The 57,671-nt window shown below is 72.4% G+C and carries 41 protein-coding genes and 1 tRNA gene (1 of these 42 running past the window's edge); 27 read left to right on the top strand and 15 right to left on the bottom strand.

All coding sequences use genetic code 11. The features are described from left to right. The 3 genes from ACWD4U_RS14585 to ACWD4U_RS14575 form a co-directional block, all read right to left on the bottom strand. Positions 1 to 525: the 5' portion of a class I SAM-dependent methyltransferase gene (locus tag ACWD4U_RS14585; protein WP_363449022.1), read on the bottom strand. It extends 204 nt beyond the left edge of the window; only the first 525 of its 729 coding nucleotides appear in the window; the start codon lies at positions 523 to 525; its stop codon lies beyond the left edge, outside the window. 72 nt (positions 526 to 597) lie between these two features. Next, the gene (locus ACWD4U_RS14580; protein ID WP_363449024.1) at positions 598 to 1,578 is read right to left on the bottom strand and encodes a glycosyltransferase family 2 protein; all 981 of its coding nucleotides are present in this window, start codon (positions 1,576 to 1,578) and stop codon (positions 598 to 600) included. A 47-nt stretch (positions 1,579 to 1,625) separates the two neighbouring features. Further along, positions 1,626 to 3,794 (bottom strand): ArnT family glycosyltransferase, encoded by a 2,169-nt coding sequence (locus ACWD4U_RS14575; protein WP_363449026.1) that lies wholly within the window; start codon positions 3,792 to 3,794, stop codon positions 1,626 to 1,628. A gap of 283 nt (positions 3,795 to 4,077) precedes the next feature. On the opposite strand from ACWD4U_RS14575, the gene ACWD4U_RS14570 reads away from it, so the two are divergent. The 3 genes from ACWD4U_RS14570 (at position 4,078) to ACWD4U_RS14560 (ending at position 7,657) form a co-directional block, all read left to right on the top strand. Further along, positions 4,078 to 5,316: a cytochrome P450 family protein gene (locus ACWD4U_RS14570; protein ID WP_363449028.1), complete on the top strand. Its 1,239-nt coding sequence runs from the start codon at positions 4,078 to 4,080 to the stop codon at positions 5,314 to 5,316. Between the two features lie 91 nt (positions 5,317 to 5,407). Continuing rightward, positions 5,408 to 6,286: an alpha/beta fold hydrolase gene (locus ACWD4U_RS14565; protein ID WP_363449030.1), complete on the top strand. Its 879-nt coding sequence runs from the start codon at positions 5,408 to 5,410 to the stop codon at positions 6,284 to 6,286. A 105-nt stretch (positions 6,287 to 6,391) separates the two neighbouring features. Next, the gene (locus tag ACWD4U_RS14560; RefSeq protein ID WP_363449032.1) at positions 6,392 to 7,657 is read left to right on the top strand and encodes a cytochrome P450; all 1,266 of its coding nucleotides are present in this window, start codon (positions 6,392 to 6,394) and stop codon (positions 7,655 to 7,657) included. Positions 7,658 to 7,742: 85 nt separating this feature from the next. Here the strand turns inward: ACWD4U_RS14560 and ACWD4U_RS14555 are convergent, their stop codons facing one another. Further along, the gene (locus ACWD4U_RS14555) at positions 7,743 to 8,126 is read right to left on the bottom strand and encodes a VOC family protein (RefSeq protein ID WP_363449034.1); all 384 of its coding nucleotides are present in this window, start codon (positions 8,124 to 8,126) and stop codon (positions 7,743 to 7,745) included. 71 nt (positions 8,127 to 8,197) lie between these two features. After that, entirely contained in the window at positions 8,198 to 9,352 is a 1,155-nt protein-coding gene (locus tag ACWD4U_RS14550) for an acyltransferase family protein (protein ID WP_363449036.1), read from the bottom strand. Between the two features lie 294 nt (positions 9,353 to 9,646). Between ACWD4U_RS14550 and ACWD4U_RS14545 the strand changes: the two genes are divergently transcribed. The 5 genes from ACWD4U_RS14545 (at position 9,647) to ACWD4U_RS14525 (ending at position 13,703) form a co-directional block, all read left to right on the top strand. Next, positions 9,647 to 9,985 carry a VOC family protein gene (locus ACWD4U_RS14545; protein ID WP_363449038.1) on the top strand — a complete coding sequence of 113 codons (339 nt, stop codon included), beginning with the start codon at positions 9,647 to 9,649 and terminating at the stop codon, positions 9,983 to 9,985. An 82-nt stretch (positions 9,986 to 10,067) separates the two neighbouring features. Next, positions 10,068 to 11,579: an MFS transporter gene (locus tag ACWD4U_RS14540; protein WP_363449040.1), complete on the top strand. Its 1,512-nt coding sequence runs from the start codon at positions 10,068 to 10,070 to the stop codon at positions 11,577 to 11,579. A gap of 72 nt (positions 11,580 to 11,651) precedes the next feature. Beyond that, a complete protein-coding gene (locus tag ACWD4U_RS14535; protein WP_363449042.1) occupies positions 11,652 to 11,942 on the top strand; it encodes a DUF1905 domain-containing protein in 291 nt (96 codons plus the stop codon). A gap of 160 nt (positions 11,943 to 12,102) precedes the next feature. After that, positions 12,103 to 12,405, top strand: coding sequence for a hypothetical protein (locus ACWD4U_RS14530; RefSeq protein ID WP_363449044.1), 303 nt, complete (start codon positions 12,103 to 12,105; stop codon positions 12,403 to 12,405). Further along, positions 12,402 to 13,703, top strand: coding sequence for an FAD-binding protein (locus ACWD4U_RS14525; protein ID WP_363449046.1), 1,302 nt, complete (start codon positions 12,402 to 12,404; stop codon positions 13,701 to 13,703). Before ACWD4U_RS14530 ends, ACWD4U_RS14525 begins: the two co-directional genes overlap by 4 nt. A 270-nt stretch (positions 13,704 to 13,973) precedes the next feature. Here the strand turns inward: ACWD4U_RS14525 and ACWD4U_RS14520 are convergent, their stop codons facing one another. Next, positions 13,974 to 15,140 carry an epoxide hydrolase family protein gene (locus tag ACWD4U_RS14520; RefSeq protein ID WP_363449338.1) on the bottom strand — a complete coding sequence of 389 codons (1,167 nt, stop codon included), beginning with the start codon at positions 15,138 to 15,140 and terminating at the stop codon, positions 13,974 to 13,976. 231 nt (positions 15,141 to 15,371) lie between these two features. Between ACWD4U_RS14520 and ACWD4U_RS14515 the strand changes: the two genes are divergently transcribed. Next, positions 15,372 to 16,697 carry an FAD-dependent oxidoreductase gene (locus ACWD4U_RS14515; protein ID WP_363449048.1) on the top strand — a complete coding sequence of 442 codons (1,326 nt, stop codon included), beginning with the start codon at positions 15,372 to 15,374 and terminating at the stop codon, positions 16,695 to 16,697. Positions 16,698 to 16,853: 156 nt separating this feature from the next. Here the strand turns inward: ACWD4U_RS14515 and ACWD4U_RS14510 are convergent, their stop codons facing one another. Continuing rightward, complete coding sequence (locus ACWD4U_RS14510; protein WP_363449050.1) at positions 16,854 to 17,489, bottom strand: TetR/AcrR family transcriptional regulator; 636 nt, start codon at positions 17,487 to 17,489, stop codon at positions 16,854 to 16,856. 332 nt (positions 17,490 to 17,821) lie between these two features. Between ACWD4U_RS14510 and ACWD4U_RS14505 the strand changes: the two genes are divergently transcribed. Next, complete coding sequence (locus ACWD4U_RS14505) at positions 17,822 to 23,065, top strand: type I polyketide synthase (RefSeq protein ID WP_363449052.1); 5,244 nt, start codon at positions 17,822 to 17,824, stop codon at positions 23,063 to 23,065. Between the two features lie 223 nt (positions 23,066 to 23,288). Here ACWD4U_RS14505 and ACWD4U_RS14500 read toward each other — a convergent pair whose 3' ends face one another. Together ACWD4U_RS14500 and ACWD4U_RS14495 are read right to left on the bottom strand one after the other, a co-directional pair. Then, positions 23,289 to 23,696, bottom strand: a complete 408-nt coding sequence (locus ACWD4U_RS14500; protein WP_363449054.1) for an SgcJ/EcaC family oxidoreductase — start codon at positions 23,694 to 23,696, stop codon at positions 23,289 to 23,291. Positions 23,697 to 23,790: 94 nt separating this feature from the next. After that, positions 23,791 to 24,795 carry a methyltransferase gene (locus tag ACWD4U_RS14495; RefSeq protein WP_363449056.1) on the bottom strand — a complete coding sequence of 335 codons (1,005 nt, stop codon included), beginning with the start codon at positions 24,793 to 24,795 and terminating at the stop codon, positions 23,791 to 23,793. A 356-nt stretch (positions 24,796 to 25,151) separates the two neighbouring features. On the opposite strand from ACWD4U_RS14495, the gene ACWD4U_RS14490 reads away from it, so the two are divergent. After that, on the top strand, positions 25,152 to 27,086 hold the full coding sequence (locus tag ACWD4U_RS14490; protein ID WP_449787200.1) for a CRTAC1 family protein: 1,935 nt from the start codon (positions 25,152 to 25,154) through the stop codon (positions 27,084 to 27,086). Beyond that, a complete protein-coding gene (locus tag ACWD4U_RS14485; RefSeq protein WP_363449060.1) occupies positions 27,083 to 28,084 on the top strand; it encodes an enediyne biosynthesis protein in 1,002 nt (333 codons plus the stop codon). Before ACWD4U_RS14490 ends, ACWD4U_RS14485 begins: the two co-directional genes overlap by 4 nt. Positions 28,085 to 28,160: 76 nt before the next feature. Here ACWD4U_RS14485 and ACWD4U_RS14480 read toward each other — a convergent pair whose 3' ends face one another. Then, the gene (locus ACWD4U_RS14480) at positions 28,161 to 28,886 is read right to left on the bottom strand and encodes a maleylpyruvate isomerase family mycothiol-dependent enzyme (protein ID WP_363449062.1); all 726 of its coding nucleotides are present in this window, start codon (positions 28,884 to 28,886) and stop codon (positions 28,161 to 28,163) included. 237 nt (positions 28,887 to 29,123) lie between these two features. Here ACWD4U_RS14480 and ACWD4U_RS14475 point away from each other — a divergent pair, with 237 nt between their 5' ends. Genes ACWD4U_RS14475 through ACWD4U_RS14465 form a run of 3 tightly spaced genes read left to right on the top strand, consistent with a single transcriptional unit; the run spans position 29,124 to position 32,460 of the window. Then, on the top strand, positions 29,124 to 30,092 hold the full coding sequence (locus ACWD4U_RS14475) for a DUF1702 family protein (RefSeq protein WP_363449064.1): 969 nt from the start codon (positions 29,124 to 29,126) through the stop codon (positions 30,090 to 30,092). A gap of 35 nt (positions 30,093 to 30,127) precedes the next feature. Continuing rightward, entirely contained in the window at positions 30,128 to 31,099 is a 972-nt protein-coding gene (locus tag ACWD4U_RS14470; RefSeq protein WP_363449066.1) for a DUF1702 family protein, read from the top strand. Positions 31,100 to 31,101: 2 nt separating this feature from the next. Continuing rightward, entirely contained in the window at positions 31,102 to 32,460 is a 1,359-nt protein-coding gene (locus ACWD4U_RS14465) for a cytochrome P450 (RefSeq protein ID WP_449787196.1), read from the top strand. Positions 32,461 to 32,769: 309 nt separating this feature from the next. On the opposite strand, the gene ACWD4U_RS14460 is transcribed toward ACWD4U_RS14465, so the two are convergent. After that, complete coding sequence (locus ACWD4U_RS14460) at positions 32,770 to 33,561, bottom strand: AraC family transcriptional regulator (RefSeq protein ID WP_363449068.1); 792 nt, start codon at positions 33,559 to 33,561, stop codon at positions 32,770 to 32,772. Positions 33,562 to 33,987: 426 nt separating this feature from the next. Here ACWD4U_RS14460 and ACWD4U_RS14455 point away from each other — a divergent pair, with 426 nt between their 5' ends. The 8 genes from ACWD4U_RS14455 (at position 33,988) to ACWD4U_RS14420 (ending at position 47,221) form a co-directional block, all read left to right on the top strand. Further along, positions 33,988 to 34,518, top strand: a complete 531-nt coding sequence (locus ACWD4U_RS14455) for a DUF5987 family protein (protein ID WP_363449070.1) — start codon at positions 33,988 to 33,990, stop codon at positions 34,516 to 34,518. Then, positions 34,515 to 36,170 (top strand): GMC family oxidoreductase, encoded by a 1,656-nt coding sequence (locus ACWD4U_RS14450; protein ID WP_363449072.1) that lies wholly within the window; start codon positions 34,515 to 34,517, stop codon positions 36,168 to 36,170. The genes ACWD4U_RS14455 and ACWD4U_RS14450 overlap by 4 nt, the downstream gene beginning before the upstream one ends. 157 nt (positions 36,171 to 36,327) lie before the next feature. Next, positions 36,328 to 37,335, top strand: a complete 1,008-nt coding sequence (locus ACWD4U_RS14445) for a carboxymuconolactone decarboxylase family protein (protein ID WP_363449074.1) — start codon at positions 36,328 to 36,330, stop codon at positions 37,333 to 37,335. A gap of 333 nt (positions 37,336 to 37,668) precedes the next feature. Next, positions 37,669 to 43,452, top strand: coding sequence for a type I polyketide synthase (locus ACWD4U_RS14440; protein WP_363449076.1), 5,784 nt, complete (start codon positions 37,669 to 37,671; stop codon positions 43,450 to 43,452). Beyond that, the gene (locus ACWD4U_RS14435) at positions 43,449 to 43,925 is read left to right on the top strand and encodes an acyl-CoA thioesterase (RefSeq protein WP_363449078.1); all 477 of its coding nucleotides are present in this window, start codon (positions 43,449 to 43,451) and stop codon (positions 43,923 to 43,925) included. Before ACWD4U_RS14440 ends, ACWD4U_RS14435 begins: the two co-directional genes overlap by 4 nt. Then, positions 43,925 to 44,491 carry a flavin reductase family protein gene (locus ACWD4U_RS14430; RefSeq protein ID WP_363449080.1) on the top strand — a complete coding sequence of 189 codons (567 nt, stop codon included), beginning with the start codon at positions 43,925 to 43,927 and terminating at the stop codon, positions 44,489 to 44,491. The genes ACWD4U_RS14435 and ACWD4U_RS14430 overlap by 1 nt, the downstream gene beginning before the upstream one ends. Positions 44,492 to 44,510: 19 nt before the next feature. Continuing rightward, positions 44,511 to 45,542: an NAD-dependent epimerase/dehydratase family protein gene (locus ACWD4U_RS14425; RefSeq protein ID WP_363449082.1), complete on the top strand. Its 1,032-nt coding sequence runs from the start codon at positions 44,511 to 44,513 to the stop codon at positions 45,540 to 45,542. 137 nt (positions 45,543 to 45,679) lie between these two features. Continuing rightward, a complete protein-coding gene (locus ACWD4U_RS14420; protein WP_363449342.1) occupies positions 45,680 to 47,221 on the top strand; it encodes an acyl-CoA carboxylase subunit beta in 1,542 nt (513 codons plus the stop codon). Positions 47,222 to 47,240: 19 nt separating this feature from the next. Here ACWD4U_RS14420 and ACWD4U_RS14415 read toward each other — a convergent pair whose 3' ends face one another. Further along, entirely contained in the window at positions 47,241 to 47,903 is a 663-nt protein-coding gene (locus ACWD4U_RS14415) for a TetR/AcrR family transcriptional regulator (RefSeq protein WP_363449084.1), read from the bottom strand. Positions 47,904 to 48,108: 205 nt separating this feature from the next. On the opposite strand from ACWD4U_RS14415, the gene ACWD4U_RS14410 reads away from it, so the two are divergent. Further along, on the top strand, positions 48,109 to 49,809 hold the full coding sequence (locus ACWD4U_RS14410; RefSeq protein WP_363449086.1) for a putative Ig domain-containing protein: 1,701 nt from the start codon (positions 48,109 to 48,111) through the stop codon (positions 49,807 to 49,809). An 85-nt stretch (positions 49,810 to 49,894) separates the two neighbouring features. On the opposite strand, the gene ACWD4U_RS14405 is transcribed toward ACWD4U_RS14410, so the two are convergent. The 3 genes from ACWD4U_RS14405 to ACWD4U_RS14395 form a co-directional block, all read right to left on the bottom strand. Next, positions 49,895 to 50,386, bottom strand: a complete 492-nt coding sequence (locus tag ACWD4U_RS14405; RefSeq protein ID WP_363449088.1) for a hypothetical protein — start codon at positions 50,384 to 50,386, stop codon at positions 49,895 to 49,897. Between the two features lie 5 nt (positions 50,387 to 50,391). After that, entirely contained in the window at positions 50,392 to 54,342 is a 3,951-nt protein-coding gene (locus ACWD4U_RS14400; protein WP_363449090.1) for a DUF6531 domain-containing protein, read from the bottom strand. A 116-nt stretch (positions 54,343 to 54,458) separates the two neighbouring features. Then, positions 54,459 to 54,546, bottom strand: a tRNA-Leu gene (locus ACWD4U_RS14395). A gap of 247 nt (positions 54,547 to 54,793) precedes the next feature. Between ACWD4U_RS14395 and ACWD4U_RS14390 the strand changes: the two genes are divergently transcribed. The 3 genes from ACWD4U_RS14390 (at position 54,794) to ACWD4U_RS14380 (ending at position 57,591) form a co-directional block, all read left to right on the top strand. Beyond that, complete coding sequence (locus ACWD4U_RS14390) at positions 54,794 to 56,116, top strand: M20/M25/M40 family metallo-hydrolase (RefSeq protein WP_363449092.1); 1,323 nt, start codon at positions 54,794 to 54,796, stop codon at positions 56,114 to 56,116. Between the two features lie 176 nt (positions 56,117 to 56,292). Next, positions 56,293 to 56,535 (top strand): chaplin, encoded by a 243-nt coding sequence (locus tag ACWD4U_RS14385; protein WP_363449094.1) that lies wholly within the window; start codon positions 56,293 to 56,295, stop codon positions 56,533 to 56,535. A 267-nt stretch (positions 56,536 to 56,802) separates the two neighbouring features. After that, positions 56,803 to 57,591 carry a chaplin gene (locus ACWD4U_RS14380; RefSeq protein ID WP_363449096.1) on the top strand — a complete coding sequence of 263 codons (789 nt, stop codon included), beginning with the start codon at positions 56,803 to 56,805 and terminating at the stop codon, positions 57,589 to 57,591. Positions 57,592 to 57,671: the final 80 nt, after the last annotated feature.

The raw sequence follows: 57,671 nt of genomic DNA, 5'->3' as shown, positions 1-57,671 counted from the left end.
CACGTTCCAGCTGTACAGCTCGTCGATCACCAGGCCCGCGCCGGTCAGCACCGCGGAGAGCCCCGCGCGGTCGTAGCGGCGGACGTGGTCGACCGCCTCGTCGTGCGCCGACCACAGCCGCATGTCCGCCGGGACGGTCAGCAGCGCGGTGCCGCCGGGGCGCAGGACCCGCAGGATCTCGGCGGCGGCGAGGTGGTCCTCCTCGATGTGCTCCAGGATCTCGAACGCCGTCACCAGGTCGAACGAGCCGTCCTCCCAAGGGAGTTCGCGGGCGTCCGCGCGGTGCGCGTCCAGGCCCCGCTCGCGGGCGATCTGCACCGCCGTCTCGGACAGGTCGGCGACCACGGTCCGCCAGCCGTGCTCCAGCAGCACCCGGCTGTTGCCACCGCCCGCGGCGCCGATGTCCAGCGCCCGTCCGGCCGGACCGAGCCCGCGCAGCTCGCGGGCCAGCAGCCGTCTCTTCTCCCGGAACCACCAGTGCCGCTCCTCGACCTCGGTCATCCGGCGGATCTCAGCGGCTCGCATCAGTGCGTCCTCTCAGGTGGGGGGACATGACGTTCCATCGGATCGGTTGGCGTGCACACCCGGGTCACCCGTTCACGACGAGGCCCGCCGGGCCGGCAGCCCGGCGGGGCGCGGCGACTTCTCGGCGGAGTCGAAACCGACGTGGTACACGGGGCGATTCTGTACGGCGGCGAAGATCCGGGCGACGTACGCGCCGAGCAGGCCGAGGCAGATCAGCTGCAAGGCTGACAGCAGCAGCACCGCGAGGAACAGCGAGGTCCAGCCGGGGATGGCCGCGCCCGCGGCGAACCCGGCCAGGGCGAAGGCGGCCAGCAGCAGGCAGGCGGTGAAGCTGAACCCGCCCAGCCAGGTGGCGATCCGCAGCGGCGCCGAGGAGAAGCCCGCCGTGCTGTCCCAGGCGAGGGCGATCATCCGGCGCAGCGGGTACTTGGTGCGCCCGGCGACCCGCTCCTCCCGGGCGTACCGCAGTTCTGCGCTGGGGAACCCGAGGGAGGGCACCAGCAGCCGGTACACCGGCGTGCGTTCGGGCAGTTCGCGCAGCACCTCGACCACGGCGCGGCTGAGCAGTCGGAAGTCGCCGGCGTGCGCGGGCACCTCGATGTCCAGCAGACGGCCCATCAGGCGGTAGTAGACGCCTGCGGTGTGCCGCTTGAACGCGGTGTCGGTGCTGCGGTCGGAGCGCACCCCGTAGACGACGTCGACGCCCCGGCCGCGGGCCAGCGCCAGCATCTCGGGGATCGCCTCGGGCGGGTCCTGCAGATCGGCGTCGATGCTGACCACCCAGGCGCCGCGGGCCAGGTGCAGGCCCGCGGTCAGTGCCGCCTGGTGGCCGCTGTTGCGGCGCAGCCGGACCAGACGCAGCTGCGGCCAGCGGTGGCGCTCCTTCAGCAGGGCAGAGGCAGTGCGGTCCTTGCTGCCGTCGTCCACCGCCACCACCTCGTAGTCGACGCCGCAGCCGTCGAGGACCGGGCGCAGGCGGGCGACGAGGGCCGGGATGGCGTCCTCCTCGTCGTACATCGGGACGACGACGGACAGCGTGGGCGGGAAATCCATGGCTGGCGCCTCCTCAGCGGGGGTCCGGGGTGGGCGATCGGGGCCGTTCAGCCGCAGCGGTACAGCACGGAGTCGGCGAAGCTGGGGAAGGGCAGCTTGCCGTCGGTGTCGGGAGCCGTGCCGCCGTACGCGGCCGGGTCGACGGCCTGGCAGTGCTGCTGGACGAAGGCGACCCGCCGGCGCTGGGCCTCGCCGCCCATGCCGGCGATCCCTCCCCGCCGGGGCGCGCCGGGGGCCGCGGACAGGACGAACCGCAGCCTGCCGTCAGCGATCCAGCCGGTCAGCTGGTCGACCGAGGGGACGTTGTCGGCGCCGAGGTAGCCCCCCATGCCGACCACCGTGGCGTCGGAGTCGACGATGAACTGCGCGGCGGCGATCCCGCCGCCCTCCACGGCGAGCGCGATCTGCGCGCCGTCGGCGTGCGCGACCGCGTAGTCCAGGGCCCTGCGGTTCTCGCCGGAGAGTTCCGCGCCGCCGAGGCCCGCACCGCGGGCGGGCTGGCGGCGGTACTGCTCGGGGGCGAGGCGGAAGTCCAGCTTCGGGGGAGCGCCGGCGGGCAGGTTGCCGCCGCCGGTGGGCTGGATGCCGGCCGCGGCCGCCGCGCCCGTCCCGCCGGACTCGAACATCACGGAGGGCAGCTCGACCACGAACGCGAGCCGTCCGTGCAGCATCGCGTCCAGCTTCCGGTTCGGCGGACCGGCGGACGGGAAGCCGCCGTTGGTGCCGTGTTCGAGGGCGGTACCCGCCGACCAGACCGCGGTGGTGAACAGCACCGACACCACGGCGAGCACCATGGCGGGACGCCCGAGGGAGCGGGCTCGGCCCGGCGCGAGGCGACCGAGGAGCAGGCCGGCGAGGGCGAGCGCCGCGAGCGCCGCGACCGCCCAGCGGGTCCAACCGTACCAGGAGGTGTCCCGGGAGACCAGCACGAACGCCCAGGCCGTGGTCAGCGCGACGCCCAGCGGGAGCAGCGTCCAGCCGCGGCCCGAGGCCTCCCGGTAGTCCCGCCACAGCCGGGCCAGGCCGGCGGCCGAGACGGCGGCCACCGCCGGGGCCAGCATCGCGGTGTAGTACGGGTGCCAGATGCCCTGGACGAAGCTGAACACCGCGGCGGTGACGACCAGCCAGCTGCCCCACAACAGCCAGCCCGCCCGCTCCGCCGCGTCACCCGGCTGCCGGAACCACAGCCGCCGGTACCCGGACGCGCCGACCGCCCCCAGCGCCAGCAGGCTCAGCGGCAGCAGCCAGGAGATCTGCCCGCCGACCTCCGGGGAGAACATCCGGGTGACCACCGGCTCGCCGCCGCCCATGCCGACCATGCCGAGCGCGACGTTGATGCCGCCGCCGTTGTAGACCTGGCCGAAGTCGAAGATCTTGCCGAAGCCGTTGTACCCGAAGATCACCTGGAGCGCGCTGCCGTCGGTCGAGGCGTCCACGAACGGCGTGTGGCCCGGCCACAGGTCGTGCAGCACCGGCCACCAGAACGAGGACACCAGCAGGACCCCGCCCGCCGCCAGCAGGTCGAGCACCCTGCGTCGTACCGGGCCGGCCGTGCACACCAGGAAGGCGAGCGTCAGCCCGGGCAGCAGGATCCACGCCTCCAACCACTTGGTGGAGAACCCGCAGCCGATCCAGAACCCGCACGCCAGTAGCCAGTTGCGCCGTGAGCGGATCGCTGCGGCCAGCACCGACCGGGTGAACGCGTAGGCCGCGGCCAGCAGCAGCAGCACCAGCAGGGCGTCGGTGTTGTTGTCCCGGTCGATCGCCACCGTCACCGGTGTCAGGGTCAGGATCAGCGCGGCCAGCAGCGCCACCCGCTCACCCGCCCACAGGCGCACCGTGCGGTGCAGCAGGAACACGGCGGCCACCCCCTCGACCGCCTGCGGCAGCAGCACCGTCCAGGAGTGGAAGCCGAACACCAGCACCGTCAGCGCCTGCGGCCACAGCGACATCGGCGGCTTGTCGGTGGAGACCACCCCGACCGGATCGAAGGCCCCGAAGAGGAAATTGCCCGGAGAACGGGTCATCGACTTCACTGCCGCCGAGTAGTATGCGTTGCCGAACCCGCCGGCATCGATCGCCCACACGTACAACAGCAGCGCCAGCAGAAGAATCCCGCCCAGTGCCCAGCGGTGAGCGGCGCCCGTGCCGAGGTCGGCCGGTTCGCCGGGCGCGGGGGACGTGGTGGGCACCGGGGCCGGTTTGACGGTAGACATCCGTTCTCCTTCGTGATCGAAGCTGCCCATACGGTGGCACGCGGTGATCAGGTGCGGCTTCTCCCTTCTTGCCGATCCGACCTGCCCGCTCCGGCCGCCCCGGCGCCCGTCCGGTGCGCAATCGCGAAGATGTTCCGCCCCCGGGGGACGGCTAGCGTGAGCAGCGGATCGAACAACTCGAGTGCTGGACCAGGCTGTTCGGCACCGCGCGGTGCAACTCCCGTGCCCAGCCGGTCCACTGACAGCCCATCATTCCGAAGACTGCTGGTGGAGGTCGCGTTCCATGTCCAACGATGTGTGCCCCTATCGCCTCGACCCCGATGGCGCCGACACCCACGGGGAGACCAAGGCGCTGCGAGAGCAGGGCCCGATCGCGCTGGTCGAGCTCGCCGACGGCGTGAAGGCGTGGTCCGTCCACGACTACGCGCTCGGCAAGCAGATCATGGGCGACGAGCGGTTCTCCAAGAACCCGCGCAAGAACTGGCCGAAGTACATCAACGGCGAGATCTCCAACGGCTGGCCGCTGATCACCTGGATCGCCATGGACACCATGGCCACCCAGGACGGCGAGGACCACGGCCGGCTGCGCCGGCTGCTCCTCAAGGCGTTCACCGAGCGCCGCGTGGAGGCCATGAAGCCGCACATCGAGAAGACCGTCAAGGACCTTCTCGACGCGATGGAGGCCAACCAGGACGAGATCCTCGACCTCAAGGGCTGGTTCCACGCGGAGCTGCCCACCCGCCTGATGTGCGACCTCTTCGGCGTGCCCGAGGAGACCCGCGCCGAGGTGCTGGTCGGCGGCCACAAGAACATCGACACCCGGATCAGCCCCGAGGAGGCCGAGGCCAACCTGTACCAGTGGCAGGAGGCCATCTCCAACCTGGTCGACTTCAAGCGGGCCAACCCCGCCGACGACCTGACGTCGGGCCTGATCGCCGCCCGCGACAACGACTCCCGCCTCAGCCACTCCGAGCTGCTGGGCACCCTGCACCTGCTGCTCGGCGCCGGCTCCGAGACCCTGGTCAACGCGCTCGCCCACGCCTCCGTGGCCCTGCTGGCCGACGCCGACCTGCGCGAGAAGGTCGTCTCCGGCGAGATCCCGTGGGAGAACGTCTGGGAGGAGACCCTGCGGGTCGAGTCCCCGGTCGCCCACCTGCCCTTCCGCTACGCCACCGAGGACTTCGAGCTCGGCGGCATGAAGATCGCCAAGGGCGACCCGATCCTGGTCGACTTCGCGGGCATCGGCCGCGACCCGTCGATCCACGGCGACACCGCGGACGAGTTCGACCCGATGCGCGAGGACAAGACCAACCTGTCCTTCGGCCACGGCGTCCACTACTGCCTCGGCGCCCGGCTCGCCAAGCACGCGTGGATGATCGGCATCCCGGAGCTGTTCCGCCGCTTCCCGGAGATGCAGCTCGCGGTCTCCCGCGACGAGCTGGTCGGCCAGGGCAGCTTCGTCGTCAACGGCCACGCGAACATCCCGGTCCGCCTGCGGGCCAAGGTTCCGAGCGCCGCGTAACACCCCCGGCGGGCCCGGGCGCCCCGCACCCGCGGGGCGCCCGGGCCCGCATAGGTCCACGAAGGTCAGGCACCCACGAAGGAGACCGGCAATGGCAGTTGACGAGACGGCGGAAGACCACGGCGTGGCACCCGAGGGCCTGCCCCTCGACGACGACTACATGGGCCCGCGCGACCTCGAGGTCAGGACCGTGCGGTCGGCCGACGGCACCACCATCGCCTACGAGAAGTCCGGCAGCGGCCCCGCCGTCGTGGTGATCGGCGGCGGCCTCAACGACCGCGCCATGTTCACCCCGTTCGCGACGCTGCTGTCGGACCACTTCACGGTCTACAACTACGACCGCCGCGGCCGGGGCGACAGCGAGTACGGCGACCCCGAGCAGTTCAGCATGCAGAAGGAGATCGAGGACCTCGCCGCGGTCATCGCCGAGACCGGCGAGCCGACCTCGGTCTTCGCCAACTGCACCGGCGGCATGATCGCCATCGAGGCCGCCGCCCAGGGCGTGCCGATGGCCAAGCTCGGCCTGTACGAGCCGCCGTACAACTCGCCGAAGGCCACCCCCGAGCAGATCGCCCAGCTCAAGGTGTACATCGAGGAGGACCGCCGCGAGGAGGCGGTCACCATCTTCGCCAAGGACATGGTCCGGTTCATCACCGAGGACCGCCTCGACTACTTCAAGCAGCACCCGGCGTGGGCCGCCTTCGAGTCGATGGCGCCGTCCGCGCTCTACGACGCCATCATCAGCGTCGAGTACAACGACGTCCCGCACGCGATCCTGCCCAAGGTCCAGGTCCCGACCCTGATCCTGACCGGCACCGACTCCTCCGCCGCGATCCGCAACGCCTGCGCCGAGGTCTCCAAGGAGATCCCGGGCGCCAAGCTGATCGTCATGGAGGGCGAGGGCCACCTGTTCAACCAGAAGAGCGGAGCACCGGTCTACACGGAGTTCTTCTCGGGCGAGGCCGCCTGAGGGACGGAGCGACCGCGTCGGGCCGCACGTGCGGCCCGACGCCGACGCATCCGCGCACGACCGGGCACCACGGCGCGATCGAGGGGTACGCACACCATGAACGGCATGACACAGCTCCAGGACACTGCCGACGGCGACAGCGGGGCACCCGCTCCGACGGGCGGATGCCCGATGCTGCTGTCCGGCACCCGCCGCGGACTCGACCTCGCCGACGAGGTCGCACGGCTCCGCGACGGCGGTGAACTCGGCCAGGTGGTCGACGCGTTCGGCCAGGAGGCCACCCTGATCACCCGCTACGACGACGTGCGGGCCCAACTCTCCGACACCGACGGCTTCCACGTCGGGACCGTGCCGCTCCCGCCCGTGCTCCTGGAGCGAGGCTTCGACCTCGACGAGGTCAACCGCCGCCGCAAGGTCGGCAACCTGATCATGCTGGACCCGCCCGAGCACACCCGGCTGCGCAAGATGGTCACCGCCTGGTTCACCTCCCGGCGGGTCGAGCGGCTCCGCCCCCGCGTGGTGGAGATCATCAACACCGCGCTGGACGCCATCGAGCAGGCCGGCCCGCCGGTCGACCTGGTCGCGATGTTCTCCAAGGTCGTCCCGGTGATGGTGATCTGCGAACTCCTGGGCGTCCCCGAGGCCGAGCGCGAACGCTTCTGGACCACCTACTCCCCGCCCGACGGCCCGTCCAGCCCGCTCAACGAGCTGCGCCGCCTCGGCGAGGCGGGCTGGGTGAACCGGGAACTGATCGCCCATCACCGCGAGAACCCCAGCGACGACGTGATCGGGATGCTGCTGCGCGAGTACGGCCCCGGCACCGGCGGCAACGAGCTCACCGACGACGAACTGGTCGGCCTCGCCAACGCACTGCTGATCGCCGGCCACGAGACCACCACCCAGATGCTCTCGCTCGGCACCCTCGCCCTGCTGCGCCACCCGGAGCAGCTCGCCCTGGTCCGGGACCACCCCGCGGCCGTCCCCGGGGCGGTCGAGGAACTGCTGCGCTACGTGGGCGTGCTGCACGGCGGCTTCGTCCGGATCGCCACCCGCGACACCGTCATCGGCGACCACAAGATCCAGGCCGGCGAACTCGTCATCCCCGCGCTCGCGACCGCGAACCGGGACCCGCGGCTGCTCGCGGACGGCGACCGGCTGGACGTCACCCGACCGCCCACCAGCCACCTCGCCTTCGGGCACGGCGTGCACTTCTGCATCGGCGCCCCGCTGGCCCGGCTGGAGCTGCGGGAGGCCTTTCCGGCGCTGCTCCGGCGCTTCCCGAAGCTGCGACTGGCCGTTCCGGAGAGCGAATTGGAGTTCGCGGACGACACCGTGGTCTACGCGCTGCGGAGCCTGCCCGTGACGTGGTGAGGCCCGCGACCGTGCTCGGCGCGGGCGGCGACGCAACACCGGGGCGGCGCACTCGACGAGGAGTGCGCCGCCCCGGTGTCGTGGTTCAGGCGCTCTTGAGGCCGACGACGTTCCCGTCGAGGTCGGTGAAGGCGGCGATCTTGCCCATCGGCGTGGGGGTGGGCTCCATGGTGCGGGTGGCGCCCAGCTTCTCGGCCTGTGCCAGTGCCGCCTCGACGTCGGCGACCGGGAAGTACGCGACCAGCCCGGTGTACGGGGCCCCGGGGCCGGCCTGGCCGATTCCGCCGGTCGGCGGGGCGTTGGTGCCGCTGACGAGGGCGTAGTTCTCGTCGAGGGCGTTCACCTGCCAGCCGAACAGTTCCTGGTAGAAGTTCCGGGCGCGCTCCGAGTCGGGGGTCGACAGGTCGAACCACACGGGAACGGGGACATTTCCGGTCGACGTGGCGTCGACGCTGTTTCCATCAGCCATGCCGCCATCCTACGTGCCCGGCTCGCGCCGGGCGCCCGATTCCCTTGCCCGGCGCGTCCGATGACGGTCCGTCAGGCGGTGACGGACCGTCCGGCGCGTGGCCGCGGGCGGGCGAAGCGCCGCATCAGCGGGCGCTCGATGCCGTAGTACATGCCCGTGGACACGGCCAGGGTGAGGGCCAGGTCGAAGGCCAGGATGCCGAAGCTCACAGGAGTGGAGAAGGTGTCCGGGCCGAGCGAGAACCGCACCGTCATGTAGACCAGCAACTGCGAGAGGTAGAAGGCGTAGGAGATGTTGCCGAGCCACACCATCACCCGGCTGCGCAGCACGGTGCGGTGCCCCCGGAGGTCGGCGTTGGCGGCGGCGGCGATCAGCAGGGCGATCGGCAGGACGCTGACGGCGCGCAGGCCGTAGAGGTACGGGACGAACATCGCGAGGACGTAGCTCGCCGCCATCAGCAGACCGGCCGGCAGCGTGCCCATGTCGCGCCAGCGCCCGGTCTGGACGGCGCGGGCGACCAGGATGCCCAGGGCGAACTCCAGCAGCCGCGAGGGCGGGAAGATGTAGGCCAGGTACAGCTGGAGCTCGGAGGCCGGGCCGGTGATGACGTGCGGGCTGCTCGGCAGCGAGAGCGACAGCAGGACGGGGACGGCGACGTTGGCGGCCACCAGGCCGGTGATCCAGTGCCGCAGCCGCTCGGCCGGGACGCGGCGCAGGAAGGCGTACAGGAGCGGGAAGGAGGCGTAGAACAGCGCCTCGACACCGACCGACCAGCTGGGCATGTTGACGCTGAAGAAGGCGTTGATGTCCGGCACCCAGGGCTGGAGCATCGCCAGGTTCAGCAGCAGCACCCAGAGCGGGGTGATCGCCGCGGCGTACATCAGCGCGGCGAGCGCGAAGGTGAACAGGTAGTTGGGATAGACCTTGGCGAGCCGCCGGCGCCAGAAGGCCCGCGCGGTGTCGCCGGGCCGGGCGGACCAGGTGAGCACGAAGCCGCTGAGCACGAAGAAGGTCTGGACGCCGATGCCGCCGCCGGGCAGCGCGAGGGCGTGCAGTCGGTCGTTGAAGTGGCCGTCGCGGAAGAGGGTGAGCTTCTCCACGTTCTGGGTGGAGTGGTAGATCCAGACGGCGAACGCGGCGACCCACCGGAGGCCGGTCAGTGACGGCAGCCGGGTGGCGACCTGCTCCGGTCTGAGCTGCTTCGGCGGCGAGAAGGTACCCGTCATGTCGTGCCCCATCCGTGTGTGCGGAAATCAGCGAGATCCGATCACTCCGCGTCGATCCCGGGCACCTTCCGGGTTGCTGACCTTCGGTGCGAGAGTGGTCCCCGGGGCGCGAAGCGGGCGTGGGACACGGAGACTGACTGATCGTCAGTCACTCGGGGCGGTCCCGGCCCGGGGGCGACACGCCGCGGGAACCGGTGGCCGGCCTCGGTCGTTGCGCACTGCCGCACCCGCGTATACGGTGTGAACATGGCTAATGTAGACAGCGTAGACACTGCGCCGGGAAGTCACTCGCACGTGCCTTCGTGGTTCGACATCTCGACTCCGAACTCCGAGCGAATCCGGGGTTTCTACCAAGAGCTGCTCGGTTGGACGGTGCACGTCCTGGACGACACCTACGCCCTGGTCGGCGGCGAGGGCGGGACGCTGAGCGGCGGCATCGGCCAGGCCGGCCCCGGTAGCCCGTACACCGGGGTGGTCGTGTACTTCCCGGTCGACGACGTCGAGGCCGCGCTGGAGCAGGCGGTGAAGCTCGGCGGGACCCGCCGGCTGGACCCGGTTGCCGTGCCCGGCCGCGGCCGGATCGCCGTCTTCGACGACCCCGACGGCAACACCGTCGGTCTCACCGGCCCCTGATCCGATCCATCCAGGTCCGGCCCGCCGGGCGCGGGCCCTGCCGGCAGACGGCACGCCCATTCCACACCCAAGGGAGACAAGAGTGTCCACCGTAGACTCCAGCTCGGCCGCGGAAGGGGCCGAGGTGACGGCGCCAGGCGCCGCGGAGACCACCGGAGACCCCCGGCGGTGGAAGGCCCTCGGCCTGCTCGCCGGGCTGCAGTTCATGATCCTGCTGGACATGACCATCGTGAACGTGGCGCTGCCGAAGATCCAGGCGTCGCTCGGCTTCTCGCAGTCCGGCCTGGCCTGGGTGGTCAACGGCTACCTGCTGATGGCGGGCGGCCTGCTGCTGCTCGGCGGCCGGCTCGCCGACTTCTACGGTCGGCGCAGGCTGCTGCTCACCGGTGTCGTGATCTTCACCGTCTCCTCCGCGGTCTGCGGCGCCGCCACCAACCAGGGCATGATGATCGCCGGACGGTTCGGGCAGGGCCTCGCCGAGGCGATCGCCGCCCCGGCCTCGCTCGGCCTGCTCGCCCTGCTGTTCACCGACCCCAAGGAGCGCACCAAGGCGCTCGGCCTGTGGGGCGGCCTGGCGGCCCTGGCCGGCACCCTGGGCTACGTGCTCTCCGGCGTGCTGACCGACCTCGGCGGCTGGCGCTGGATCTTCTACATCAACCTGCCGGTCGCCGTCGTCGTCCTGTTGCTGCTCCCGCGGATGGTCGCCGAGAGCCGGATGGCGCGCGACGCCTCCACCGGACTCGACGCGGGCGGCGCGATCACCTCCACCCTCGGCCTGTTCGGCATCGTCTTCGGCCTGCTCCAGGCCGCCGACCACCCGTGGGGCTCGGCGCGGGTGGTCGTCCCGCTGGTGGCGGGCGTCGCCCTGCTGCTGGCCATGCTGATCATCGAGCGCCGGGTGGAGAACCCGCTGATCCCGCTGGAGTTCTTCGCCAACCGGACCCGCTCGGTCATCAACCTGACCTCGCTGTTCTTCATGGCCTCCTTCATCTCCTACACCTTCATGCTCACCCTGTTCGAGCAGGAGGTGCTGAAGTACTCGCCGCTCCAGGGCGGCCTGGCCTGGCTGCCGCTGAGCGTCGGCATCGGCATCGGCATCGGCGCGGGCACCGCGCTGGTGCAGAAGGTCGGCGTCAAGGCGGTGGTCGGCGTCGGCTTCATCGGCGCGGGCGTGGGCCTGTTCCTCACCAGCAACCTGGCCGTGAGCTCCTCGTACGCCGGCGGGATCCTGCCCGGCATGCTGGTGTTCGGCGTCTTCGCCGGCGCGACCATGCCCGCCGCCACCAACGCCGCCCTGCACGGCGTCACCGCCCAGGACTCCGGCCTGGCGTCCGGCGTCCAGACCACCATGCAGCAGGTCGGCTCCGCGCTCGGTCTGGCGACCCTGGTCACGCTGGCCTTCCGGCACGCCAAGAGCGCGATCATGGACGGCACCGCGCCGGACGTCGCGTTCACCTCCGGCTACACGCTGGCCTTCACGGTCGGCGGAGCGCTGATGGTGATCGGCGGCATCCTGGTGTTCCTGCTGTTCGAGAAGGTCGACCCGACGCTGCGCAACCCGATGGCGGAGATGGTCGAGAAGCAGGCCGCCTGACCGGTCCCGGCCCCCGGCCGGGACGAACCCCCGTACCACCCGAACCGCTGCCACACCCTGGAGGACACACCCATGGCCGCCACCGAGAAGCCCGCCCAGGTGCTCGACACCACCTTCACCGCGCCGATCGAGGTCGACGGAGCCTACCCGACCTACGTGACCGTTCCCGGCTCCGCCGAACTGCTCGGCACCCGCCGCCCGGTCAAGGTCTCCGGCACCATCGACGGCCACCCGTTCAGTGCCACGCTGATGCCCTCCGGCCAGGGACCGCACTGGCTGCCCGTCAAGGCCGCCCTGAAGAAGCAGGTCGGCAAGGACGCGGGCGCCGAGGTGACCGTCCACCTGCAGGAGCGCCACTCCTGACACCCCGTCACGAAAGCGGCCCGGCTCGCCCCGGGCCGTTTTCGCGGCCCAGCAATTCCGGATATTCCCGCCCCCGGCCGGAACGGCGAGCATGGGGCGGGAATACCCCTGCGGCACCGCGTATCCGATGGACCCATTACTCGCGACTTCAGGAGCCACCGTGGGCAAGGCATTCGTCATCCGCTATGAAATGCGCCCGGAGACCGCCGACCAGAACCAGGGCATCATCGAGAACGTCTTCGCCGAACTCGCCGAGAACAACCCCGAGGGCGTCCGCTACGCCTCCTTCCGGCTCGACGACGGCGTGACCTTCGTGCACGTCGGGATGATCGACGAGGGCAGCAACGGACTCGCCGAGACCGCCGCGTTCCAGGAGTTCCAGAAGGGCTTCGGCGACCGGGCCGCCGGTGCGCCGGACGCCAGCGGCGCCACGCTGCTGGGCTCGTTCGGGTTCGACAGGTGATCATCGGGTTCGAGCCCGCCGCCCGGGCCTGGGCCGACTGGCCCGGCCCGGGCGTCGTCGAGCTGCCCCCGCTGCGCGGTGAACTGTCCGTCGGCGAGGCCGAACTCGACGCCGCCGCACGCGACTTCGGCAACCGGGTGCACCGCAGGCCGCTGGCCGTGCTGCGGCCCGGCGGCGCCACCGACGTGGCGGCGATGGTCCGGTTCGGCCGGCGCTGCGGGATCCCCGTGGTGCCGCGCGGAGCCGGGCACGCCGTCGACGGGCAGGCGCAGACCGACGGCATCGTCATCGACCTGACCGCGCTGCGCGCGGTCCACCGGATCGGCGCGGACCGCATCGAGGTGGACGCAGGCGCCCGATGGAGCACCGTGGTGGACGCCGCGCTGCTGGTCGGCCTGGTCCCGCCGGTGCTGCCCGACTACCTGGAACTCACCGTCGGCGGCATCCTCTCGGCCGGAGGGTTCGGCGGCGCCAGCCACCGGCACGGCGCCATCGCCGACCGCGTCCTCGAACTCGAAGTGGTCACCCCCGACGGTGAGTTGACCAGCTGCTCGGCCGAGCACAACGACAAGCTGTTCGACGCGGTGCGCGGCACCCAGGGCGAGCACGGCATCATCACCCGCGCCACCGTCGCCCTCGCCCCGGCCCGCGTGCTGGCCCGCCGGTACGTGCTGACCTACCGCGAGCTCGGGCCGTTCCTCGCCGACCAGTTGCGGGTGATGGCCGACCGCCGCTTCGACCAGACGATCGGCCAGGCCCGGCACACCGAGGCCGACGGCTGGAGCTACACCCTGGAGGCGCTCGCCGCCTACGACCCGCCGGACGAGCCCGACGACGCGACGCTGCTCGACGGGCTCGCCCACCAGGCCCTCGAACGACAGGACATGACGCTCCGTCAGTTCCTGTACCGGCTCGTCCCGTTCGAGGCGCAGTTGCGCGAGCTCGGCTCCTGGCAGGACCATCCGCACCCGCGGTGCAACGTGCTGCTGCCCGGGCGGCACGCCGAGGCGGTGATCGCCGACAGCCTCGCCGGGCTGCGCGAACGCGACCTCGGGCTCGGCGGCAACGTGCTGCTCTACCCCGTGCCGACGGGTCTGCTCGGCGCACCCGGCATGCCGAAGGCCGCCGACCCGGTGACCTGGCTGTTCGGCCTGCAGCGCACCGCCCCGCCAGGCGATGCGGAGCTCATCGAGCGGATGCGGCTGGGCAACGAGGAACTGCGCGCCACGGTCCGCCGGCTCGGCGGCGTCGACTACACGTACCCGACCGCGTACCACCGCACCCTGCACGGGAGCTGACGGAGGTACGACGAAAGGCCCGCGCAGGGGTGGGACGCTGCGCGGGCTTTGGGGGTTTGGGGAGATGGGGGCGCTGCCCGGGAGCTGACGGAGATACGGCGAGGAGCCCGCGCAGGGGTGTGCCGCTGCGCGGGCTTTTCGCTGCGCGGGTGTGCCGCTGCGCGGGCCTGGGGGTTTCGGGGAGATGGGGCGTTGCGCGGGAGCTGACGGAGGTACGGCGAAGGGCCCGCGCAGGGGTGGGATGCTGCGCGGGCTCTTCGGTGGGCGGGGTCAGTGGGTGTCGCGGAGGGCGCGGTTGAAGGCCTGGAGGTCGGTGACGAAGAGGTCGGGCTCCTCCAGGGCGGGGAAGTGGCCGCCGCGGTCGTACTCGGCCCAGTGGATGATGTTCGGGAACCCGCGGTCGGCGAACTTGCGGATCGGCTGCGCCGGGTCCGCCGGGTAGACGGCGACGCCGAACGGGACGTCCAGCGGCGGCGGCGCGGCCGGCGGGACCGGCGCGGTGGGCAGGATGTCGGCGATCTCGACGTAGAAGTTGTTGCTCGACGCGGCGGTGTTGGTCAGCCAGTAGACCATCACGTTGGTGAGCAGCGCGTCCCGGTCGACCGCGTCCTCGGGGACCTTCTCGGTCTCCGCCCACTCCATGAACTTCTCGACGATCCACGCGAGTTGGCCGACGGGGGAGTCGGTCAGCGCGTACGAGAGGGTCTGCGGGCGGGTGGACTGGATCTTCATGTAGCCGGACAGCTCGGTGGCGAACCGGCCGAGCAGGCCCAGCCGGCCGAAGTCCGCCTCGGTGAGGTCCGCGAGGTCCGCCGGGTCGTCGGACGGCGGGGTGATCAGGAAGTTGACGTGCGTGCCGAGCACGTGCGGCCGGTCGATGGCGGACAGCACCAGGCTGGTCCAGGCGCCGAGGTCGCCACCCTGGACCACGTACTGGTCGTAGCCGAGGCGGGCCATCAGCTGGGCCCAGGCGCCGGCCACCCGGGGCAGGTTCCAGCCCGGTTCGGGGAACGGGCCGGAGAAGCCGAAGCCCGGGAGGGTGGGGATGACCAGGTGGTACGCGTCGGACGGGTCGCCGCCGTGCGCGCGCGGGTCGGTCAGGGGGCCGATCACGTCCAGGTACTCCACGAAGGAGCCCGGCCAGCCGTGGGTGACGATCATCGGGGTGGCGTCCGGCTCGGGGGAGCGGACGTGCAGGAAGTGCACCCGGGTCCCGTCGATCTCGGTGGTGAACTGGGAGAAGGAGTTCAGCCGCGCCTCCTGCTTGCGCCAGTCGTAGCCGGTGCGCCAGTACCCGACCAGGTCCTTGAGGTAGGAGAGCGGCACGCCGCGGCTCCAGCCCTGGTTCGGCAGCTCGCCCGGCCAGCGGACCGAGTCCAGACGCCTGTGCAGGTCGTCCAGGTCGGCCTGCGGGATCTCGATGCGGAACGGTTCCACCAACAGCCCCTTCCATCGTCAATGCACCCACGGAAAAATGACGGTTCAACGGCCGTTCACGGGGAATTCCCGGATGCCGCCGCGCCGTCCCCGGGCCACGGTATGGAGTGGCCTGACGGGGTGACAAGAGCGGTCGGTCCAGTGAGCATTCTGGAAGAATTGCCTCCGCCCGGCGGCCGGTACCTTGAGAAACCACATCGAGGGTTTCCAGCCGATTCGGAGGGCCGTGCAGTGGGCAATTACGTCGGCGATCACGCGGTGGTTCTGGGCGGGAGCATAGGCGGGTCGCTGGCCGCCCGGATGCTCGCCGACGCCTACCGCAAGGTCACGGTGGTGGACCGCGACGAGCTGTTCGGCCCGACCGGTCCGCGCCGGGCGATCCCGCAGGGCCACCACATCCACGCGCTGCTGGCCCGTGGGAAGCAGATCCTGGACGAGGTCTTCCCCGGCTTCACCGAGGAGCTGGTCTCGCTCGGCGTCCCGGTCGGCGACTTCGGCACCAGCCTCAGCTGGTACTTCAACGGCTCCATGATGAAGAAGACGGAGACCGGACTGGTCTGCGTGGCGGCCGGCCGGCCGCTGCTGGAGGAGCGGATCCGGCTGCGGGTCAACGCCTTCGACAACGTGACGTACCTTCAGCACACCGACGTGCTCGGGCTGACCGCGACCCCCGACGGGGGCCGGATCACCGGCGTCCGGATCCAGGCCCGCGCCGAGGGCTCCGAGGAGCAGCGGCTGGAGGCCGACCTGGTGGTCGACTGCACCGGCCGCGGCACCCGTACCCCGCGCTGGCTGACCGAGCTCGGGTACCCGCAGGTGCAGGAGGAGCGGGTCAAGATGGACCTGACCTACACCACCATGTGGTTCAAGGGCCCGCTGAGCTTCGACCCGATCGGCGACGACATCGCGCTGATCCCGGTCGCCACCCCGGCGATGCGGCGCGGCGCGATCTTCGCGCGGATGCCCGACTCGTACGCGATCTCGCTGACCGGCATCCTCGGCGACAAGCCGCCCACCGACTACGCCGGGTTCATGGCGTACGTGGAGTCGCTGCCGGTCCCGGAGATCGCCAAGGCGGTGAAGGACGTCGAGCCGATCGGCGAGGCGATGACCTTCCACTTCCCGGCCAGCATCCGCCGCCGCTACGAGCGGCAGGCCCGGCACCCCGAGCGGCTGCTGGTGATGGGTGACGCGGCGAGCGTCTTCAACCCGGTGTACGGGCAGGGCATGACGGTCGCCTCGATCGAGTCGCTGGTGCTGCGCCGGCACCTGGAGCAGGGCGTGCCGCAGCCGGCCGCGTTCTTCCGCGACCTGGCGAAGGTGGTCGACGGGCCGTGGGACATGGCGGCCGGCGCCGACCTCGGCTTCGACGGCGTGGAGGGCAAGCGCGACCTGAAGTGGTGGCTGGGCAACCAGTACATCCCGCGGCTGCAGGCCGCCGCGGTCAAGGACGAGCAGCTGTCGGAGGCCTTCCTGCGGGCGGCCGGGCTGGTCGACCCGCCGACCGCGCTGATGCGGCCGCGCGTGATGGCGCGGGTGCTGCGGCCCGCCCGCTGACCCTGTGACGGCCCGTCAGGCATCCGCCCGGCGGGCCGTCGGCCTGCCCCCGGGCCGGCGGCGCGGCCGGCCGTCGCGGGGGCGCGGCCGGGCCTCACCACGGTGCGGGGGCACGGCCGGGCCCACCGCGGCGCGGCCGGGCCTCCTGATGGGCCGTCAGCCCACCTTGCGGATGCCGTCGATGATGGTCTCCACCACGTGCTCGGCCAGCTTGTCGATCACCGCGCGGTCCTGGTAGCGCAGCGGTCCGCGGGTGGCCAGGTCGGCGAAGCCGTGCACGGCGGACCAGCACGCCCACTCGGCGTGGACGCGGCGCTCGGGCGTCAGCGCGCCCGCGTCCACGATCCCGTCCAGGGCGTCCAGCAGCAGCTGGAACGGCGGCGGGACGTGCTCGCCGACCGCCGACGGGTCGCCCTCGCCGCGCTCCTCCTGGGTGAGGATGGCCAGCGAGAACCAGCCGGGTTCGGAGAGCGCGAACTGGATGTAGCCCAGGCCCACGCCGCGCAGGTGCCGCAGCGCGGTCTCGGCCGGGTCGTCGTCCGGCGGCGCGGCGTGCATCTGCTCCAACATGGCCCGGGCGAGCCGCTCGTGGGCCTCCGCGGCGACCGCCATCACCAGGCTGCGCCGGTCCGCGAAGTGCCGGTAGGCGGCGTTCGGCGTGACGCCGACGGACCGGGTCACCTCGCGCAGCCCCAGGGCCGCCTCGCCGCCCTGCCGGGCCAGGCGCAGGCCTGCCTCCACCAGAGCAGCGCGCAGATTGCCGTGATGATACGAGCGCGTACCGGCGGCCATGGTCGCGATGCCTCCTGCTCGGGTTTACGGTGTAAACATCGTCGATGTGGACAGTGCATACTTTACGTCGGTCGAGCACCAGTATGCGCCCACCCCGCCTGTTCACCACCACCCGCCCCGTACCCGGCCCGGGCACCCGCACGCCGGAAGTTGTCAGCGTGGCCCCGTCAGGCAGAACCTGTCACTCAGCGGGGGGCCGATCGCCGTCGGGTGGGCTCTTCCCAAGCACACGCGAAGGGCGGGAATTCCGCCACGGGCTACATGCCGGATGTGGCGATCGCCGATTCAGATTCGCGTCGTTTCCGTTCGGTGAGCTGAAGAGGAGCGAGGACTTGGCGGAGAAAGCAGAATTCGAAGAAGCGATCGCCATCATCGGCATGAGTTGCAGGTACGCCCCGGACCTCGACTCTCCCGAGAAGTTCTGGGAATTTCTCGTCAACGGCAGCAGCACCGTCGGCGAGATGCCCGAGAAGCGCTGGAAGTCCTACGCCGCCGGCAGCCCGCAGGCGACCGCGATCATCCGGGAGACCGTCAAGCGCGGCTCGTTCCTCGACGACATCGAAGGCTTCGACGCCGACTTCTTCGGGATCTCCCCCCGGGAGGCCGACTTCCTGGACCCGCAGCAGCGGTTCATGCTGGAGCTGGCGTGGGAGGCGCTCGCCGACGGCGGCGTCGCCCCGCACACCCTGCGCGGCAGCGAGGCGGGCGTCTACGTCGCGGCGAACACCAACGACTACGGCCGCCGGCTGCTGGAGGACATCCCGCTCACCGGCGCCTACGCGGTGAACGGCACCACCTTCTACGGCATAGCCAACCGGGTCTCCTACTTCCTGGACCTGCGCGGACCCAGCATGGCGGTCGACACCGCCTGCGCCGGTTCGCTCACCGCGCTGCACATCGCCGCGCAGAGCCTGATGTCCGGTGAAACCCCGATCTCCATCGTCGGCGGCCTCAACATCATGGCCACCCCGGCGCTGAACGTGGCGCTCTACGCGGCCGGCGCGATGTCCCCCGACGGCCGCAGCAAGGCCTTCGACGAGCACGCCGACGGCTACGGCCGCGGCGAGGGCGCCGGCGTGGTGGTGCTCAAGCGCCTCTCCGACGCGCTGCGCGACGGCAACCCGGTCAAGGCGATCATCCGCGGCAGCGGCGTGTTCCAGGACGGCCGCTCCGACGGCATGATGGCCCCGAACGGCAGCGCCCAGGAGCACATGCTCCGGCAGATCTACTCCCGGGCGGGCGTCGACCCGACGACCGTCGACTACATCGAGGCGCACGGCACCGGCACGCCCACCGGCGACCGCGAGGAACTCGTCGCGCTGGCCGCCGTGTTCGGCGAGGGCCGGGACACCGCCGACCCCTGCCTGATCGGCTCGGTCAAGCCGAACGTCGGCCACGTCGAGGGCGCCTCCGGCATCACCGGCGTGATCAAGACCGTGCTCGCCATGCAGCACGAGCAGCTGCCGCCCAGCCTGCACACCGCGCCGCGCTCCGACGTCGACTGGCAGGGCGTGGGCCTGCGGCTGATCGACGGCGTCAAGCCGTGGCAGGCCGGCGGCCGCACCCGCCGGGCCGGCGTCTCGTCCTACGGCGTCGGCGGCTCGATCGCCCACCTGGTGCTCGAGGAGAGCCCGGTCGCCGCGCCGGAGCCGCCCGCCCGCGCCGGTCGGGTGCCCGCGGTCTTCCCGCTCTCCGCCGCCTCCGAGGCCGGTCTGCGCGACCTGGCCGGCTCGGTCGCCGACTGGCTGACGGAGCACCAGGAGGCCGACCTGGCCTCGATCGGGCACACCCTCGCGGTGCGCCGCTCCCACCTCGCCCAGCGGGCCGCGATCACCGCCGCCTCCACCGGGCAGCTCGCCGAGCGCCTGCGCACCCTCGCCGAGGGCGGCAGCGCCGCGGGCATCGCCACCGCCCGCACCGCCACCGCCAACACCGGCCGGACCGTCTGGGTGTTCTCCGGCCACGGCGCCCAGTGGTCCGGTATGGGCCGTCAACTGCTCGCCGAGGAACCGGTGTTCGCCACCGCGATCGACGCCCTCGGCGCGGTCTTCGAGGCCGAGCTCGGCTGGACCCCGCGCACCGCCCTGGAGAGCGGCGGCCCGTGGACCGCCGCGCACATCCAGGCCCTCACCTTCGCCGTCCAGATCGGCCTCGCCGAGGTGTGGCGCTCGCGCGGCGCCGAACCCGCCGCGGTGATCGGCCACTCGGTCGGCGAGATCGCCGCCGCCGTCGCGGCCGGCGCCCTCGACCTCGAGGACGCCGCCCGCTTCGCCTGCCGCCGGGCCGCCGCCCTGCAGCGCCTCGACGGGCGCGGCGCGATGGCGATGGTCGGCCTGTCCTTCGCCGACGCCGCGCAGCGCCTGACCGGCATCGAGGGTGTCGAGGCCGCGATCTCCGCCGCCCCCGACTCCACCGTCGTCTCCGGCGACCGCGCCGCCGTCGAACGGCTGGTCGCCGAATGGGGCGAGGCCGGCCTGTGGGTGCGCAGCGTCGACTCCGACATCGCCTTCCACAGCAGCCAGGTCGACGAGGTGCTGGCCGAAGTGGAGGCCGCCGCACGGCAGCTGACTCCGCGTCAGCCCGCGGTGGTGCTCTACTCCACCGCCCTGGACGACCCGCGCGGCGCCGACCTCCGGGACGGCGACTACTGGGCCGCCAACCTGCGCCGCCCGGTCCGCTTCACCGAGGCCGTGGAGGCCGCCGCGGCCGACGGCTACCGGCTGTTCCTGGAGATCTCCTCGCACCCGGTGGTCTCCCACTCCGTCACCGAGACGCTGCTGCACCACGGCATCGAGGACGCCGCCGTGGCCGGCACGCTGCGCCGCGGCCTCGACGAGGTGGAGACCCTGCTCGGCAACCTGGCCGTCCTGCACTGCCACGGCGCCGAGTTCGACTGGACCGCGGACCACGGCACCGGCCTTCCGCTGGAGATGCCCGCCGCGGTCTGGCAGCACCGCCCGTACTGGATCTTCCCCGAGCAGACCGGCTCCGCCGGCCTCGGCGCCGGCCACGACCCGCTCAGCCACAGCCTGCTCGGCGGCCGGATGACGGTCAGCGGCTCCCCGGCCCGGCAGGTCTGGCAGACCCGCCTCGACATGGACGTCCGCCCCTACCCGCAGAGCCACGGCCTGGTCGGCGTCGAGGTCACCCCCGCCGCCTCCATCATCAACACCTTCGCCCTGGCCGCCGGCCAGGACGAGCCGCCCGCGCTCACCGACATCGTGCTGCGCACCCCGCTCGCCGTGCAGCCGCCGCGCATCGTCCAGATCGTCCGCGAGGGCCGCGCGCTGTCGCTGTCCACCCGGCTCGCCGACGCGGCCGACGCCGACGGCGACGAGTGGATCACCCACACCACCGCCGCCTTCGACTTCTCCGCCGCGCAGCCCACCGGCCGGATCGACATGGCCGGCATCCGCAGCCGGCTGCCGCACGGCACCCTGACCAAGGCCGACGAGATGTTCGCCCGGATGGGCGTCGAGGGCTACGCCTTCCCCTGGGACTTCCAGGAGTTGCGCTACGACGAGCGCGAGCAGTTCTCGCTGCTCACCATCGAACCCGCCCCCGCCACCCGCGCCACCAGCTGGGCGCACGTCATCGACGGCGCGCTGACCATCAGCGCCATGGTGGTCTCGCCCGGCGACGCCACCACGCTGTGGATGAGCCGTGCGATCGACAAGGTCGCCTGGCGCGGCGAGCCGCCGGCCACCGTCACCGTCTACTCGGTCCGCTCCCCGCGCTCCCCGCTGGACACCGTGGACGTCTACGTCGGCGACGAGCACGGCGAGATCATCTGCGAGGTGCTCGGCCTCAAGTTCGCGGCCGTCGACCACCTCGGCACCGCGGTGCTGCCGCGCGACCTGGTGCACGAGATCGTCTGGCGCGCGCTGCCCGAGGAGGCCGCCGAGCTGGCCGCCGTCGAGCAGGCCGTGCTGATCGGCGACCCGGACGTCACCGCGGTACTCGCCAAGCAGCTGGAGATCGCCGGCGTGCCCAGCGTCGAACTCGGCCCCGACGCCGAGGGCGAACTGCGGCCCGACCTGTTCTCCCGGCCCGGCGCGGTCCTGGTCGCCCCGTCGCTCGTCGACGGCGACGAGAGCCTGGAACGGGCCACCGAGCGCTCCACCTGGACGCTGATCCGCACCGTCCAGCGGCTCGCCGGACTGCACGCCGACGCCGAGCTCGCCCCGCAGCGGATCTGGGCCATCACCAACGGCGTCCGCGACGCCCGCGAGGAGGCCACCGTCGCCCACGGCCCGCTCTGGGGCGTCGGCCGCATCGTGGCCGGCGACCACCCCGAACTCTGGGGCGGCACCGTCGACCTGACCGACCTCGGCGAGGACACCGGCAGCCAGCTGCTCACCGTCCTGCGCACCGCCGCCGGCCAGGAGGACGTCATCTCGCTGACCGCCGAGGGCACCCAGGCGGCCCGGCTCAGCCGGATCGAGCGCAGTGCCGACGGCACCCCGCTGCAGTGCGACCCGGGCGGCACCGTCATGATCACCGGCGGTCTCGGCGCCCTCGGCCTGGAGGTCGCCCGCTGGCTGGTCGAACGCGGCGCCCGCCGCCTGCTCCTGGTCGGCCGCCGCGGCCTGCCGCCGCGCGCCGAGTGGGCGAGCGTCGAGAACCCCGAGGTGCGCCGGCAGATCGACGCCGTGCTCGCCCTGGAGTCCCTCGGCGTCACCGTCCAGGCGCTGGGCCTGGACATCACCGACGCGGACGCGGTCGCCGCCGCGCTCGCCCCCGGCGCGCTCGGCCTGCCGCCGGTGCGCGGCATCGTGCACGCCGCCGGCGTGGTCAACAACGCGCTCGTCGACAAGGTCGAACTCGACGGCCTGCGCGACGTGTTGGCTCCCAAGGTGGACGGCACCCTGGTGCTGCACCGGATGTTCCCGCCCGGGTCGCTGGACTTCTTCGTCCTGTTCTCCTCCTGCGGCCAGTTCGCCCGGCTCTCCGGCCAGACCTCGTACGCGGCCGCCAACTCCTTCATGGACGCGCTCGCCGCGCACCGCAACGCCGGCGGCCACAACGACACCGTCAGCCTCGGCTGGACGGCCTGGCGCGGCGTCGGCCTCTCGGCCGACATCGCCACCACCATGTTCGAGGCCAACTCCCGTGGCCTGGAAGCCGTCTCCACCTCCGAAGCGCTCCGCGCCTGGGCCTTCGGCGACCGGTTCCAGGCCTCCTACCAGGCGATCCTGCGGGTCATCCCGACCCCGCCGCACAGCCCGAAGCTGCCGATGTTCCGGGAGCTGACGGTCTCCGACGACGCGGCCGGGCCCGCGACCGGACAGCTCTTCACCGTCGAGGGGCTGGACGAGGAGGAGGCGCTGGCCAAGGTCACCGACGAGGTGCGGGGGCAGGTCGCGGCCGAGCTCAACCTCGACCCGGCCGACGTCGACCTCAAGCGTCCGCTGGTCGAACTCGGCGTCGACTCCGTCATGACGGTCGCCCTCCGAGTGCGCCTCCAGCGCCGCTTCGGCCTGGACCTCCCGCCCACGATCCTGTGGGCCAAGCCGACCGTCTCCGCGCTGTCCGGCCACGTCCTGGAGACCCTGACGGTCCCCGTCGCAGCCTGACCCACGACAGCCCACGACCGGCCGGTTCTCCCCTCCGGGGGAGGGCCGGCCGGCTCTTTTGTGCGCCCCGGGAGGTGCCCCGTCAGGGGTGCGGGGAACTGCGCGGAGCGGAAGGACACCGACAGCAAGATCCGCCCGAGGCGGGGGGTTCCCTCCTCGGGCGGATCTCTGACGTTCAGTGGTTGCTCGCGCAGTTCCCCGCGCCCCTGCCGGGGCGTGTAGGTCAGGAGGGAATGCGGACGGGCGAGTTGTGGTAGGCGGCGATCTTCCACTCGCCGGTGGGCTGCTTGGCGAGGACCCAGGTGGCGCGGATCTCGCGGTCGGGGGCGACGGCGGTCTCGCCCGGGGCGATGACGCCGCCCTGGGTGACGAGGACGGCGGTGTCGGCGTTCAGGAAGCGGACCGAGCGCGGGGCGCCGAAGACGGTGGTGCCCTTGTACGGGCCCGCGTAGGCGGCGGTCATGAACTGCTCGATCTCGGTGCTGCTCTGCTGGAAGATGTCGCCGGGCAGGATCATCGTCCCGTCCTCGGCGAACAGGGCGGCGAAGGCGACGGCGTCGTTGTCGGCCCAGGCGGCGATCATCCGCTGCGGGACGGCGCCGACGGCCTGCTGGTCTGCGGTGGTCGTCATGGGGATCCCCAATTCTCGTTCGTAGCGGGTCGGTTGGTTGCATCGTGGTCCGACCGGCGGTGGCCGGTCATCTCTCGCGTTGCGGTTCGGCGGATCAGGCGGCGCGGAACTCGACGACCGACATGTAGCCGTAGGGGTGCACGGCGCGGACCGCGAGGCCCGCCCGGGCGCCGAGGGCGCGCAGCTGGTCCAGGCCGCGTTCGCGGCCGCCGCAGTAGGCGAGCATCCGCAGGTCCATCGTGGTGCTGGGGGACTCGCCGTCCGCGCCGATCGCCTCGATGACCAGGACGGCGCCCTTCTCGCCGGCCGCCTCCGCGCACCGCCGCAGGATCGCGACCGCGGGCTCGTCCGCCCAGTCGTGGATGATCGCGGACAGCACGTAGCCGCCCGCGCCGGCCGGCAGCTGCTCGAAGAAGCTGCCCTCGACCGCCTCGGCCCGTCCGGCGAGCCGGAGTTCGGCGAAGCGCCGACGGGCGGCGGCGACCGGGCCGGCCAGGTCGACCAGGGTGCCGCGCAGTTCGGGGTGCGCGCCGAGCAGGGCGGCGAGCAGCGCGCCGCTGCCGCCTCCCACGTCGACCACGTGGCCGAGCGCGGCCCAGTCGAACAGGTCCATCAACTCGGGGTTGTCCAGCTCCTGGTGATGACCCATCAGGTCGTCGAAGGAGGCGGACAGCGCCGGGTCGGCGGCCAGGTCGTCCCAGAACCCGAGGCCGAAGCGGACCGGGTAGGCCGGGTCGCCGGTGCGGACGGTGTGCAGCAGGTCGATGAAGCTCAGGTCGCCCTTGCCGACGGCGCCGTCCATGTCGAGCCACTTGCGGCGGCCGGCCGGATGGTCGTCGCGCAGTTGCTGGCCGAAGTCGGTCAGGCCGTAGCGGCCTTCGCGGTCGCGGACCAGCAGGTCGAGGGTGACCAGGTGCCGCAGCAACCGGTCGAGTGCGTCGGTGTCCGCGCCGATCGCGGCGGCCAGGTCCGCGGCGGTGCGCGGCTCCCCGGTGAGGTGGTCGGCGACCCTCAGCGTGGCGGCGGTGCGGACCGCCATCGGGGTCGCCAGGTCCGCCATTGCCCGCAGCCCGAGGCGGGCCGGTGCGTGCTGCGCCATGATGCGCGCCCTCCCTTCGTCACTGGTGAGCGTAGGCGCGCAAAGGGCTCGCGGATTTATTCCCGAGTGCTGAAGAAGGGGGCGCTGCCTGCACGGAGCGTCCGGTGAGCAACGCGGAAGAAGCCGCCGTCCCGGGCCCCGGGCATCCTCAACCGTGAGCCTGGCGAGTGGAGTCGCGGTTCTCCTTCGTCATGGTCGTGCAGCTGCGGATTCCCGGGGTGCGTCGATTTCCAGACAGCCGGAGGGATTCACCGCGCCCGTGCGCACGGCGCGAGCTATGGACCACGTTGACCAGTGGAGAGGGGAACTCGGTGGCTTCTCGTGAGCGATTCCGAAAACTGATTCCGGGCCTGGCGGTGATTCTCGTCGCCGTCTCGTTGTTTTTCACGGTCCGAACCTCGGTGGCGGCGGCCGACGGGGACGCGGTCGCCAAGAAGTACAGTTTCAAGGAAATGCCGATCGCGATGCCGCCGGGTTATGAGAACCGGCCGATGGCGACGGTCCGCGAGGTCAATCCGGCGTACCAGAAGATCCGGTCCTGGATCTCCTCGGTCGGCGCCAGCATCGCCATCAACGACCTGACCGGGCACGGTCTGGCCGACGGCATGTGCATCGTCGACACCCGTACCAACGCGGTGGTGGTCACCTACACGCCGACCGCGCGGCAGGCCGACCAGTTCACGCCGTTCACGCTGGACGCGGCGCCGCTGCCGATCGACAACACCATGGCGCCGACCGGCTGCACGCCGGGCGACTTCAACGGTGACGGTCGCACCGACCTGCTGGTGACGTACTGGGGCCGCACCCCGATCCTGTTCCTGGCCAAGTCGGACGCGACCGCGCTCAGCCCGACCGCCTACCAGCCGCGCGAACTGGTCGCCAGCGAGTCGCTGGACGGCAAGTACCACGGCCCGCGGTGGAACACCGACGCCGCGTACGTCGGCGACCTGGACGGCTCCGGCCACCCGGCGATCGTGATCGGCAACTACTTCCCGGACTCCGACGTCCTCGACCCGCACGGCCTGAACAACGTGGTGATGAACACCTCGCTGTCCAACGCCAAGAACGCCGGCGGCGACCACGTGCTGCGCTGGTACGACGCGACGTCGGGCACCGCGCCGACCGCCTCGTACATCGAGGAGAAGGACGCCATCCCGTACGCGCTGTCCACCGGTTGGACGCTGGCCGTCTCCGGCGCCGACCTGACCGGTGACGCGCTGCCGGAGCTGTACATCGCCAACGACTTCGGCCACGGCCACCTGCTGTACAACCGCTCCACGCCGGGGAAGATCCGCTTCTCCGAGGCGAAGGGCGAGCGCAACCCGGGCACCCCGAAGTCCTTCCAGCTCGGCAACGGCTCGTTCAAGGGCATGGGCGTCGACTTCGGCGACCTCGGTCACAACGGCAACTTCGACATGGTGGTCAGCAACATCACCGTGGCCTGGGGCCTGGAGGAGTCCAACTTCGTCTGGATCAACAAGGCGAAGGACGAGGCGGACATGAAGGCCAAGCTGGAGGACGGCGTCGCCCCGTTCAAGCAGGAGGCCCAGGAGCACGGCATGGCCTGGACCGGCTGGGGCTGGGACGTGAAGATGGCCGACTTCAACAACAGCGGCGACCTGTCCGTCGTGCAGACCGACGGCTTCGTCAAGGGCGACATCGACCGCTGGCCGTGGCTGCAGGAGATGGCCATGATGAACGACGACCTGCTCTCCAACCCGGCGATGTGGCCCAACGTCCAGCCCGGCGACGACATCGCCGGCGACGAGTCGCTGGCCTTCTACGCCAAGACCGACGGCGGCGAGTACACCAACATCGGCGAGCAGCTCGGCCTGGACGTGAAGATCCCGACCCGGGCGCTGGCCACCGGCGACACCACCGGCAAGGGCGTGCTGGACTTCGCGGTCGCCCGCCAGTGGGGCCCGCCCGCCTTCTACGCCAACACCTCGCCGGGCGTGGGCGACTACCTGAACCTGCGGCTGTTCCACCCCACCGACAAGAGCACCGCGGGCCAGGGCCTGGCCGGCACCGGCATCCCCGCCTACGGCGCCACGGTGAAGGTCACCACCCCGAACGGCACCCAGGTCTCCCAGCTCGACGGCGGCGGCGGCCACGGCGGCTTCCGCTCCTTCGACGTCCACTTCGGCCTCGGCAGCTACATGGGCCCGGTCGACGCGATGGTGTGCTGGCGGGACGCCTCCGGGATGCACGAGAAGACCCTCAAGCTCGACCCCGGCACCCACACCCTGATGCTGAACGGCGACGCCGCCCAGGAGGTTACGACCCGATGACCGCGACAGCCCAACCCGCCACCACGGCCCCGGCGCCCGCGCCGGCCGCCAAGCCCAAACCCGATCCGCGCTACCTGGCGCTGCGCAACTTCGCCATCTCCATCAGCGTCTTCAACACCTTCGGCTACACGCTGCTCGGCTTCGAGCAGCCCTGGCTGTGGCCGTTCATCGCGGTCGCCACCGGCTACACCGCCGAGCTGGTGTTCGAGATGATCAGCTCCTGGGCCTACCGCCGCCCGCCGCGCTTCACCGGCCGCGGCTTCCGGGGCCTGTACGAGTTCCTGCTGCCGGCCCACATCACCGCACTGGCCGTCAACATGCTGACGTACGGCAACAACCAGCTGCTGCCGATCATCTTCGGCGTGATCATCGGCGTCGGCGGCAAGCACGCCCTGCAGGCCCCGGTGGCCGGCCGGATGCGGCACTTCATGAACCCGTCCAACTTCGGGATCACCGTGCTGCTGCTGTGCTTCGGCTCGTGGTTCTCGATCGCCCCGCCGTACCAGTTCACCGAGAACGCCAACACCTACTTCCGGGTGATGATCCCGCTGATCATCGCCACCGCCGGCACCGTGATCAACGCGCTGCTCACCAAGCGTACCCCGCTGATCGTCGGCTGGCTCGGCGCGTTCGCCATCCAGGCGTTCCTCCGCCACTGGATCTGGGACGTCTCGCTGTTCTCCGCGCTCGGCGTGATGACCGGTGTGGCCTTCGTGCTGTTCACCAACTACATGATCAGCGACCCGGGCACCACGCCCACCAAGGGCATGGCGCAGTTCATGTTCGGCTCCTCGGTCGCCTTCGTGTACGCCATCCTGATGGTCTTCAACGTGGTCTACACGCTGTTCTTCGCCACCAGCCTGGTCTGCCTGCTGCGCGGCCTCGGCTGGTGGGTCGCCCACCTGATCCAGAAGCGCCGGGCCGCCGCGTCCTGGGCCCCGACCCAGCAGACCGCGCGGGTCGAGAGCACCAACCAGACCGGCGCCGTCGCCGCCTGACCGACCGCCACCCGGAGGGGAGACGGGGCCGCCACCGCATTCCAGCGGTGGCGGCCCCGCCGCGTGTCACCCCCCGTCAGCTCCCGGTCGCCAGCGGCTCGCTGGCGGTGCTCGGCACCGTGAACGGCCCCCAGGTGAAGGCCGGCAGCCAGGCCTCCGGCGCGTCGCTCCACTCCAGCGCGGCGATCTGTTCGGCGGTGCGCCGCCCGGTCAGCGAGCGCAGCAGGTCGTGCCGGTGCCCGGTCACGGTGACGGCCGGCTCGCCGTCCCCGGCCACCCACCCGGCGCCCGGGGTGGCCAGCCGCACCGCCGGAAGCCCGTGCGTGCGCACCGAGTTGGCCAGCCCCCGGACCACCAGGTCGATCGAGGTCGGGTAGCTCGGATGGTCGACCGGCACCGGCTCGCCGAGCGCGAACCGGACGTCGATCTCGTGGGTGAACGCGTCCATGGTGAGCATCGCGTGCCGCAGCTCCCACGCGTTGCCGAGCACCCGGATGATCGGCTCCTCCAGCCGCTCCCACTCCTCCAACAGGCCGGCCAGGCCCGGTACCTGCTGGTGCGGCACCAGCCACAGGTCGACCGGGTCCTGGGCGGCGAACGAGCGGCCGACCTCCACCAGGTGCCCCACCACGTCGGACACGGTCCAGCCCGGGCAGGCGGGTACCGGAAGTCCGGCCGCCTCCGGACGGGCCTGCAGCAGGGCGGTCACGTTCTGCCGGGCCCGGCGGTAGGCGAGCGCGCCCGGCACCCGCTCCCAGTGCTCCGGCGCCGGTGCCTCGGCCTGGCTCTGACGGGACGTCATCTGTCGTACTCCTTAGGGTCGACGGTTGGGGAACGCGGAACTGATCCCACCTCAGAAACGCTCCACGGGCCAGTAATTGCACCCTGCACATGCCGCCCGCGACAACGCGGCCCGGCCCGCCCGGCAAGCCCGAAGACGCCCCCGGCCGCCCGGCGCAACCGCGGAGATGCGTCGCCGTCCGGCGCTCCGCGAGCATGGAGGGGCCGTCACTCGGGGCGGCCGGGCAGGGAGGGCATTGTGCCGACCACTTTCGGATCGCTGCGCCGGCTGCTGCTGGCGCCGTCGCTCGCATCGGTGACCTTCGAGGGACGCGGCTTCCCGGTGACGCCGACCCCCGCCACCCGGCGGCTGGAGGCCGTCCCGCAGGCCGTCGTCTGCGGATTCGAGTGGGGCATCGACGCGCGCAGCCAGTGGGAGGTGGAACGCCGCCTCGAGCTGGTCGACGCCGACCAGCGCGGCTTCGCCTACGAGGGCGCGACCATGGCGTTCACCATCCTCGACACCATGGGCCGCGGCCACCGCACCCGGGACCTGCTCGACGGCCCCGGCAAGCCGCACATATTCCTGGCGTACATCGGCATCGGCTTCGCGATGGCCCGGCTGCCCAGGCCGGTGTGGAAGAAGGTGCTGCCCGAGCTGAGCAGCCCCTACCACCCGGTGATGAGCTGGCTCGCGGTCGACGGCTACGGCTTCGACCTCGCGTACTTCCACACCCGCCGCTGGATCGACGAGCAGCGCCGCCCCGCCCCGTACCCGTGGCAGGGCGCACCCGGCTACTTCCACCGGGCCGTCGACCAGGGCATCGGGCGGGCGCTGTGGTTCATCAACGGCGGCAACCCCGAACAAGTCGGCTCCGCGGTACGGAAGTTCGACGGCAGCCGGCAGGCTGACCTGTGGAGCGGCGTCGGCCTGGCCGCCACCTTCGCTGGCGGCAGCGACGCCGCCGGACTGGACGTGCTGCACGCCGAGGCCGGCCTGCACCGGGCCGAACTCGCCCAGGGCTCGGTCTTCGCGACCAAGGCCCGCCACTACGCCGGGCACGTCCCCGAGCACAGCGCGGCGGCCTGCGCCGCGCTCACCGGGCTGACCGTCCCCGCCGCCGCCGCGCTCGCCGACGAGTGCGCCGTCGAAGCCGGTGCGGGCAGCGCCGACCGGCCCGCCTACGAGCTGTGGCGGAGCAGGCTGCACGCCCGGCTGGCGAACTGACACCCGATCAGACCACTACCCGAGGGGAGATGGCGATGGCCAGTGCACTCCTGTCGCTGCGGCGACGCCTGCTGACGCCGAGCACCACCGAGACCCTGCTCGCCAAGCGCGGCTTCCACGAGAAGACCCCGGAGGCGAAGCAGCTGCTGGAGTCCGTCGGCAGCCGCTTCCTGGAGGGCTACGGATACGCGATGGCCTCCAGCACCTCCGCCGAGGCCGAGGCGAGCCTGGAGAAGATCCCGGCCCGCTTCCGCGGCTTCGCCTACGAGGGCGCGGGAATGGGCTTCGCCATGCTCGACGGCCTGCCCACCCAGGGCCGCGGCCACGTCGAGCGCTTCCTGGCCGGCCGAGGCGGCGACCACGTCTACATGGTCTACGTCGGCATCGGCTGGGCGATGGCGCGACTGCCCAAGTTCTGCTGGCCCGACATCGACGCCCTCGACCCGCTGCTGCGCTGGCTGGTGCTCGACGGCTACGGCTTCCACCAGGCGTACTTCCGCACCGCCAAGTACGTCCACGAGCAGTACCGCGACACCGACTTCCCGTGGCCCGCCCACGACACCCCGGCCTACACCGGCAACGCCATCGACCAGGGCGTCGGCCGGGCGCTGTGGTTCGTCGGCGGCACCGACCCCGACCTGGTCGCCACCATGATCGAGAAGTACCCGAGCACCCGGCACGCCGACATGTGGGCCGGCGCAGGCCTCGCCGCCACCTACGCCGGCGGCGTCGACGAGCGCGAACTGCGCGCCTTCAAGGAGCGGGCCGGCGAGTACCGCCCGCTGCTCGCCCAGGGCAGCGCCTTCGCCGCCGAGGCCCGGCTGAAGGCCGGCAACATGATGCCGCACACCGAGCTCGCCACCCGGGTGCTGTGCGGCCTGGAGGCCGCCGACGCCGCCCGGATCACCCAGGAGACCATCACCCTGGACACCCGCGACGGCCTGCCCGCCTACGAGGTCTGGCGGCGCGCCATCGCCGACGCGCTGGTCGCCCGCGGGGGGTGCTGACCGTGGCCGCCGCCACCCGCAAGGTGCCGCCCGGACCGCCGCGCACCGCCGCCCTCGGCCTGCTGCGCAAGCTCGCCGGCGACCGCCTCGCGCTGATGCGCCTCGCCGGGGCCGAGTACGGCGACGCGGTGAAGATCGACATCGGCCCGAAGACGCTGTACTTCTTCAACCACCCCGACCACGCCAAGCACGTGCTCGCCGACAACGCCGCCAACTACCACAAGGGCATCGGGCTGATCCAGGCCCGCCGCGCCCTCGGCAACGGGCTGCTCACCAGCGAGGGCGAACTCTGGCGCAAGCAGCGGCGGTTGATCCAGCCCGCGTTCCAGCACAAGCGGATCGTCCAGCAGGCCGACGTGGTCGCCGAGGAGGCCGCCAAGCTGGTCAGCCGGCTGCGCGCGCACGAGGGCGGCGGACCGGTCGACCTGACCACCGAGCTGACCGGCCTGACCCTCGGCGTGCTCGGCCGCACCCTGCTCGACGTCGACCTCGCCGCCTTCGAGTCGGTCGGCCACGACTTCGAGGCCGTCCAGGACCAGGCGATGTTCGACATGGTCACCATGGGCATGGTCCCGGAGTGGGTGCCGCTGGCCAAGCAGCGGCGCTCCCGCCAGGCCCGCGAGAGCCTGCAGGTCGTGGTGGACCAGCTGGTCGCCGACCGGATGGCACGCCCCGGCGCCGACCAGGGCGACGACGCGCTCAGCCGGCTGATCGTCTCCACCCGCGAGGAGGCCGACCCCGCCGTCGGCCGCCAGCGCATGCGCGACGAACTGGTCACCCTGCTGCTGGCGGGCCACGAGACCACCGCCTCCACCCTCGGCTGGACCTTCTACCTGGCGGACCGTCACCCCGAGGTGATGGACCGGCTGCACGCCGAGGCCGTCGAGGTGCTCGGCGACCGGCTGCCCGAGTTCGAGGACCTGCCGAAGCTGAAGTACACCGGCATGGTGCTGGAGGAGGTCATGCGGCTCTACCCGCCGGTGTGGATCCTGCCGCGGCTGTCGCAGGCCGACGACGAGGTCGGCGGCTACCACGTGCCGGCCGGATCCGACGTGCTGATCTGCCCCTACACCCTGCACCGGCACCCCGGATTCTGGGACGCCCCGGACCAGTTCGACCCGGAGCGGTTCGACCCGGTGCGCTCGCACGACCGCCCGCGCTACGCCTACATCCCCTTCGGTGCCGGCCCGCGCTTCTGCGTCGGCAACCACCTCGGGCTGATGGAGGCCACCTTCACGGTCGCCCTGATCGCCCGGGACCTGCGGCTCGCCAAGGTCCCCGGCCACCGCGTGGTGGCCGAGCCGATGCTGTCGCTGCGGATGGGCGGCGGCATGCCGGTCACCGTCCACGCCGCGCGCTGACGCCCCGTTCTCCGCCGGCGGCCGCTGGGTGCGCGGCCGTCGCCGGGCCCACCTGGAAGCCCCCCGCAGCCTGCTGCGGGGGGCTTCCACGTGGGCCGGGCCCCAGCGGGGCCCGGGCGGCGCTCTGCAGGGCTATGCGGGCCCGTGCAGGGCCATGCGGCAGTGCGTAGGCGGGGGCCGTCCGGCCAACCGGCCGGACGGGCCCCGCCTCTGACGCTCCCTCACTCGGATCTGACGCTCAGTCGGGTGGCCGACGGCCGGTCAGCAGATGTCGGCGGCTGCCCGTCCCGCCGCAGCTGTGACGGAGGGTCAGCCGACGTCCGCCACCGGGTGGTCCTGCTCCATGGCGGCGATCGCCTCGAACGCCGCCGAGCGGACGTCCAGCAGGGCCAGCAGCACCGGCGGGTCCAGCGCGCGGATCGGGCGCAGCCGCAGCTCGATCGGCAGCAGGGGGACGTTCGGCCGGGCCTCGATCGGGCCGATCGAGCCGACGAAGACCTCGCGGTCCCCGGTCAGCACCTCGTCGCAGGAGGCCGGCACCGAGTGGGCGAGCAGGTACCAGGTGCCCGGGGGCACCCGGTCGAGGGTGAAGTGTCCGGGGCGGGGCAGGACGGTACAGGCGGCCGGCCTCCCCTGCGGTATTCGGGTCGGGAACAGCCCGACGAACACCCGGCCCAGCTCGTCCGCGATCTGGGCGCGGATCTCGCCCCGCACCGTGGAGTACCCGGCGGCCGAGCGGCGGCGCGAGTCCACGACGATCTGCTCGGTGTAGCCGCCGAGTTGGCGGTACATCGTGGGGGAGACCCCGACGCTGCTGGCGAACCGGGAGCTGAACGTCCCGACGCTGTTGTAGCCCACCCGGTGGCTGATCTCGGTCACGGTGGAATCGGTTTCCAGCAGCAACCGCTTGGCCGCCTCGATGCGAATGGCCGACAGGAAACGCCTGGGCGAAACCCCGGTGACCCGCTGGAATTCTCTGGAGAAGTGAAATTTGCTGTACATCGCGGCCTGCGCCATATCGTCAATGGTCAGCAGTTCACCGAGGTTCTCGTGCATGGTATCGATGGCCCTGATCACGGCCTGCTCGATGGCTGTCTTCATTTCGCCTCCAGGGTCTCCACGGGTATGGCGACGTGCCACTCCGACACCGGATGGGGGACACGGTTCGCAGCCATGTGACGGCTGTTGTCGGAGATGCCAGAGCGAACGACTTGAGAGTCCTCTCTGGGTGGAAAAGGCGCCGAAGATATCGCGGCGATAACGATTGACGACCGTAGCAGGGCGCACATGCCAAGTGCAACGCTCGATGGGGCGTTCACCGCCGATGCTCGAAAACCGGTCATACCGGGGGGGAAGGTTTGAAGAGCCTCAGCAACGCCGAAGGTGCCCCAGGGCGGGCGGGCTCAGCATGATGCTGGAGTCGCGTCAGCGGTTTGGGCGCCCCCGCGATGCGACCCGCTTACCCGATCGAGAGCTGAGGAGGCGCCCGTGCGTGCGGGTACCCCAGATGACCGGCCTGACCGGATCATGACACTTGAGGCCTTCGCCGACACGATCGTGCCCGGCGAAAAACGATCCCCCGAAGACCGTGCGGTGGCCGGTGTCGCCCCGGGCGGCGGCGCGGTCGAGGCCGGCGCCGTCGCGTTGCTGGAAACCCCGGCCACCGGAGTCTCCGACGCGCTCGACAATTACACCGAGGCGCTCAACGGGCACGCCCTGGCGTACGCCGACGAGCACGGGCTGACGCTCGATCAGGACGTGCCGCCGTTCGTCGCGCTGGAATTCGACGACCGCACCGCGCTGGTCCGCTCGCTGGTCGCGCCGGAGCACCCGGAGAAGGAACTCTGGGTGCTGCTGACCCTGTTCAGCAACATGGCCTTCGACACCGGCGCCCACATCCACACCTCCGAGGCGATGGCGAACGGCCACCCGGGCCTGGCCGCGATGGGCTTCTCGCAGCCGGACACCGACGGGCTGTGGCGCTTCCCCGCCTTCTCCTACGGACGGCAGTTGGCCGACCTCCACCCGGACACCACACCCACAGGGAGCCCCGCATGACCCGTGGCGACAGCACCGACGTCCTGATCGTGGGCAGCGGCTTCGGCGGCGCCATCGCCGCCTACCACCTGGCGGCCGGCGGGGCGAAGGTCACCGTGCTGGAGCGCGGGCCGTGGCTGGAGGCCGACGACTTCGAGCACGACTTCCTGCTCGGCTCCTCCTACACCCGGATCTTCGACTTCGTGGTCGGCGACGGGATGAGCCTGCTCGGCGGCAACTGCGTCGGCGGCGGCAGCGTGGTGTACTTCGCGGCCATGCCGCGCGCCCCGCGCTTCGTCTTCGAGCGCCAGGGCAGCATCGGCCGCCGGATGTGGCCGGGCGTCATCAACCGGGACACCCTCGACCCCTGGTACGACCGGGTCGTCGAGGCCCTGCCGATCACCCAGCAGGACTGGAACGACGTCACCTACGCCGGCGGCCTGTTCGCCGCGGCCTGCAACCACGCCGGCCGCACCGCCAACCCGGTGCCGGCCGCCGTCGACCGCAGCCTGTGCACCAACTGCAACTGGATGATGGCCGGTTGCAAGTTCGACGCCAAGCGCTCGCTGCTGCTCAACTACCTGCCGGCCGCGCTCGCCCACGGCGCCGAGATCCGCCCGCTGCACGAGGTCCAGCACCTGGAGCGGCTGGACGACGGCAGCTACCGGGTGCACTACAACGTCATCGACGACACCGACTACCGGGTGCACACCGACTCCGGGGCGATCGACGCCAAGATCGTCATCCTGGCGGCCGGCGCCGGTGCCACCCCGGTCATCCTGCAGCGCTCGGAGGCGACCCTCGGCACCATGCCGCACGCGGTGGGCCGCTACTTCTCCGGCAACGGCGAGCGCCTCAACACGGCCATCATCGACGAGGAGAAGGCCGCCAACCTGCTCGGCCTCAAGCGCGAGAACGGCCAGGCCTACGCGGCCAACCAGATCGGCAAGGGCCCGGTCGTCGCGAGCTGGGACAACCTGGACGGCTCGCTGCCCGAGCACTCCCGCTTCTCCCTGGAGCAGCTGTACTTCCCGCCCGGCTTCGGCACCATCCTGGCGCAGGTGCCGGACGCCACCGGGCCGAGCTGGTTCGGCAAGGAGAAGAAGGAACTGGTCAAGCAGTGGCAGTCCTGGCTGACCATCTTCACCATGGTCGAGGACGACAACGAGGGAGTCTTCGGCCCGCCGCCGGCCCGCGGCAACGCCGACCGGATCTCCCAGCAGATGCTCGGCCGCGGCACCATCAGCTACCGGCCGACCGCCAACACCCTGCGCGGCTGGGCGGAGTCGGACGCCGTGGTCAAGGACATCATGGAGCGCGACGGCCTGGCCAAGGTGATGCCCTGGACCAACGACGTGGTCGGCGCCTACACCGTCCACCCGCTGGCCTCCTGCCGGATCGGTGACGACCCGGCCACCTCGGCCCTCGACGACCGCCAGGAACTCCGCGGCCACCCGGGCATCTTCGTCACCGACGGCTCCGCGGTGCCCGGCGCGCTCACCGTCAACCCGGCGCTGACCATCTCGGCGCTGGCCGAGCGGGCCATCCCGGGCATCGTCAAGGCCGCCCAGGAACGCGGCGTCAAGGTCAGCTACGGCGCCCCCTCCCCGGACGGCTCCACCAGCGGCCGGCGCGGCGTCCAGTCCCAGCTCCCGCTGCTGATGCGGGACTAGGCACGGCGTTCCGCAGCGACACCACCACCCGCCGGGCCGTCCCCGGGCCGGAGCCGTCCAGCGGCTCCGGTCGGACGGCCCGGCGGACCGGTTCCGAGGGTCCGTCAGTTCCCGACCCCGTGCGGCCGGGAGCGGCCGCGCAGGAAGGCAGTGCGTCATGACCTCACCCCTGCTGCGGCCGGCCATGCGCCGGGCGCTGGCGCAGATCCGGCACGTCGCCCCGGTCCGGCCCGGCCGGGCCGGACCCGACGTGGCGGCCGTCTACCGGGACGTGGAGCGGGAGTTCGGCCTGCTCGCCCCGCCGATCGCGCTGCACGCGCCCGCCCCGCCGGTGCTCGCCGCGGCCTGGGTGATCCTGCGGGAGACCCTGGTCGCGGGCGGCCGGGTCGGGCGCGCCGAGAAGGAGGCGGTGGCCGCCGCCGTGTCGGCCGCCAACGAGTGCCCCTACTGCGTCACCGTGCACGGCGCGGCGCTGGCCGCCCTGCTGCCCGAGGCGGACGCCGCCAAGACCCTCGACGGGTCGGCCGAGTGGCTGCGGCTCGGCGGCGGCGCACCGCCGTTCCCCGCCGCGCACACCCCCGAACTGGTCGGCACCGCCGTCACCTTCCACTACCTGAACCGGATGGTCAGCCTGTTCCTGGCCGCCCAGCCGGTCCCCGACAAGGCCCCGGCGGCCGCCCGCCGGATCTTCGCCGCGGTGCTCGGCCGGATCGTCCGGGAGGGCGTCCGGCAGCCCCCGGTGGCCGGCGGGTCGCTCGACCTGCTGCCCTCCGCGCCGCTCCCCGCCGACCTGAGCTGGGCCGCCGCGACCCCGACCGTCGCCGGGGCGTTCGCCCGCGCCGCCGCCGTCGCCGAGCAGGCCGCGGACCGCTCCGTCGCCGACCCCGTCCGGCAGCTGCTGGCCGCCGAACTCGCCGCCTGGGACGGCCGCCCGCCGGGCATCAGCCGCGGCTGGGTGGAGCGGGCCGTCGCCGGGCTACCCGAGGAGCACCGCCCGGCCGGACGGCTGGCGCTGCTCACCGCGATCGCCGCCTACCAGGTCGACGACGAGCTGATCGCCGCGTTCCGGCGGCAGCACGCCGGCGATCGGCCGCTGATCGAGCTCACCTCCTGGGCGGCGCTGTCGGCCGCCCGCGAGCTGGGCGCCCGGCTGGCCGCCGCCTGACGGGCCGTCAGCGGCCCGCAGCGCGGCCCCGGAGCCCCCGCCGACCGGCGGGGGCTCCGTCGTGTGCGCCCTGACGGGTAATCGGGAATCACGGCGTTATGGAATCCCGGCGGCCGTGATGACACCGTTATGGAATGCCGGGCCCCGGCGAATCACGGCGTTATGGAATCCCGGCGCAGTGGAATCACGGCGTTATGGAATTGGCGAGACCCCCCGGTGGAGGGGGAAAGCACTCCGGAAGATGGCATCCGGCGGGCGTCGGGCGCAGGCTTGATCGGTATAAGGGGCGCAGTGAGACCCGCCGGCAATTCATCTCCAGGGGGCGGTGAATATATGAGCAGTCAGCGGATCGCTATCGTCGGAATCGGCCTCCGCTATCCGGACGCGAATTCTCCGGGTGAACTGTGGGAAAACGTTCTGGGTGGTCGAAGGGCATTCCGGAGGCTGCCGGACGAACGCATGAACCATGCCGACTACTGGTCGGCGGACCGCAATGCACCGGACCGCTTCTACGCGTCGAAGGCCGCGGTTCTGCGGGATTTCGAGTTCGACCGGATCAAATACAGTGTCGCCGGAAGTACCTATCGATCGACCGACCTGACGCACTGGCTGGCGCTGGACGTGGCCGCCCAGGCGCTCGCGGACGCCGGCTTCCCGGACGGCGAGGGACTGCCCCGGCAGGCCACCGGCGTGGTCGTCGGCAACAGCCTGACCGGCGAGTTCTCCCGGGCCAACATCATGCGGCTGCGCTGGCCGTACGTGCGGCGCACGGTCGCCGCCGCACTGGCCGGGCAGGGCTGGGACGAGACCGAGACCGCGACCTTCCTCAAGGGCCTCGAGGTCCAGTACAAGGCGCCGTTCCCGGCGATCGACGAGGACTCGCTGGCCGGCGGCCTGGCCAACACCATCGCCGGCCGGATCTGCAACTACTTCGACCTGCGCGGCGGCGGCTACACCGTCGACGGCGCCTGCTCGTCCTCGCTGCTGTCGGTGGTCACCGCCGCCAAGGCGCTGGACGACGGCGACCTGGACGTGGCGGTGGCCGGCGGCGTCGACCTGTCGATCGACCCGTTCGAGGTGATCGGCTTCGCCAAGACCGGCGCGCTGGCCACCGGCGAGATGAAGGTCTACGACAAGGACTCCAACGGCTTCTGGCCCGGCGAGGGCTCCGGCATGCTGGTCCTGATGCGCGAGGACGACGCCCTCGCGCAGGGCAAGCGGATCTACGCCACCATCGCCGGCTGGGGCATCTCCTCCGACGGCAAGGGCGGCATCACCCGGCCCGAGGCCGGCGGCCACCGCCTCGCCATCTCCCGCGCCTACGGCCGGGCCGGCTACGGCGTGGAGAGCGTCTCCTACTTCGAGGGCCACGGCACCGGAACCGCGCTCGGCGACGCCACCGAGATCGAGGCGCTGTCCTCGGCCCGGCGGGGCGCCGACCCGACCGCCCGCCCGGCCGCCCTCGGCACCGTCAAGGGCAACTTCGGGCACACCAAGGCCGCCGCCGGCGTCGCCGGCCTGATCAAGGCCGCGCTCGCCGTCCACCACCAGGTGATCCCGCCGGCCACCGGCCACTTCGCGACCCACCCGAAGCTGCAGGGCGAGGACGCCGCGATGTACATCCCGCGGCGGGCCGAACTCTGGCCCGCCGACCAGCCCGTGCGGGCCGGCGTGTCCGCGATGGGCTTCGGCGGCATCAACACCCACATCGCCGTCACCCAGGCCCCCGGAGCGGAACGCCGCACCAGCCTGGACGCCGGCACCGAGCGCCTGGTGGCCGGCCGGCAGGACGCCGAACTGCTGCTGCTCGACGCCGCCGACCCGGCCTCGCTGCGCGCCGACGCGGAACGCCTGCTGGCCGTCACCGCCAAGCTCGCGATGGCCGAACTGGCGGACCTGGCCGCGCAGCTGACGCAGCGTCTGACCGGTGCGCCGGTGCGCGCCGCGATCGTCGCGACCTCCCCGGACGACGCCGTCCGCGGGCTGGAGCGGCTCGTCACCCTGCTGGACTCCGGCGCCCGCGAGGCGTTCTCCACCGGCGAGGGCGTCTTCCTCGGCCGGGCCCGCACCGCACCGAAGATCGCCTACCTGTTCCCCGGCCAGGGCTCCGGCCGCGGCACCACCGGCGCGCTGCGCAACCGGTTCGCCGCCGCCGAGGAGCTGTACGCCGCACTGCCCGCCGGCGACGACCAGGTCGCCACCGAGTTCGCCCAGCCGCGGATCGTCACCGGTTCGCTCGCCGCGCTGCGGGTGCTCGACCGGCTCGGCATCCAGGCCGCCACCGCCGTCGGCCACAGCCTCGGCGAACTCACCGCCCTGCACTGGGCCGGTGCCATGACGGAGCGCCAGGTGCTGGAGCTCGCCACCGTGCGCGGCCGGGTGATGGCCCAGGCCAGCCGCGGCGGCGGCGCGATGGCCGGCCTCGCCGCCACGCCCGAGCAGGCCGAGCGGCTCGCCGCCGGCCAGGACGTGGTCATCGCCGGCTACAACGGCCCCCGGCAGACCGTCGTCTCCGGTCCGGCCGAGGCCGTCGACGAGGTGGTCCGCCGGGCCGCCGCGGAGGGCACCACCGCGACCCGGCTGAACGTCTCGCACGCCTTCCACTCGCCGCTGGTCGAACAGGCCGCGGTCGCGATGGGCGAGCACCTGGCCGGCGTCGACTTCCAGGCCCCGGACCGTCCGGTCGCCTCCACCGTCACCGGCACCAGGCTCGACGCCGCCGCCGACCTGCGCACCGTGCTGCGCGACCAGGTGCTGCTGCCGGTCCGCTTCCACGAGGCCGCCGCCGAGGCGGTCGCCGACGCGGACCTCGCCGTCGAGGTCGGCCCCGGCCGGGTGCTCTCCGGCCTGCTGGCCGAGATCGCGCCGGACCGCCCGGTGCTGGCCGTCGACACCGACAGCGGCTCGCTCGGCGCGCTGCTGCGGGTGGCCGGCGCCGCCTACGTGCTCGGCGTCCCGGTCGCCGCCGGCGAACTGTACGCCGACCGCGTCATCCGGCCGCTGCCGGAGGACGGCGAGATGTCCTTCCTCGCCAGCCCGTGCGAGACCGCGCCCGCCCTCGACCTCGACCTCGCCGCTTACGAGGCGGTCGAGGTGACGACCGGTCAGGACGGGCAGGCCGAGGCGGGCGGCGAATCCACCCTGGAACTGCTGCGCCGGCTCACCGCCGAACGCGTCGAACTGCCGCCGGAGTCCGTCACCGCGGACACCCACCCGATGGACGACCTGCACCTGTCCTCGATCACGGTGGGCCAGCTGGTCAACGACGTCACCCGGGCGCTCGGCCACCCCGTGCTCGCCGCCACGCCGAACTTCGCCACCGTGCGACTCGGCGAACTGGCCGACCTGATCGACCAGTTGGCGGCCACCGCACAGGACGGAGGGACGACCGAGGCGGAGGTCCCCGGAGTCGCGCCGTGGGTGCGGCCGTTCGCCCTGGAGTACGTCCCGGCCGAACTGGTGCCGGTCCTGCTGCCGGACGCCCCGGCCGCCGAGTGGACCGCCGTCAGCACCCCGGGCCACCCGCTGGCCGAACCGCTGCGCGCGGCGCTGGCCGGCGCGGGCCTCGGCGACGGCGTGCTGCTCTGCCTGCCCGAGGAGTGCGGCAGCGAACACGCCGAGCTCTTCGTCGAGGCCGGGCGCGTGGTGCTGGAGCACAACAGCCGCCTGGTGGTCGCCCAGCGCCGGCTCGGCGCCTCCGGCTTCGCCAAGACCCTGCACCTGGAGCACCCCGACATCCCGGTCACCGTGGTCGAGCTCGACGAGCTGACGACCGAGGTGGAGGAGTCGGTGGCCCGGGTGGTCGCCGAGGCCGCCGCCACCGACGGCTTCGCCGAGGTCCGCTACGACGCCGACGGCCGGCGCACCGTCCCGGTGCTGCGGCCGACGCTGCCCGCCACCGCGGACGGCGCCTCCCCGCTCGGCCCGCAGGACGTCCTGCTGGTCACCGGCGGCGGCAAGGGCATCACCGCCGAGTGCGCCATGGCGATCGCCCAGGACTCCGGCGCGGCGCTCGCCCTGCTGGGCCGCGCCGACCCGGCCGCCGACGCCGAACTCGCCGACAACCTGGCCCGGATGACCGCCGCCGGGCTGCGGTTCCGCTACGACCGCGCCGACGTCACCGACGCCGGACAGGTCGCCGCCGCGGTGGAGCGGCTGGAGACCGAGCTCGGCCAGGTCACCGCCGTCCTGCACGGCGCCGGCCGCAACGAGCCCGCCGCGCTCGGCAGCCTCACCGCCGAGGACTTCACGCGCACCCTGGCCCCGAAGATCGACGGCCTGAAGGCGGTGCTCACCGCGGTCGACCCGGCCCGGATCAAGCTGCTGATCACCTTCGGCTCGATCATCGGCCGGGCCGGACTGCGCGGCGAGGCGCACTACTCCACCGCCAACGACTGGATGACCGAACTGACCGTCCGCTTCCAGCAGGAGAACCCGCACTCCCGGGCGCTCGCACTGGAATGGTCGGTGTGGTCCGGCGCCGGCATGGGCGAGCGGCTCGGCGTGGTCGAGGCGCTGATCCGCGAGGGCATCACCCCGATCTCCACCGAGAACGGCATCCAGGTGCTCCGCGACATCCTCGCCGACCCCGCCGCTGGCCCCGTGCTGGTGGTCTCCGGCCGCGCCGCCGGCCTGCCCACCCTCGCCCTGGAACGCCGCGAACTGCCGCTCGCCCGCTTCGTCGAGCGGGTGGTCGCGCACTACCCGGGCATCGAACTGATCACCGAGGCCGAGCTCTCCGAGGGCAGCGACCCGTACCTGAGCGACCATCAGCTCCAGGGCGACCTGCTCTTCCCCGCCGTCCTCGGCATGGAGGCGATGGCCCAGGTCGCCGCCGCGGTCAGCGGCAACGAGGGCTCGCCGCTGCTGGAGGACGTCGAGTTCCAGCGGCCGGTGGTGGTCCGCCCCGGCACCACCGCCACCGTGCGGATCGCCGCACTCGTCCAGGAGCCCGGCACCGTCGACGTGGTGCTGCGCACCGAGTCCACCGGGTACGCCGCCGACCACTTCCGGGCCCGGCTGCGCTACCCCCGGCCCGAACTCGCGGCCACCCCGGTGCCGGTGGAGTTCGAACTGCCGCCCGTCCCGGTCGACCCGGTCACCGAGCTGTACGGCAGCGTGCTCTTCCAGGGCAAGCGGTTCCAGCGGGTGATGGGCTACCGGCGGGCCTCCGCCCGGCACGCCCTCGCCGAGATCGGCACCGCCGCGCCCGCCCCCTGGTTCGGCGCCTTCCTCCCGCAGGAACAGCGCCTCGCCGACCCCGGCACCCGGGACGCCATGATGCACGGCATCCAGTGCTGCGTCCCCGACGCCACCCTGCTGCCGCAGCGCATCGAGCGGCTGTGGCTGGCCGAACGGGCCGCCCAGGACACCGAGTACGTGCTGCTGGACGCCCGCGAACGCTCCCAGGACGGCGACACCTACGTCTACGACCTGGACGTCCGCACCCCCGACGGCACCCTGGTGGAGCGCTGGCAGGGGCTCACCCTGGTCGCCGTGCAGAAGCGCGACGGCGCCGGGCCCTGGGTCCCGTCGATGCTCGGCTCCTACCTGGAGCGCTCGCTGGAGAAGGTCCTCGGCGGCAGCCGCGCGGTGGTCCTCGAACCGCAGGCCGCACCGATCACCTCCGCCGACGAGCGCCGGGCCGGCACCTCCACCGCCGTCAGCCGGGCCCTCGGCCGGCCCGCCGAACTGCGCCACCGGCCCGACGGGCGGCCCGAGGTCGACGGACACACCGTCACCGCCTCGCACGCCCAGGGCATGACCCTCGCCATGGTCGGCCAGGGCCGCCTCGCCTGCGACCTGGAAGCCGTCCTCGACCGCACCGCCGAGGACTGGGCCGGACTGCTGGGCGCCGCCCAACTCCCGGTCCGCGACCTGCTGGCCGCCGAGGCCGGCGAGGACCCGGCGATCTCCGCCACCCGGGTCTGGAGCGCGCTGGAGTGCCTGCGCAAGGCCGGCGCCACCAGCCAGGCCCTGACCGTCGAGAAGGTCCACCCGGACGGCTGGGCCCTGCTCTCCGCAGGGGACGCCCGGATCGCCACCTGGGTGACCACCATCAACGACCGGGACGAGAAGACCGTGTTCGCGGTGCTCGCCGGAAGGGAGGCCCGATGACCGGCTACTACGAGATCCGACACACCGTCGGCTTCGAGGAGACCAACCTCGTCGGCAACGTCTACTACGTCAACTACCTGCGCTGGCAGGGGCGTTGCCGGGAGATGTTCCTGAAGGAGCGGGCCCCCGAGGTGCTCGCCGACCTGCAGGACGACCTGAAGCTGTTCACCCTCAAGGTCGAGTGCGACTTCTTCGCCGAGATCACCGCGTTCGACGAGCTGTCGATCCGGATGCGGCTGGAGGAGCTGACCCAGACCCAGATCCAGTTCAGCTTCGACTACCTGCGGGTCGCGGACGACCAGGAGAACCTGGTCGCCCGCGGGCGGCAGCGGATCGCCTGCATGCGCGGACCCAACACCGCCACCGTCCCCGCCCGGGTCCCGGAGGAACTGCGCCGCGCCCTGGTGCCGTACGCCGAGAACGCCGCCGCGGCCCGCGCCCTGGCCGCGGCCGCCGCCCCCGGGCGGGCGTGATGAGCGGCCATCCCCGGGCCGGCACCACCGTGCCGGCGCCGCGCTCCCCGCAGCCGCCCGCCACCTCGGGGGCGGCCCTGCGGGAGGCGATGTCCCGGTTCGCCACCGGCATCACGGTGCTGACCACCGGCGGCGAACAGGTCCACGGGATGACGGCCAACTCGTTCACGTCGGTCTCGCTCGAACCGCCGCTGGTGCTGTGCTGCGTGGCCCGCACCGCCGTCATGCACCAGGCCATCACCACCACCCGGAGCTTCGCGGTCTCCGTCCTCGGAGCCGAACAGGAGCAGCTGGCACGGTACTTCGCCAGCCGGGACCGCCCGCTCGGAGCCGCCCAGTTCCACGGCCTCGACTGGCAGCCGGGACCGCTCACCGGCGCCCCGCTGCTCGGCAAGGCGGTGGCCCGACTGGAGTGCAAGCTCGCCGAGGCCTACGACGGCGGCGACCACTCCATCTTCCTCGGCGAGGTGCTGGCCTCGGACTGGAACACCGGGGACGACGCGCTGCTGTTCTACGGCGGCGGCTTCCACCGGGTCGGCCGCGGGCCGGCCGACCGCAACGGCTGAACCGGAGGAGAACACCCCGATGTTGGTGAGCGTCACCGGAGGCACCGGATTCCTCGGCATCCACTCGATCGCGGCGATCGTCCGCGCCGGGCACCGCGTGCGGCTGCTCGCCCGCGACCCGGCCGCCGCCGAACGGGCCCTGGCCCGTGCGGAGATCGCCCCCGGCGCGGTCGACGTGGCCGCCGGTGACGCCACGGACACCCCGTCCGTCGAACGCGCGGTCCGCGGCGCCGACGCCGTGCTGCACGCCGCGTCCGTCTACTCGTTCGACAGCCGCCGTCACCAGGAGATGCGGCGCACCAACGAACACGGCACCGAGACCGTCCTGGCCGCCGCCCGGCGGTCCGGAGCCGGCCGGATCATCCACGTCTCCAGCATCGTCGCGCTGCTGCCCGCCGGCGGGCGGACGATCGGGGAGCACTCCCCGGTCGGCCGCCCCCGGGAGACCTACATGGCCACCAAGGCCGCCGCCGAACACATCGCCCGCAGCCACCAGTCGGCCGGCGCACCCGTCGTCATCAGCTACCCGCCCGCCCTGCTCGGCCCCGCCGACCCGCGACTGGGCGACCAGACCCGGCGGCTGCGCAACACCCTGCGCGGCCTGATGCCGTTCTGGCCCACCGGTGGGTTCCCGGTCGGCGACGTCCGCGACACCGCGCAACTGCACGCCCGGCTGCTCACCGCCGAGCCGACCGGCACCGACCGGCACTTCGGCCCCGGCCGGCACCTGACCACCCGTCAGTACCTGGACGCCCTGCGCGAGGTCACCGGACGCCCGCTGCCCGCGCTCCACCTGCCCGCGCGCGCCATGCTGCCGATCGGTGCGGCCGCCGACCTGCTGCAACGCGCCTGGCCCTGGCAGATCCCCGCCGAGTACGGCGCCGTCTACACCTGCGCCACCGCCGTGCCGGTCGAGCCGGGGGCGAGCACCGGCGGGCTGCAGCCGCGGCCCGCCGCCGAGACCATGGCCGACACCGTGCGCTGGCTCCACGGCCAGGGCTTGCTGACCGACCGACAGGCCGGCGCGATCGCAGGGGAGAAGAACCGATGAGCACCGCTGAACAGCAGGTCGGCCCCATCGTCCTGCCCAAGCCCCGCAGCCGAACCGCCCCCGCCACCCCCGCAGTCCCGGCCCCCGGCGACGGCCGCAAGCTGCGCACCGTCCCGCCGCCGCGCCCGGTCCGGCCGATGGGCACCGCCCGCGAGGAACTCGACGAACTGCGCTCCCGGATCCTCGCGGGCGAGCCCGAGGCGGTGAAGCGCCAGCACACCAACGGCAAGCGCACCGCCCGCGAACGCCTCGAACTCCTGCTGGACGAAGGCTCGTTCACCGAGCTGGAGATGTACCGCCGGCACCAGGCGGACGGCCCCAAGCTGTCCAAGAACCGGCCGCACACCGACGGCGTGGTGGTGGGCTCCGGCACCGTCGACGGGCGCCGGGTCTTCGTCTACGCCCAGGACTTCACCGTCTTCGGCGGCTCGCTCGGCCAGGCCCACGCCGCGAAGATCCACAAGGTGATGGACCTCGCCATCGCCACCGGCGCGCCGCTGATCGGCCTCAACGACTCCGGCGGCGCCCGGATCCAGGAGGGCGTCACCGCCCTCGACGGCTACGGCGGCATCTTCCGCCGGATGGTCGAGGCCTCCGGCGTCATCCCGCAGATCAGCGTGGTGCTCGGCCCGTGCGCCGGCGGCGCCGCCTACTCCCCGGCGCTCGCCGACTTCACCTTCATGGTCCGCGAGACCGCCCAGATGTACCTCACGGGCCCGGACGTGGTCGCCGCCGTCACCGGCGAGCAGGTCACCCACAACGAACTCGGCGGCGCCGACGTGCACGGCGGCCGCACCGGCCTCGCCTCCTTCGTCTACGACGACGAGGAGTCCTGCCTCGAGGACGTGCGCTTCCTGCTGTCCATGCTGCCGTCCAACAACCTCGAGGCGCCGCCGACCCACCAGCCCACCGGGGCCGGCCACGACGAGCGGCCCGGCCTCGCCGAGATCGTCCCGGTCGAGGCGAACCGGCCCTACGACATGCGCGACGTGGTCGCCGAGATCGTCGACGACGGCGAGTACCTGGAGGTCCACCAGGACTGGGCGGGCAACGTGCTGTGCGCCTTCGCCCGGATCGACGGCCAGACCGTCGGGCTGGTCGGCAACCAGCCGCTGGTGCTGGCCGGCGTCCTGGACATCGCCGCCTCCGAGAAGGCCGCCCGCTTCGTCCGCTTCTGCGACGCCTTCGGCATCCCGCTGATCACCCTGGTCGACGTCCCCGGCTTCCTGCCCGGCACCGAACAGGAGTACGGCGGCATCATCCGGCGCGGGGCCAAACTGCTCTACGCCTACTGCGAGGCCACCGTGCCGCGGATCCAGGTGATCCTGCGCAAGGCCTACGGCGGCGCCTACATCGTGATGGACTCCCGCTCCATCGGCACCGACGTCTCGCTCGCCTGGCCCACCAACGAGATCGCCGTGATGGGCGCCGACGGCGCGGTCAACGTGCTGTTCCGCCGCGAACTCGCCGACGCCCCCGACCCCGAACTGCTGCGCGCCGAACTGATGGCCGACTACGCCGACAGCCTGATGCACCCCTTCCACACCGCCGAGCGCGGCCTGGTCGACGACGTCATCGACCCCGCCCACACCCGCGCCGCGATCGCCCGCTCGCTCGCCATGCTCCAGGGCAAGCGCCGACCGATGCCGCAGCGCAAGCACGGCAACATCCCGCTCTAGTCCGCCTGGTGATCGCCCGTCACCCCGCGGCGACCACCTCCGGATCCAGCCGGCGGGCCGAGGCCGCCACCGACCTGGTGGCGGCCTCCGGGTTGTCGCCGGCGGCGACCATCAGGCCGATCAGCTGCGCGTCCAGACAGCGGTCCGCGTCGTACGGGCCGATCAGGTAGCCGCCGAGTTCCAGCGTCACCAACCCGTGTACCGCCGACCACATCTGGTGGGCCATCAGGTCCGCGTCGCCGGACTGGAACCGGCCGGACTCGATGCACCGGCCCGCGCACTCCACCACCCCGGCCAGCGTGTACCGGCCGTACTGGCGGTCCTCGCCGTCCAGCGAGAAGCCGGCCAGCGAGGAGCCGCCGAACATCACCGCGTACAGGTGCGGGTTGGCCAGCGCGTTGCACCGGTACGCCCGGCCCAGCAGCGCCAGGTCCGCCACCGGGTCGTCGCTGCGCGACACCCGGGTGAAGTACTGCTGCAGTCTTGCGAATCCCTCGTGCACCATCGCCCGGACCAGCCCGCCCATGCCGTTGAAGTGGGTGTACAGCGCCATCGTCGAACTGCCGACCTCGGTGGCGATCCGCCGGGCCGAGAGGGCCTGCGGGCCCTCCTCGGAGAGCAGCCGGGCGGCGACGTCCACCAGTGCGGGACGGGTGTTGGGATCGGATCGACGGGGGCTCATGCCCCCAGTGTTGCAAAACACCGTTATATCCGGGCCGTTCCGGGAGCAGTTTGCCCCGGTTCCAGCACGTAGCGAGAACTTTCGGCCCGCGCCGACTCGACGTGTTCCGTTCAAGCTCCGATTACCCCACCATGGGACGGTGTCCCGCGCACCTACGCGCGTAGCGCACCGTCTCTTTCCCCCCACGGCACGAGGAGATTGACAGATGATCAGAGCTCGGAAGACGACCCGACCGGCCGCTCTCGCCGCAGCCGCCCTGGTGGCCCTCGCGGCGGCCGCCACCGTCCCCCTGCACAGCACCGCGGCCGCCGCCGCGACCACCGCCCCGAAGCGGGTGCTGTTCGACAACAGCAAGGCCGAGACCGCCGGGAACGCGGACTGGATCATCTCCACCAGCCAGCCCGACCCGCTCGCCCAGAACGCCAACCCCACCACCGAGACGTCCTGGACCGGCGCGCTCTCCGCCTGGGGCGTGGCCCTGCAGAAGACCGGCCAGTACAGCCTGAAGACCCTCCCGGCCGGCTCCACCATCACCTACGGCACCGGCGGCGCGCTCGACCTCGCCAACTTCGACGAGTTCGTGCTGCCCGAGCCCAACGTCCGGCTCAGCGACGCCGAGAAGACCGCCGTGATGACGTTCGTGCAGAACGGCGGCGGGCTCTTCCTGATCTCCGACCACACCCAGAGCGACCGCAACAACGACGGCTGGGACTCGCCCGCCATCATCAACGACCTGCTGACCACCAACAGCGTCGACAGCACCGACCCGTTCGGCTTCTCGGTCGACCTGCTGAACATCACCACCGACAACCCGCGGGCGATCAGCTCCGCCGGCGACCCGGTGCTGGGCGGCCCGTTCGGCACCGTCACCGGCTCGATCATCCGCAACGGCACCACCTTCACCCTCAAGCCGGCCGACAACTCCGCCGTCAAGGGCCTGCTCTACCGGACCGGTTACAGCGGCAACACCGGCGCCGCGTTCGCCACCTCCACCTTCGGCAGCGGCCGGGTGGCGATCTGGGGCGACTCCTCGCCGATAGACGACGGCACCGGCCAGTCCGGCAACACCCTCTTCAACGGCTGGGACGACCCGGCCGGCACCGACGCCGCCCTCGCGCTGAACGCCACCGCCTGGCTCGCCCAGGGCAGCGGCAGCAGCACCGGCACCGTCACCCTGGCCAACCCCGGCACCCGCACCGCGACCGCCGGCACCGCCACCAGCCTCCAGCTCTCCGCCACCGACACCGCCGGCGGCACCCTGAGCTACTCGGCCACCGGCCTGCCCGCCGGACTGACCGTCAACTCCGCCACCGGCCTGATCAGCGGCACCCCCACCACCGCGGGCAGCTACACCGTCACCGCCAAGGCCACCGACTCCACCGGCCCCACCGCCACCGCCACCTTCACCTGGACGGTCAACCCGGCCGGCGGCGGCAGCTGCACCGCCGCCCAGCTGATCGCCAACCCCGGCTTCGAGACGGGCTCCACCTCGTCCTGGACCGAGACCAACAGCGGGGGCGCCAGCACCATCAACTCCAGCTCCAGCGAACCCGCGCACAGCGGCAGCTACGACGCCTGGCTGGACGGCTACGGCACCACCAACACCGACACCCTCGCGCAGACCGTCACCCTGCCGACCGGCTGCACCAGCTACAACCTGAGCTTCTGGCTGCACATCGACAGCGCCGCCTCCACCACCACCGTCTTCGACAAGCTCACCGTCACCGCCAACGGCACCACCCTCGCCACCTACTCCAACACCAACGCCGCCGCCGGCTACCAGCAGCGCACCTTCAACCTCGCCGCCTACGCGGGCCAGAGCGTCACGATCAAGTTCACCGGCACCGAGGACAACACCAAGCAGACCTCGTTCGTCCTCGACGACGTCAACGTCAACGTCTCCTGACGCCGACCGCGGGGCCACACGCCGAGCGCCCCGCCCGACACCCCCTCAGCGGGGTGCGGGCGGGGCGCTCGGCCGCTCGCGGGGCCTACTCCGCGAGCAGGTAGTCGTAGTAGCCGGTCGGGCCGACCAGCACCGCCTGGAAGTACAGCGGCTCGCCGTCGGTGTCCAGCGGCACCTCGTGGCCGGCCTCCCGGGTGAAGCCGAGCGGCAGCCCGGGGACGGTCGCCCCGTAGTCGTCGCGCAGCACCGTCTCGCCCATCTCCGCCAGCCGGTCCAGCAGTTGCAGGGCGGGCGTGCCGAAGACGTCCAGCCCGCGGAACCGGACGGTGACCTGCTCCGGCCCCGGCCGCGGGATCCAGACCTCGGCCGCCCGCAGCGTCTTCCCGTCCTCCAGGTGCAAGACGATCTCGAACTGCGGGTGCACCGCGAGCACCTTCATGTACCGGAACCGGTCCGCGGCGCCCTCGTCCTGGACCTGGACGGAACCCAGCGCGCGCGCCGCCTCCTTGACCGCCTCCGCGGGCATGCCGAGCGGGAAGCCGGTGATGCCGTGCGGCGGATCGAGGGTGATCTCCATGGCCGTCATTGTAGGAGGCAGGTCCTGACATTCCAGTTGTTGTCCTTGAGGAACTTCTGGAACTCGGCGTTGTGCGGCAGCGAGTCGACCATCTCCCTGATCGCGCTGTCGTACTTGGTGCCGTGCACGCGCCGGATCTCGTCGATGTCCTTCTTCATCGCCTCGTCCCACTTGCCCTGCAGGATCAGGCTGCGCTGCGCCGCCCGCCAGGCGTCCGGGCCCGCACCGCGACCGGTGCTGATGAACTTGCGGTGGTCGTCGTACTCCATCCGCACCGACGGGCCGTATCCCGGATTGAGCTCGGCCGTCGTGCCGAGGTTCTTGTAGGAGCCCTGGGCCGGTATGTGGTTGATCTCGTACTTCTGCGCGGCGTTCGGCCCGGTCTTCCAGTTGGCCGGCTGCAGCTTGTAGTACCAGCCGCCCATGCCCGAGGGCGCGCCCTTCAGGCCCAGCGGGTCGATCCACGCCAGCGGGTTGGGCACGTAGCCGTGCGGGTTCGGCCCGGCGCCCAGCCCCAGCGGGTCGCTGCTCAGGTAGCGGCCGGTGGACGGGTCGTAGTAGCGGAAATAGTTGTACTCGAGGCCGGACTCCTCGTCGTGGTACTGCCCGGGCAGCCCCAGCGGACATGACGGCGCGTCACCGCCCGAGCCGCCCGCCGCCCGTCGCCCCCACAGGTCCGTCGACGAGGACCAGACGATCCGGCCGTCCTCGGTCACCAACTCGCTGGGCGCGCCGACCAGGTCGGTGACGATCGCTAAGAACCGCTCGTCGACCTCGGCCTGCCCGAGGCCCGGCCCGGACCCCGCTCCGCCCGGGCCCGGGCGCGAGGTGCGCTCGGTCTGCGTCGCCACCTCCCAGGCGCCCGGCTGGCGCTCCCAGGTGCGGCTGCGCACCGAGCCGTCGGGCAGCGCGGCGGCCTCCTCGATCAGCCAGGTCCCGTCCCAGGTGAACACCACCTGCTCGGCGGCGGCGCCACCGCCCGGATCGACGCGCTGCTTGGCGCTGCGCCGGCCGATCGGGTCGTAGCGGTACGTCCACGCCCCGCGGTCCGGGGTGTCGACCCGGACCAGCTGGTCGTCGCCGTTCCAGGTGTACTGCCAGGTGCGGCGCTGACCGGACAGGGTGCGCACCAGCACCCGGGAGAGCCGTCCCAGCTCGTCGTACTCGTACGAGGTCCGGCCGGCCGTCCGCAGCAGCGAGCCGGTGTAGCGGCGCTCGCCCAGCGTCGCGCCGTCCGGGCGGCGGCTGTCCGCGGCGCTGGTGATGTTGCCGATCGGGTCGTAGGCGTAGCTCTCGGTCCAGGTCTCGGCGGAGACCCGGGTGACCCGGCCGGCCGGGGTGAGCTCGAAGTCCCGCCGCCCGCGCAGCAGATCGGTGACGTACGCGGGCATGCCGTCGGCCCGGTAGCCGTAGCCGCGCTGCTGGAGGCTGCGGTAGCTGCCCGCCGTCCCCTCCGGCGAGCCCGCGGGCGGCGCGTCCAGCGCCCAGATCGCCTGCGCGCTCAGCCGGTTGCAGTCGTCCCAGGTCTGGCTGAGGGCCGCGCCGCGCCCGAGCCGCCGGGAGGTCTCCCGCCCGTTGGCGTCGTGGCCGAAGGAGAGCGTGCCGAGCGCACCCGCCAGCGTGCTCGGACGGCTGTTGGCGTCGTACGACCAGGTGGACACCGCGCCCGACGGGGTGGTGCGGCGGGTGCGGCGGCCGAGCGCGTCGTACGCGTAGCTGGTGGCGCGCCCGTCGGCCTCCTCGGACAGCACCCGGCCGACGGCGTCCCGACGGTACGTCAGCACGCCGCCCGGGCCGGTGATCCGGCCCAGCTCGCCGTGCTCGTCGTAGTCCAGGGTGGTCCGCGACCCGTCGCCGGAGACCCGCTCCACCAGGTTGCCGAGCAGGTCGTAGGCGAAGGCGGTGCGCCGGCCGGTGTGGTCGACGGTCTCCAGCAGCTGGTCGGCGGCGTCGTGACGGTACGTCAGGTCGCGGCCGTTGAAGTCGCTCTCCCCGACCAGGTGGCCCGCCGCGTCGTAGCGGTAGCGCCACGCCGCCGCGCCGCTGGTCACCGAGGTCAGCCGCAGCTCGGTGTCGTAGCCGAACTGCTGCTCCTCGCCGTCGGGCAGGGTCCGGGAGCGCAGCCGGCCGAACGCCCCGAGGGTGAACCGGGTGACCGCGCCGATCTGGTCCCGGTGCTCGGTGACGTTGCCCTCCGGGTCGTAGTCGTACTGCTCGCGCGAGCCGTCGGGGAACACCCGCTCGGTGATCCCGCCCTCCAGCCGGTGGGTGAAGCGGGTGGTGAGGCCCAGCGGGTCGGTGACCGCGACCATCCGGCCGAAGGCGTCGTGCTCGGCCCGTGCGGTGTTGCCGAGCGGGTCCGTCACCGAGGTGAGCAGTCCGGCCGGGTCGTGCGTGAAGGTGCGGGTGTGGCCGAGCGGGTCGGTCAGCGACAGCAGCCGGCCCGCCTCGTCGTAGCGCCGGACCGAGCGCGCCCCGGCCGCGTCGGTGTGGGTCAGCAGGTTGCCGCGCTCGTCGTACTCGAAGGCGCCCAGCACCCGGCCGGCCCGGCTGACCGACACCGGCAGCCGCAGCGCGTCGTAGGCGAGCTGGACGGTGCTGCCGTCGGGGGCGGTGATCACCGTCGGGCTGCCGTGCTCGTCGAGCCGGTAGCGGGTGGTGCGGCCCAACTCGTCGACGTACGCGGTGACCCGGCCCTGCTCGTCGTACTCGGTCCGGGTGGAGTGCCCGAGCGGGTCGACCACCCGGACCACCCGGTGCTGCTCGTCGAAGTGGAACTCGGTGCGCTGCCCCAGGCTGTCGGTGGTCGTGGTCACCCGGCCGCCGTCGTCGTACGCGAACTCGGCGGACAGGTTGCCGTCCACGCCGACACCGCTCACCACCCGGCCCGCCTCGTCGTACCGGTACTCGTAGCTCTCGCCGTTGCGGTCGATCCACGCGGTGATCCGGTCGGCGTCGTCGTACTCGTAGACGTACGGCAGGCCGGAGGAGTTGACGATGCCGGTCAGCCGGCCGGCCGGGTCGTACTGGTAGCCGACCACGGTGGTGCCGTGCCCGTGCGCGGTGCCGTCCAGCAGCCGCAGGGCCTCGGCGCGCGGGCCGGCCGCGGTGGCGACGGTGTCGACGGCGACCCGGTAGCCGCCGCTGTGCCTCACCTCGACGGGCGCCCCGTGCTCGTCGCGCAGGAAACTGACGCGGTGTCCGTTGCGGTCGCTCAGCGCGGTCAGCGGCCGCACCTCACCGATCCGGTAGGCGCCGGGGCCGGCCGCCGCGAAGTGCCGCACCAACCCCCGGTCCGGGTCCTCGATCCGGAGCGCGCCGTCGGTGTCGTCCCAGGTCAGCGGCCAGCGGGCGCCGCCGTTCGGCAGCACGGTCTGGCCCGGGCGGGCGGGCAGCGGGTAGTGCAGGATCTGCGCGTCGTCGCCGGCGAAGTGCACGCCGTCCGCGTCGATCTCGACCCGCTGGTCCAGCGTCGAGGACCAGCCCGGCCCGAACAGCCGCCCGCCGACGTACCCGGAGGCGTACGCGCGGCGCAGCACCACCGGGAGCAGACCCGGCAGCACCAGGTCCGTCTCCGACGTGATCATCTGACCGGACACCACGTCCACCGGGTCGCCCGCCGTGTGGCAGCCGATGTTCCCGCCGACGCCCTGTCCGCGCTTGCCGCCCCGGCCGAGCGGCTGCTCGCCCCGGCCGCGCCGACCGCCGCCCGTGCGCGGGTGCGGCAACCCCTTGCCGCCCTCGCCCTTGAAGATCTTCTCGAGGTCCCTGGCGTGCTTCTCCTCGATGTCCCGCACGTTCTTGGCGACCTTCTTCAGGTTGTCGCCCGCGTGCCGGTAGAAGTTCTTCAACGCCTTCCCGGCGTCCTCCACCAGCGTCTTGCCCAGCTTCTGCGCGCTGTCCTCCAGCGCCTTGACGATCTGGTTGCCCATGCCGCTGCCCACCCCCGTCTGCATGCGCCAACGCACACTAGTCCGAGCGGAGCCGGGGGAAAAGGGTGCGCGGAGCGCCGGCGAACGGGCGGCGGGAACGCGAAGAGCCGGCCGAGAGATCTCGACCGGCTCTTCACCGCTGGTGTCCGAGGGGGGACTTGAACCCCCACGCCCGATAAAGGGCACTAGCACCTCAAGCTAGCGCGTCTGCCATTCCGCCACCCGGACGGGGTGTCGTCGGTGCGGGACCGTGCCCGCGCTGACATGGATAACAGTAGCAAAGATCGCCTGGCAGACCCAAAACCGGGGGTGCCGGGGCGGGTGCGGCTTGGAAGGCGGGGCGGCGGGCCGGGAATGCCCTTGGGGGTGGGCGAGGGGTGGGGGAGGATGGCGGGATGGTGCCCGTGGTACCCGGAGGACCGGGCGGCGCGAGGGCGAGTGGAGCGCCGGGCGGGCTGGAGACGAGGTGGGAGCGATGAGCGTGGGCAGCGAGCGGACGGTGACGGCCGAGTCGGAGGTCGCCGAGATCTGCCGGGACCTGATCCGGATCGACACCAGCAACTACGGGGACGGCTCCGGACCGGGGGAGCGGAAGGCGGCCGAGTACGTCGCCGAGCAGCTCGCCGAGTTCGGCGTCGAGGCGAAGATCTACGAGTCGACCAAGGGCCGGGCCTCCACCGTGGTGCGGATCGAGGGGGAGGACCGCTCGCGGCCCGGACTGCTGATCCACGGCCACACCGACGTGGTGCCGGCCAACGCGGCGGACTGGACGGTCGACCCGTTCTCCGGCGAGATCATGGACGGCTGCGTGTGGGGCCGCGGCGCCGTCGACATGAAGGACATGGACGCGATGACCCTCGCGGTGGTCCGCGACCGGCTGCGCACCGGCCGCAAGCCCCCGCGCGACCTGGTGCTGGCGTTCGTCGCGGACGAGGAGGCCGGCGGCACCTTCGGCGCCCGCTACCTGGTCGACAAGCACCCCGAGCTGTTCGAGGGCGTCACCGAGGCGATCGGCGAGGTCGGCGGCTTCTCCTTCACCGTCAACGACCAGGTCCGGCTGTACCTGGTGGAGACGGCGGAGAAGGGCATGCACTGGATGCGCCTGACCGTCGAGGGCCGGGCCGGGCACGGCTCGATGGAGAACGACGACAACGCCATCACCGAGCTGTGCGAGGCGGTCGCCCGGCTCGGCCGGCACCAGTTCCCGCTGCGCATCACCAAGACCGTGCGGGCCTTCCTGGACGAGCTCTCCGACGCGCTCGGCGTGCCGCTCGACCCGGAGAACATGGACGAGACGCTGCGGGTGCTCGGCGGCATCGCCAAGATGATCGGCACCACCCTGCGCAACACCGCCCAGCCGACCATGCTCGGCGCGGGCTACAAGGTCAACGTCATCCCCGGCCAGGCCACCGCGCACGTGGACGGCCGCTTCCTGCCCGGCTACGAGGAGGAGTTCCTGGCCGAGCTGGACAGCGTGCTCGGCCCCCGGGTGAAGCGCGAGAGCCTGCACTACGACAAGGCGCTGGAGACCAGCTTCGACGGCGCGCTGGTCGAGGCGATGCAGACCGCGCTGCGCGCCGAGGACCCGATCGCCCGCGCCGTGCCGTACTGCCTCTCCGGCGGCACCGACGCCAAGTCCTTCCAGGACCTGGGCATCCGCTGCTTCGGCTTCGCGCCGCTGCAGCTGCCGCCGGAGCTGGACTTCGCCGGGATGTTCCACGGCGTGGACGAGCGGGTGCCGGTGGACGGGCTGAAGTTCGGCGTGCGGGTGCTGGACCGGTTCCTGGATCTGTGCTGATAGCCAGATAGCCAATTCCGACTAGTCAGGCGAGCGGGATAGCTGGCGATCAGACGTTCGGTTGATCACTGTGATGGGTGAATAGTCGATCTCCCCCGCATCCCGCTCGCCGGGCCTTCGTTCTTCCGTGTGCAGCCCGGGGGAACGGGCTGGAAACGACCAGGAGGAACAGTCAGATGAAGGCCAAGAAGATCGCTGCCGTTGCCGCCGCCACCGGTGGCCTGCTGCTCGCGGGTGCCGGTGTCGCCTCGGCGCACGGGGGCGCGCACGCCGACGGCTCCGCGGTCGGCTCCCCGGGCGTGCTGTCGGGCAACCTGATCCAGGTGCCGGTGCACATCCCGGTGAACGTCTGCGGCAACACCATCAGCGTCATCGGCCTGCTGAACCCGGCGTTCGGCAACGCCTGCCAGAACGTCTGAGTCGGAGTCACCCGCTGACCCGACGTCAGCTCTCGCCCCTCGCGCGGTCCCTGTGCCGCGCGGGGGGCGTCCGCGTTCCCGGGAGGGGGGCGCTCGCGTTCCGGGGCTGGGAGATGGGCGGCCGCGGTCCTATTCCCGGAAGGTGCTCACTCGATCGGATGAACAGACTGCATTCGGCTCAACCTTCATCACTGTGCGTCGTTGAACCGTCATGTCGCTCCCGATGCGGGCGGCAATTCCGACTATCTGAGAAACCAAGGGGAGTCAATGCGACAGGTCGCCAAGAAGGGCCTGCTCACGGCCATGGCCACCGGCAGCGTGCTGGCCTCGACCGCGGGCTACGCCCACGCCGCAGGTGCCCACGGAGCCACCGCCAACTCGCCCGGCGTCGGCTCCGGGAACGCCGTGCAGGCCCCCGTGGACCTCCCCGTCAACGCTTGCGGGAACACCATCAACGTGATCGGCCTGCTGAACCCGGCCTACGGCAACGACTGCTCGAACCAGTCCGCCGGCGGCGGCAGCCACGCCGGCTCGGGCTCCTCGGCGAGCGGCAGCACGACCGGCTCCCCGGGCGTCGGCTCCGGCAACAACGTGCAGGTCCCGATCGCCGCTCCGGTGAACGCCTGCGGCAACTCGGTCGACGTGGTCGGCCTCGGCAACCCGGCGTTCGGCAACGACTGCGGCAACGTCAGCACCCCGAAGCACCCGACCACCCCGCCGCCGCACCACACCACCCCGCCGCCCGGGGACGACTGCCCGCCGAACCACCCCGGCAACCACACCCCGCCGCCGAGCACCTCCGGCGGGGGCGGCGACCGCACCGGCGGCCCCAGCGGCGACCAGCCGGGCACCCCGGCCACGCCCGGCACGCCGAGCACCACGCCGGTCTCCGCGGTCACCACCACCCAGCCCCGGGCCGCGGCGCCCACCGGCGAGCAGGCCCAGCTGGCCTCCACCGGCGCCTCCGGCCTGGAGGTGCTGGCCTCGACCGGCGCCCTGCTGCTGATCGGCGGCGGCGTGCTGTACCGCCGCGCGCGGGTGCTGGCCGGCCGCTGAGCAGCCGGCGCCCGGGTGCCCCCCCCCCCCCCCTCCGGGCCCCCCCGCCCCCCCCCCCCCCGCCCGCGCCCCCCACCCAG

The organism is Kitasatospora sp. NPDC002522 (genome assembly GCF_053595195.1).
The sequence above is the reverse complement of the archived record's forward strand: the minus strand, read 5'-3'. Positions and strand labels throughout refer to the sequence as shown.

Bases quoted from the DNA above. Each gene is read 5' to 3' on its own strand.
- ACWD4U_RS14410 (WP_363449086.1), top strand. From the start codon at position 48,109: ATGATCAGAGCTCGGAAGACGACCCGACCGGCCGCTCTCGCCGCAGCC.
- ACWD4U_RS14425 (WP_363449082.1), top strand. From the start codon at position 44,511: ATGTTGGTGAGCGTCACCGGAGGCACCGGATTCCTCGGCATCCACTCG.
- ACWD4U_RS14495 (WP_363449056.1), bottom strand. From the start codon at position 24,795: ATGGCGCAGCACGCACCGGCCCGCCTCGGGCTGCGGGCAATGGCGGAC.
- ACWD4U_RS14485 (WP_363449060.1), top strand. From the start codon at position 27,083: ATGACCGCGACAGCCCAACCCGCCACCACGGCCCCGGCGCCCGCGCCG.
- ACWD4U_RS14570 (WP_363449028.1), top strand. From the start codon at position 4,078: ATGTCCAACGATGTGTGCCCCTATCGCCTCGACCCCGATGGCGCCGAC.
- ACWD4U_RS14550 (WP_363449036.1), bottom strand. From the start codon at position 9,352: ATGACGGGTACCTTCTCGCCGCCGAAGCAGCTCAGACCGGAGCAGGTC.
- ACWD4U_RS14415 (WP_363449084.1), bottom strand. From the start codon at position 47,903: ATGAGCCCCCGTCGATCCGATCCCAACACCCGTCCCGCACTGGTGGAC.
- ACWD4U_RS14390 (WP_363449092.1), top strand. From the start codon at position 54,794: ATGAGCGTGGGCAGCGAGCGGACGGTGACGGCCGAGTCGGAGGTCGCC.
- ACWD4U_RS14400 (WP_363449090.1), bottom strand. From the start codon at position 54,342: ATGCAGACGGGGGTGGGCAGCGGCATGGGCAACCAGATCGTCAAGGCG.
- ACWD4U_RS14575 (WP_363449026.1), bottom strand. From the start codon at position 3,794: ATGTCTACCGTCAAACCGGCCCCGGTGCCCACCACGTCCCCCGCGCCC.
- ACWD4U_RS14500 (WP_363449054.1), bottom strand. From the start codon at position 23,696: ATGACGACCACCGCAGACCAGCAGGCCGTCGGCGCCGTCCCGCAGCGG.
- ACWD4U_RS14440 (WP_363449076.1), top strand. From the start codon at position 37,669: ATGAGCAGTCAGCGGATCGCTATCGTCGGAATCGGCCTCCGCTATCCG.
- ACWD4U_RS14430 (WP_363449080.1), top strand. From the start codon at position 43,925: ATGAGCGGCCATCCCCGGGCCGGCACCACCGTGCCGGCGCCGCGCTCC.
- ACWD4U_RS14445 (WP_363449074.1), top strand. From the start codon at position 36,328: ATGACCTCACCCCTGCTGCGGCCGGCCATGCGCCGGGCGCTGGCGCAG.
- ACWD4U_RS14535 (WP_363449042.1), top strand. From the start codon at position 11,652: ATGGCCGCCACCGAGAAGCCCGCCCAGGTGCTCGACACCACCTTCACC.
- ACWD4U_RS14385 (WP_363449094.1), top strand. From the start codon at position 56,293: ATGAAGGCCAAGAAGATCGCTGCCGTTGCCGCCGCCACCGGTGGCCTG.
- ACWD4U_RS14480 (WP_363449062.1), bottom strand. From the start codon at position 28,886: ATGACGTCCCGTCAGAGCCAGGCCGAGGCACCGGCGCCGGAGCACTGG.
- ACWD4U_RS14510 (WP_363449050.1), bottom strand. From the start codon at position 17,489: ATGGCCGCCGGTACGCGCTCGTATCATCACGGCAATCTGCGCGCTGCT.
- ACWD4U_RS14450 (WP_363449072.1), top strand. From the start codon at position 34,515: ATGACCCGTGGCGACAGCACCGACGTCCTGATCGTGGGCAGCGGCTTC.
- ACWD4U_RS14565 (WP_363449030.1), top strand. From the start codon at position 5,408: ATGGCAGTTGACGAGACGGCGGAAGACCACGGCGTGGCACCCGAGGGC.
- ACWD4U_RS14435 (WP_363449078.1), top strand. From the start codon at position 43,449: ATGACCGGCTACTACGAGATCCGACACACCGTCGGCTTCGAGGAGACC.
- ACWD4U_RS14455 (WP_363449070.1), top strand. From the start codon at position 33,988: ATGACACTTGAGGCCTTCGCCGACACGATCGTGCCCGGCGAAAAACGA.
- ACWD4U_RS14420 (WP_363449342.1), top strand. From the start codon at position 45,680: ATGGGCACCGCCCGCGAGGAACTCGACGAACTGCGCTCCCGGATCCTC.
- ACWD4U_RS14470 (WP_363449066.1), top strand. From the start codon at position 30,128: ATGGCCAGTGCACTCCTGTCGCTGCGGCGACGCCTGCTGACGCCGAGC.
- ACWD4U_RS14405 (WP_363449088.1), bottom strand. From the start codon at position 50,386: ATGGAGATCACCCTCGATCCGCCGCACGGCATCACCGGCTTCCCGCTC.
- ACWD4U_RS14555 (WP_363449034.1), bottom strand. From the start codon at position 8,126: ATGGCTGATGGAAACAGCGTCGACGCCACGTCGACCGGAAATGTCCCC.
- ACWD4U_RS14560 (WP_363449032.1), top strand. From the start codon at position 6,392: ATGACACAGCTCCAGGACACTGCCGACGGCGACAGCGGGGCACCCGCT.
- ACWD4U_RS14460 (WP_363449068.1), bottom strand. From the start codon at position 33,561: ATGAAGACAGCCATCGAGCAGGCCGTGATCAGGGCCATCGATACCATG.
- ACWD4U_RS14380 (WP_363449096.1), top strand. From the start codon at position 56,803: ATGCGACAGGTCGCCAAGAAGGGCCTGCTCACGGCCATGGCCACCGGC.
- ACWD4U_RS14580 (WP_363449024.1), bottom strand. From the start codon at position 1,578: ATGGATTTCCCGCCCACGCTGTCCGTCGTCGTCCCGATGTACGACGAG.